Annotated in this window: 49 protein-coding genes (2 of these 49 cut by a window edge); 28 read left to right on the top strand and 21 right to left on the bottom strand. The window is 67.0% G+C overall.

Annotation, left to right across the window (positions count from 1 at the left end):
* The 3 genes in view from KM176_RS02015 to KM176_RS02025 are tightly spaced (at most 58 nt apart) and all read left to right on the top strand, a layout consistent with a single transcriptional unit that may run on beyond the window.
* On the top strand, window positions 1–365 hold the end of the coding sequence (locus KM176_RS02015; RefSeq protein ID WP_160892181.1) for a DUF2927 domain-containing protein. The gene continues 577 nt to the left of window position 1, outside the view; only the last 365 of its 942 coding nucleotides appear in the window; the start codon falls outside the window, past its left edge; its stop codon occupies window positions 363–365.
* 58 nt (window positions 366–423) lie between these two features.
* Window positions 424–861, top strand: coding sequence for a D-aminoacyl-tRNA deacylase (dtd, locus tag KM176_RS02020; RefSeq protein WP_160892183.1), 438 nt, complete (start codon window positions 424–426; stop codon window positions 859–861).
* A 14-nt stretch (window positions 862–875) separates the two neighbouring features.
* The gene (locus tag KM176_RS02025) at window positions 876–1,925 is read left to right on the top strand and encodes an FUSC family protein (RefSeq protein ID WP_160892185.1); all 1,050 of its coding nucleotides are present in this window, start codon (window positions 876–878) and stop codon (window positions 1,923–1,925) included.
* 79 nt (window positions 1,926–2,004) lie between these two features.
* Here the strand turns inward: KM176_RS02025 and urtE are convergent, their stop codons facing one another.
* The 9 genes from urtE to KM176_RS02070 all read right to left on the bottom strand — a co-directional run bounded on the left by urtE (window position 2,005) and on the right by KM176_RS02070 (window position 12,587).
* Complete coding sequence (urtE, locus tag KM176_RS02030; RefSeq protein WP_160892187.1) at window positions 2,005–2,700, bottom strand: urea ABC transporter ATP-binding subunit UrtE; 696 nt, start codon at window positions 2,698–2,700, stop codon at window positions 2,005–2,007.
* A 3-nt stretch (window positions 2,701–2,703) separates the two neighbouring features.
* Entirely contained in the window at window positions 2,704–3,444 is a 741-nt protein-coding gene (gene urtD / locus KM176_RS02035; protein WP_160892189.1) for an urea ABC transporter ATP-binding protein UrtD, read from the bottom strand.
* Window positions 3,441–4,607: an urea ABC transporter permease subunit UrtC gene (gene urtC, locus KM176_RS02040; protein ID WP_160892191.1), complete on the bottom strand. Its 1,167-nt coding sequence runs from the start codon at window positions 4,605–4,607 to the stop codon at window positions 3,441–3,443. Before urtC ends, urtD begins: the two co-directional genes overlap by 4 nt.
* 152 nt (window positions 4,608–4,759) lie before the next feature.
* Window positions 4,760–6,721, bottom strand: a complete 1,962-nt coding sequence (gene urtB, locus KM176_RS02045) for an urea ABC transporter permease subunit UrtB (RefSeq protein WP_160892193.1) — start codon at window positions 6,719–6,721, stop codon at window positions 4,760–4,762.
* A 152-nt stretch (window positions 6,722–6,873) separates the two neighbouring features.
* Window positions 6,874–8,109, bottom strand: a complete 1,236-nt coding sequence (gene urtA, locus KM176_RS02050) for an urea ABC transporter substrate-binding protein (RefSeq protein ID WP_375372116.1) — start codon at window positions 8,107–8,109, stop codon at window positions 6,874–6,876.
* Window positions 8,110–8,612: 503 nt separating this feature from the next.
* Entirely contained in the window at window positions 8,613–9,362 is a 750-nt protein-coding gene (locus KM176_RS02055; RefSeq protein WP_160892197.1) for a proteasome-type protease, read from the bottom strand.
* Between the two features lie 48 nt (window positions 9,363–9,410).
* Complete coding sequence (locus KM176_RS02060; RefSeq protein ID WP_160892199.1) at window positions 9,411–10,214, bottom strand: transglutaminase family protein; 804 nt, start codon at window positions 10,212–10,214, stop codon at window positions 9,411–9,413.
* A gap of 4 nt (window positions 10,215–10,218) precedes the next feature.
* Window positions 10,219–11,154, bottom strand: a complete 936-nt coding sequence (locus tag KM176_RS02065; RefSeq protein ID WP_160892201.1) for an alpha-E domain-containing protein — start codon at window positions 11,152–11,154, stop codon at window positions 10,219–10,221.
* A gap of 5 nt (window positions 11,155–11,159) precedes the next feature.
* Window positions 11,160–12,587, bottom strand: coding sequence for a circularly permuted type 2 ATP-grasp protein (locus KM176_RS02070; protein ID WP_160892203.1), 1,428 nt, complete (start codon window positions 12,585–12,587; stop codon window positions 11,160–11,162).
* Window positions 12,588–13,313: 726 nt separating this feature from the next.
* Between KM176_RS02070 and KM176_RS02075 the strand changes: the two genes are divergently transcribed.
* Together KM176_RS02075 and KM176_RS02080 are read left to right on the top strand one after the other, a co-directional pair.
* Window positions 13,314–15,128 (top strand): autotransporter assembly complex protein TamA, encoded by a 1,815-nt coding sequence (locus KM176_RS02075; RefSeq protein ID WP_236045129.1) that lies wholly within the window; start codon window positions 13,314–13,316, stop codon window positions 15,126–15,128.
* Entirely contained in the window at window positions 15,128–19,282 is a 4,155-nt protein-coding gene (locus tag KM176_RS02080; RefSeq protein WP_160892207.1) for a translocation/assembly module TamB domain-containing protein, read from the top strand. Before KM176_RS02075 ends, KM176_RS02080 begins: the two co-directional genes overlap by 1 nt.
* A gap of 64 nt (window positions 19,283–19,346) precedes the next feature.
* On the opposite strand, the gene KM176_RS02085 is transcribed toward KM176_RS02080, so the two are convergent.
* The 4 genes from KM176_RS02085 to KM176_RS02100 form a co-directional block, all read right to left on the bottom strand.
* Window positions 19,347–19,562 carry a hypothetical protein gene (locus KM176_RS02085; RefSeq protein ID WP_215558753.1) on the bottom strand — a complete coding sequence of 72 codons (216 nt, stop codon included), beginning with the start codon at window positions 19,560–19,562 and terminating at the stop codon, window positions 19,347–19,349.
* 439 nt (window positions 19,563–20,001) lie between these two features.
* A complete protein-coding gene (gene prfB / locus KM176_RS02090; protein ID WP_160892209.1) occupies window positions 20,002–21,123 on the bottom strand; it encodes a peptide chain release factor 2 in 1,122 nt (373 codons plus the stop codon).
* Between the two features lie 165 nt (window positions 21,124–21,288).
* Entirely contained in the window at window positions 21,289–23,808 is a 2,520-nt protein-coding gene (locus KM176_RS02095; RefSeq protein ID WP_160892211.1) for a penicillin-binding protein 1A, read from the bottom strand.
* Window positions 23,809–24,046: 238 nt separating this feature from the next.
* Window positions 24,047–25,315, bottom strand: coding sequence for an N-acetylmuramoyl-L-alanine amidase (locus KM176_RS02100; protein ID WP_236045130.1), 1,269 nt, complete (start codon window positions 25,313–25,315; stop codon window positions 24,047–24,049).
* 138 nt (window positions 25,316–25,453) lie between these two features.
* Here KM176_RS02100 and KM176_RS02105 point away from each other — a divergent pair, with 138 nt between their 5' ends.
* The 4 genes from KM176_RS02105 to KM176_RS02120 all read left to right on the top strand — a co-directional run bounded on the left by KM176_RS02105 (window position 25,454) and on the right by KM176_RS02120 (window position 28,251).
* A complete protein-coding gene (locus tag KM176_RS02105) occupies window positions 25,454–25,981 on the top strand; it encodes a winged helix DNA-binding protein (protein ID WP_160892213.1) in 528 nt (175 codons plus the stop codon).
* Window positions 25,982–26,101: 120 nt separating this feature from the next.
* Entirely contained in the window at window positions 26,102–26,836 is a 735-nt protein-coding gene (locus KM176_RS02110) for a 5-oxoprolinase subunit B family protein (RefSeq protein ID WP_160892215.1), read from the top strand.
* Entirely contained in the window at window positions 26,836–27,849 is a 1,014-nt protein-coding gene (locus KM176_RS02115) for a 5-oxoprolinase subunit C family protein (RefSeq protein ID WP_160892217.1), read from the top strand. The genes KM176_RS02110 and KM176_RS02115 overlap by 1 nt, the downstream gene beginning before the upstream one ends.
* A gap of 192 nt (window positions 27,850–28,041) precedes the next feature.
* Window positions 28,042–28,251, top strand: coding sequence for a DUF1328 family protein (locus KM176_RS02120; protein ID WP_160892219.1), 210 nt, complete (start codon window positions 28,042–28,044; stop codon window positions 28,249–28,251).
* Window positions 28,252–28,316: 65 nt separating this feature from the next.
* Here the strand turns inward: KM176_RS02120 and KM176_RS02125 are convergent, their stop codons facing one another.
* Window positions 28,317–29,129, bottom strand: a complete 813-nt coding sequence (locus KM176_RS02125) for a response regulator (protein ID WP_160892221.1) — start codon at window positions 29,127–29,129, stop codon at window positions 28,317–28,319.
* 96 nt (window positions 29,130–29,225) lie between these two features.
* Here KM176_RS02125 and KM176_RS02130 point away from each other — a divergent pair, with 96 nt between their 5' ends.
* The 6 genes from KM176_RS02130 (at window position 29,226) to KM176_RS02155 (ending at window position 34,833) form a co-directional block, all read left to right on the top strand.
* Window positions 29,226–29,393 carry a NepR family anti-sigma factor gene (locus tag KM176_RS02130; protein WP_160892223.1) on the top strand — a complete coding sequence of 56 codons (168 nt, stop codon included), beginning with the start codon at window positions 29,226–29,228 and terminating at the stop codon, window positions 29,391–29,393.
* Window positions 29,390–29,944, top strand: a complete 555-nt coding sequence (locus tag KM176_RS02135) for an RNA polymerase sigma factor (protein ID WP_160892225.1) — start codon at window positions 29,390–29,392, stop codon at window positions 29,942–29,944. Before KM176_RS02130 ends, KM176_RS02135 begins: the two co-directional genes overlap by 4 nt.
* Window positions 29,945–29,996: 52 nt before the next feature.
* Window positions 29,997–31,721 (top strand): sensor histidine kinase, encoded by a 1,725-nt coding sequence (locus tag KM176_RS02140; protein WP_160892227.1) that lies wholly within the window; start codon window positions 29,997–29,999, stop codon window positions 31,719–31,721.
* A 10-nt stretch (window positions 31,722–31,731) separates the two neighbouring features.
* On the top strand, window positions 31,732–32,733 hold the full coding sequence (locus KM176_RS02145; RefSeq protein ID WP_160892229.1) for an amidoligase family protein: 1,002 nt from the start codon (window positions 31,732–31,734) through the stop codon (window positions 32,731–32,733).
* A complete protein-coding gene (locus tag KM176_RS02150; protein WP_160892231.1) occupies window positions 32,730–33,476 on the top strand; it encodes a gamma-glutamyl-gamma-aminobutyrate hydrolase family protein in 747 nt (248 codons plus the stop codon). The genes KM176_RS02145 and KM176_RS02150 overlap by 4 nt, the downstream gene beginning before the upstream one ends.
* A 592-nt stretch (window positions 33,477–34,068) precedes the next feature.
* On the top strand, window positions 34,069–34,833 hold the full coding sequence (locus KM176_RS02155; protein WP_160892233.1) for an IclR family transcriptional regulator: 765 nt from the start codon (window positions 34,069–34,071) through the stop codon (window positions 34,831–34,833).
* A 30-nt stretch (window positions 34,834–34,863) separates the two neighbouring features.
* Here KM176_RS02155 and KM176_RS02160 read toward each other — a convergent pair whose 3' ends face one another.
* Entirely contained in the window at window positions 34,864–35,922 is a 1,059-nt protein-coding gene (locus KM176_RS02160; protein WP_160892235.1) for a DUF475 domain-containing protein, read from the bottom strand.
* A 419-nt stretch (window positions 35,923–36,341) separates the two neighbouring features.
* On the opposite strand from KM176_RS02160, the gene KM176_RS02165 reads away from it, so the two are divergent.
* Together KM176_RS02165 and KM176_RS02170 are read left to right on the top strand one after the other, a co-directional pair.
* Window positions 36,342–37,541 (top strand): AGE family epimerase/isomerase, encoded by a 1,200-nt coding sequence (locus KM176_RS02165; RefSeq protein ID WP_160892237.1) that lies wholly within the window; start codon window positions 36,342–36,344, stop codon window positions 37,539–37,541.
* A gap of 251 nt (window positions 37,542–37,792) precedes the next feature.
* Complete coding sequence (locus KM176_RS02170) at window positions 37,793–38,473, top strand: FCD domain-containing protein (RefSeq protein WP_160892239.1); 681 nt, start codon at window positions 37,793–37,795, stop codon at window positions 38,471–38,473.
* Between the two features lie 15 nt (window positions 38,474–38,488).
* Here the strand turns inward: KM176_RS02170 and nadC are convergent, their stop codons facing one another.
* Genes nadC through nadA form a run of 3 tightly spaced genes read right to left on the bottom strand, consistent with a single transcriptional unit; the run spans window position 38,489 to window position 41,944 of the window.
* The gene (gene nadC / locus KM176_RS02175) at window positions 38,489–39,337 is read right to left on the bottom strand and encodes a carboxylating nicotinate-nucleotide diphosphorylase (protein WP_160892241.1); all 849 of its coding nucleotides are present in this window, start codon (window positions 39,335–39,337) and stop codon (window positions 38,489–38,491) included.
* A complete protein-coding gene (locus KM176_RS02180) occupies window positions 39,337–40,890 on the bottom strand; it encodes an L-aspartate oxidase (protein ID WP_160892243.1) in 1,554 nt (517 codons plus the stop codon). Before KM176_RS02180 ends, nadC begins: the two co-directional genes overlap by 1 nt.
* Before the next feature lies 1 nt (window position 40,891).
* Window positions 40,892–41,944, bottom strand: coding sequence for a quinolinate synthase NadA (gene nadA / locus KM176_RS02185; protein ID WP_160892245.1), 1,053 nt, complete (start codon window positions 41,942–41,944; stop codon window positions 40,892–40,894).
* Window positions 41,945–42,267: 323 nt separating this feature from the next.
* Here nadA and KM176_RS02190 point away from each other — a divergent pair, with 323 nt between their 5' ends.
* A complete protein-coding gene (locus KM176_RS02190; protein ID WP_160892247.1) occupies window positions 42,268–42,684 on the top strand; it encodes an acyl-CoA thioesterase in 417 nt (138 codons plus the stop codon).
* A gap of 62 nt (window positions 42,685–42,746) precedes the next feature.
* Here the strand turns inward: KM176_RS02190 and choV are convergent, their stop codons facing one another.
* Genes choV through choX form a run of 3 tightly spaced genes read right to left on the bottom strand, consistent with a single transcriptional unit; the run spans window position 42,747 to window position 45,609 of the window.
* Window positions 42,747–43,793, bottom strand: coding sequence for a choline ABC transporter ATP-binding protein (choV, locus tag KM176_RS02195; RefSeq protein WP_160892249.1), 1,047 nt, complete (start codon window positions 43,791–43,793; stop codon window positions 42,747–42,749).
* Complete coding sequence (gene choW / locus KM176_RS02200) at window positions 43,790–44,626, bottom strand: choline ABC transporter permease subunit (RefSeq protein ID WP_160892251.1); 837 nt, start codon at window positions 44,624–44,626, stop codon at window positions 43,790–43,792. Before choW ends, choV begins: the two co-directional genes overlap by 4 nt.
* Window positions 44,627–44,685: 59 nt before the next feature.
* Window positions 44,686–45,609: a choline ABC transporter substrate-binding protein gene (gene choX / locus KM176_RS02205; protein WP_160892253.1), complete on the bottom strand. Its 924-nt coding sequence runs from the start codon at window positions 45,607–45,609 to the stop codon at window positions 44,686–44,688.
* Between the two features lie 103 nt (window positions 45,610–45,712).
* On the opposite strand from choX, the gene betI reads away from it, so the two are divergent.
* The 10 genes from betI to KM176_RS02255 all read left to right on the top strand — a co-directional run.
* Entirely contained in the window at window positions 45,713–46,306 is a 594-nt protein-coding gene (gene betI, locus KM176_RS02210; RefSeq protein WP_160892256.1) for a transcriptional regulator BetI, read from the top strand.
* Entirely contained in the window at window positions 46,260–47,813 is a 1,554-nt protein-coding gene (gene betC, locus KM176_RS02215; RefSeq protein WP_160892258.1) for a choline-sulfatase, read from the top strand. Before betI ends, betC begins: the two co-directional genes overlap by 47 nt.
* A 1-nt stretch (window position 47,814) precedes the next feature.
* Complete coding sequence (gene betB / locus KM176_RS02220; RefSeq protein WP_160892260.1) at window positions 47,815–49,269, top strand: betaine-aldehyde dehydrogenase; 1,455 nt, start codon at window positions 47,815–47,817, stop codon at window positions 49,267–49,269.
* 11 nt (window positions 49,270–49,280) lie between these two features.
* Window positions 49,281–50,942, top strand: a complete 1,662-nt coding sequence (betA, locus tag KM176_RS02225; RefSeq protein WP_160892262.1) for a choline dehydrogenase — start codon at window positions 49,281–49,283, stop codon at window positions 50,940–50,942.
* Window positions 50,943–51,174: 232 nt separating this feature from the next.
* Window positions 51,175–51,663, top strand: coding sequence for an NUDIX hydrolase (locus KM176_RS02230; RefSeq protein ID WP_311136135.1), 489 nt, complete (start codon window positions 51,175–51,177; stop codon window positions 51,661–51,663).
* 77 nt (window positions 51,664–51,740) lie between these two features.
* The gene (locus KM176_RS02235) at window positions 51,741–52,154 is read left to right on the top strand and encodes a DUF1178 family protein (protein WP_160892264.1); all 414 of its coding nucleotides are present in this window, start codon (window positions 51,741–51,743) and stop codon (window positions 52,152–52,154) included.
* Between the two features lie 10 nt (window positions 52,155–52,164).
* Window positions 52,165–52,812, top strand: coding sequence for an SDR family NAD(P)-dependent oxidoreductase (locus KM176_RS02240; RefSeq protein WP_160892266.1), 648 nt, complete (start codon window positions 52,165–52,167; stop codon window positions 52,810–52,812).
* Between the two features lie 129 nt (window positions 52,813–52,941).
* Entirely contained in the window at window positions 52,942–54,180 is a 1,239-nt protein-coding gene (locus KM176_RS02245) for an aspartate kinase (RefSeq protein WP_160892268.1), read from the top strand.
* Window positions 54,181–54,419: 239 nt separating this feature from the next.
* On the top strand, window positions 54,420–56,663 hold the full coding sequence (ptsP, locus tag KM176_RS02250) for a phosphoenolpyruvate--protein phosphotransferase (protein WP_160892270.1): 2,244 nt from the start codon (window positions 54,420–54,422) through the stop codon (window positions 56,661–56,663).
* A gap of 8 nt (window positions 56,664–56,671) precedes the next feature.
* Window positions 56,672–57,671: the 5' portion of an FAD-binding oxidoreductase gene (locus tag KM176_RS02255; protein WP_160892272.1), read on the top strand. 416 nt of this gene lie beyond the right edge of the window; only the first 1,000 of its 1,416 coding nucleotides appear in the window; the start codon lies at window positions 56,672–56,674; its stop codon lies beyond the right edge, outside the window.

A 57,671-nucleotide genomic window follows, 5' to 3' on the forward strand; every position in this document is an offset into this window, starting at 1 on the left:
CCCTGCCAGCCAGCGCCGGGGCCCGGCTGCGCTACCTGCCCGCCTCGGTGCACTGCCTGGAGCTGGGATTCGGCCAAAACGGCGGCAGCGGCTACGACCGGGCCATCGCGCTGATCCGCGGCGAACATCCCCCCCGCCTGCGCGAAGCCTGTTTCGAGGAAGAGATCGCCCAGGGTCTCGGCCTGCCCGGCGACAGCCCGGCGGCGCGCCCCTCGGTCTTCAACGACGACGACGAATTCGCCACGCTCACCAGCCTCGACCTGCGGCTGCTGCGGATGCTCTACGATCCGCGCCTCGCCCCGGGCATGACCCAGGCGCAGGCCGCCCCTGTGCTGGCCGCCGTCGCCCGCGACAGCGCCGGCTGAACCTGCTCGCATCCCGACGTGCCTGCGGGTAGCTCTGGGGCAAAGGAAAGGAAGCAGAATGCGCGCATTGCTACAAAGAGTGACCGGGGCCGAGGTCCGCGTTGACGGAGAGCTGTTGGGCCAGTGCGGCCCGGGCCTGATGATCCTGGTCTGCGCCATGCAGGGCGACACCGATGAGAACGCCCTGAAGCTGGCCGCCCGCATCGCCAAGCTGCGCATCTTCGAGGACGAGGCCGGCAAGATGAACCGCTCGGTCCGCGACATCGGCGGCAGCGCCCTGGTGATCAGCCAGTTCACCCTGGCCGCCGACACCACGCGCGGCAACCGCCCGGGCTTTTCCGCCGCCGCCCGCCCCGAGGAGGGCCGTGTGCTCTACGAAGGCTTCGCCGCCGCCCTCGCCGCCGAGGGCATCCCGACCGAGACCGGGCGTTTCGGAGCCGATATGAAAGTGTCATTGACCAATGACGGCCCGGTGACCATCTGGATCGAAGCCTGACCCCCGGAGGTTCCATGTCCCCGAGTTCCCTCAATTTCCAGCTGGCCCTGCGCACCGGGCTGGCGCTGGCGTTTCTCGTGGCGCTCGACCTGGTGCTGGGCCTCGGCCCGGCCCAGCGCCTGCCGCTGCTGGGCGCGGCCTTCGCCACCTCGACCGGGGCCCGCTGGGAACTGGCCGGACGGCGCTGGCCGATCGTCGCCGTCGATCTGGTGGGCAAGTCCGCCGGTCTGCTGCTGGGCTACGGCGCAGCCAGTATCACGCTCTGGGACGGCCAGACGCTGGTGCTGCCCGGGCTGATCGCCGGGGCGGCGCTGATCGGCTCGCTCACCCTCACCCATCGCGGGCTATGGTGGGTCAGCGTGCAAAGCTTCATCTTCTTCGGCATCGGCGGGCTGCTCGCGGACCGGATCGACGATCCGCTCGCCGTCGCAGGGCTGGCGCTGGCGGGGGCGGCCTTCATGGCGCTCTGGCTCGACCTGCCCCGCCTGCTGCGCCGCCCGCTCAGCGCCGCAGAGCCCCATGCCACCCTGCTCGATGCGAAGGCGGTGCTGAACCACCCGGGCCGCGCCGCGCTGCTGCGCCTGGCGCTGACCACCGCGCTTTCGGTGGCGCTTTCCTACGGGGCGGCCGTGGCCCTCGGGCTGGAACGCCCCTACTGGGCGCCCCTGGCCGCCGTTCTGGTGCTGCGCCCGGATTACATGGAGACCCTTAGCCGGGTGCTGATGCGCTCGCTCTGGACAGTGATCGGCTGCGTGGTGCCCACCCTGCTGATCCTCGCCCTGCCGCCGGGCAATGCCGCCTATGCGGTGCTCTTCCTGCTGGCGGCGATGGGCACGGCGCTGGTGAACGGCCAGCAGTTCCGCTACTTCATCGCCTTCCTGACCGCGACGATGATCCTGCTGATCTCCATGGGCACCGGCGGCATCCTCGAAAACGCCGAGACCCGGATTTACGCCACCGCCATCGGCGGCGCCCTCGCCTTCGCCGTCAGCAGCCTGCTTGGTCTGCTCGCCCCGCTGTTCCATGCCCCCGCCCGGCCCCACCCGCCGGACCCGGAGGAATGACCCCACCTTCATCTTTCCCCAAATATGGCGGGGGAGTCGCCGCAGGCGACTGGGGCAGAGCCCCCCGCCCCGCCCGCCCTCAGACCGAAACTTCGGCCATCAGTGCATCCTTGGACATCTCGTATTTCGCCCCCGAGGCCCGCACCGCACCGCGCCGCAGCACGCAGAACCGGTCCGCCAGCCCGTAGGCGAATTCGAAATACTGCTCGACCAGGATGATCGCCATGTCGCCCCGGTCGCGCAGGTATTCGATGACCCGACCGATCTGCTGGATGATATTGGGCTGGATGCCCTCGGTCGGCTCGTCCAGCAGCAACAACTTCGGCTTCGTCAGCATGGCCCGCGCGATCGCCAGCTGCTGCTGCTGCCCGCCCGAAAGGTCCCCGCCGCGCCGGTGCAGGAAGTCCTTCAGGATCGGGAACAGCTCGTAGATCTCGTCGGGGATGAAATGCTCCGAGCGCGGCAGGCAGGCATAGGCGGTCTCCATGTTCTCCTGCACGGTGAGCAGCGGAAAGATCATCCGGCCCTGCGGCACGTAGCCGATGCCCTTCTTCGCCAGCACATGCGACGGCAGCCGCCCGAGGCTCTCTCCATCCAGCCGCATCTCTCCGCCCGAACGCGGATGCGTCCCCGAGATCGCCTTCAGCAGAGAGGTCTTGCCGACCCCGTTGGTGCCCATGATGCAGGTCACCTCGCCGGTGCGCGCCTCCAGGTCGATCCCGTGCAGGATCTGGCTTTGCCCGTAATGCAGGGTCAACCCCTTGATTTCCAGCATCTCTCAGCGCCCCAGATAGACCTCGATGACCCGCGGGTCATGGGTGACGTGATCCAGCGATCCCTCCGCGAGGACCGATCCCTCGTGCAGCACGGTGACCTTGCAGCCCAGCCGGCGCACGAATTCCATGTCGTGTTCGACCACGACGACGGCGCGGGTCTTCGCCAGGTTGACGAGCAGCTCGGTCGTATGTTCGCGCTCGGCCAGGGTCATCCCGGCGGCAGGTTCATCGACCAGCATCAGGCGCGGCTCCTGCGCCAGCAGCATCCCGATCTCCAGCCATTGCTTCTGGCCGTGGCTCAGCTCTCCGGAAATCCGGTGCAGCGCATCCTCCAGCCCGACCTCCTGCGCCAGCTCGGCCACCCGGGTGCGGTCGGCCCGGCTGGGACGGTAGAACAGGCAGGCAAATGCGCCGCGCGGGTTCTTCAGCGCCATCAGCAGGTTGTCATGCACCGACTGGTCCTCGAACACGGTGGGCTTCTGGAACTTCCGCCCCAGCCCCTCCCGGGCGATCCGGCTTTCGCGCATCTTCAGCAGGTTGACCGATCTCTCGCCCCAGATCACCCGGCCCTCGTCGGGCCTGGTCTTGCCCGTCACGATGTCCATGAAGGTGGTCTTGCCAGCGCCGTTCGGGCCGATGATCGCGCGCAGCTCGGCCTCTCCGATCTGGAAGGACAGGTTGTTGATGGCGCGGAAGCCGTCGAAGCTGACGGAGACACCGGAGACCTCAAGCAGCGTGCTCATTGCCCGCGCCTCCGTGCGATCAGGTCAAACAGGCCACCGATGCCCTTGGGGGCAAACAGCGTCACCAGCACGAAGCTGAGGCCCAGCAGCACCTGCCACCAGTCCACCCAGTTGACCGTGTAGACCCCGAGCGGGATCGAAGACACCAGCCCGCCGGTGAACCAGGTCGATACCAGGCTGACCACGGCAGCACCGATCACCGCGCCGTAAAGCCGCCCGCGCCCGCCGATCGCCACCCAGACCGCCAGGTAGATCGAGGCGATGGGCGCGATTTCCCCGGGATTGATGATGCCGGCCTGGGGATAGTAGAGCGCCCCGGCGACGGCGGCGATCACGGCGGTGAAGGTGAAGATGAACAGCTTGTAACCCTCGACCGAATAGCCGAGGAAGCGCACCCGGGCCTCATCATCGCGGATGCCGCGCACCACCGAGCCGAACTTGCCCGAGACCACCCAGGCGCAGAGGACGTAGCCAAGCGCCAGGGCCAGGGCCGCCCCCCAGAGGAACCAGACCGAGACGAGATCCTGCGAGGCGCTGATCCCGGGCAGGTTCTGCAACCCCGAAAGGCCGTTGTTGCCCCGCAGCCCGCTTTCGTTCTGGAACAGGTAGAGCGAGAGCGCCAGCGTCATCGCCTGGGTCAGGATCGAAAGGTAAACCCCGGTGACGCGCGAGCGGAAGGCCAGCCAGCCGAAGACCAGCGCCAGCAGGCCCGGGATCAGCAGGACCAGGACCAGCTGCGCGGTCAGGCTGTGGGCGAAGATCCAGATCGCCGGAAAATCGGAGGCGCCGACGACCCCGAAGATCTGGCTGCCGATGGCATCGCGGATCTCCTGGGGAGTGGGCGGAATGACGGCGTTGGAGAGGCTTTCCACCACGATCAGCTCTGTGCGGGCATACATCAGCCACATGCCGATCATGTAGCCGCCAAGCCCGAAGAAGGCGAAATGGCCAAGCGAGAGGATGCCGCAATAGCCCCAGACCAGATCCATGGCCAGCGCCACCAGGCAGAGGCAGAGCGTCTTGCCCAGCGTCTTGACGAAGGAGGTGGAGATCAGCCCGGAGCCGGTCGCCGGGGCCAGCATCGTCACCGCCAGAGTGAAGAGCGCGAGGCAGGCCAGGAAGACCAGGATCGAGGGGTTGCGGGCGAGGAAAGAGCGGCTCATGGCGTGGCGCCTTCGGAAGGGGCGGCAGGGGGCTCTGCCCCCATCGCGCCGGGGCGCGATTCCCCCGAGGTATTTTCAACAAGAAAATGAACCGGGGTCCGGGGCGGCGGGCGGCGGTCGAGATTGGCGGGGTGGCCCCTGGCGATCATGGCTCAGTCTCCTGCGGCGCGGCCCTTGAGGGCGATGATGCCCCGGGGGCGGAACTGGATGAAGATGATGATGAAGATGATCATGTAGGTCTGGGCCGCGAGCGTGTTCGAGGGGTTGAACCATTCGATCCCCTTCTGGAGCACGCCGATCATCCCGGCGCCCAGCAGCGCGCCCCAGATGTTGCCGACGCCGCCGACCACCACGGTCATGAAGCTTTGCACGATGTATTGCTGGCCGATCTCGGAGGTGACCTGGGCGTAGAGGCCGATGGCGACACCGGCGATGCCGGCGATGCCGGATCCGAGGCCGAAGGTCAGCATGTTCACCCGGTCCGGGTTGATCCCCATGGAGGCGGCCATCTTCGGGTTCTGGGTGACCGCGCGGGTCTCGAGGCCGAGGCGGGTGTGCTTCATCAGGAAGAGGAAGAAGACCAGGAAGATCAGCGCCAGAGCGAAGATCGCGATGCGGATGTAGGAGATGCCGACGATGTCGTTCAGCACCCAGGAGCCGTCGAGCCAGGCCGGAGAGGTCAGCGGGCGGGCCTGGGTGCCGAAGATGTTCTTGGCGATCTGCTGGAGCGCGATGGAGATGCCGAAAGTCGCCAGCAGGGTTTCCAGCGGTCGGGAATAGAGGTGGCGGATCACCAGCCGCTCCATCGCGACGCCGGCGGCGAAGGTGACCAGGAAGGCCAGCGGGATCGCCACCAGAATGGAGACCGTGTAGTTCGGGATCAGCTGCTGGACCACGTAGCCCGTGTAGGCGCCCATCATGATGAATTCGCCATGGGCCATGTTGATGACCCCCATGACGCCAAAGGTGATCGCCAGGCCGATGGCGGCGAGGAAGTAGATCGACCCCAGCGACAGCGCATCAAGCGCCAGGTCGAGCGCCTGGTTCAGCCCGACCATCAGGGTGGTCCGGGTCAGCGCCGCACGGGCGGCATCGGTGACGGCGGGGTCGGCTTCGGCGTACTGGTCCCAGAAGACATGGGTGGAGAGCGCCTGATCGACCTCGGCCTCGGTCGCCGCCGGAGGGGCCTGGCCGGCCTGCACCAGCGCCGCATAGGCACGGTCGCGGGCCGCCGGATCGGCAAGCTGGTGCAGCGGCACGCCGCCCACCGCGCCGTCCTCCACATGGGCAGAGAGCGTGGTGCGGGCGGCCTCCGCCGTCAGGCGGGGCGGTGCCAGCCCTGCGGCGACCAGCATGTCATAGGCGGTCGCGCGCGGCAGGGCGTCGGAGCCGGGCTTCAGCGTGGCGGCGACATTGACGGTTTGCGGGACCACGGTGCCGGCATGGCGGCTGGTGGCGACCAGCGGGTTCAGCGCGGCGCGGGCATCGACGCCGGTGTCGCCGGCAAGACTGTCGATGGCAGCGACGCGCATGGCGCTTTCGGTGCCGAAGCGGATCGTCAGCAGGGTCAGCAGGCGCTCCTTGCGGGCGCGGATCGCGGGGTCGGGCTCATCTGGGATCGCGGCCTTGAGCGGCGCAAGATGGCCTGCCTCTGCGGCGCGGTCGATGGCGTCAAGGGCGGCGACGCGGATCGCGGGATCGGGATCGGACAGCTGGAAGCGCACCAGCGCGGCGCCGATCAGCGCCCGGATGCCGGAGTTCGGCTTCAGCTGTTCGATGGCGTCCTTGTCGACGGTCGCGACCTCGGCCCCGGTGTCGAAGTCGATCAGCGCATATTGCCCGCCCTTCACCTTTTGCGCCCTGAAGAACTGGCCATCGGAGAGGCGCTGCCACATGTCGCGCTCCGCCCAGGTGCTCAGGACCAGGGGGGCCTGCGGCAGGCCCGATCCGGCAATCGCGTCGATCGCGGGCTGGATGGTGCGGCGCGAACTTTCGGTGATCAGCGCGGCATTGGCCTGAAGCAGGGGCTGGATGGAAGCATCCTGCGCACCGGCCCCGGGGGCCATGCCCAGCGACAGCACCAGGCAGAGGGTCGCGAAAAGGCGTTTCAACATGGAATCCTGCGGAGGGAAAAGGGAGCCGTCATCGAAAGGGAGAAGCCATCGAAAGGGACCGGGGCCGCAGCGCAGAGCCACCGCGCGGACTGCCCCGGCCGGGACCGGGCGCCCCCGCGCGGCTGGAGGTCCGCGCGGGGGCCGTCATCCGGTCAGTAGTTCGACTTCTTCTGCACGCAGGTCTCGGTCTGCGTGTTGTACATGCCGCAGTCGAGCCCCGGCCAGTCGGACTTCAGCACCGCGGAGTCCGGCAGGTAGTCCGTCCAGGCATCGCCCGGCACCGGATCGGTTTCCGAGATGATGTCGAACTGGCCATCCGCCATGATCTCTCCGATCAGCACCGGCTTGGTCAGGTGGTGGTTGGGCAGCATCTCGGCGGTGCCGCCGGTCAGGTTGGGGAACTTCTGGCCGACCATGGTCTTGATGACCGTGTCCACATCGGTGGTCTTGGCCTCTTCGACCGCGTTCACCCACATGTTGAAGCCGATGTAGGTGGCCTCCATCGGGTCGTTGGTCACCCGGTCCTCGCCCATACGGGCCTTCCATTCCTTGATGAAGGCGGCGTTTTCCGGCGTGTCGGCGCTTTCGAAGTAGTTCCAGGCCGCCAGGTGGCCGACAAGGTTGGAGGTGTCGAGGCCCGAAAGCTCCTCTTCGCCGACCGAGAAGGCGACGACGGGGATGTCATCGGCCGAAACGCCCTGCGCCGCCAGTTCCTTGTAGAAGCCGATGTTGGCATCGCCGTTGATGGTCGAGATCACGCCGACCTTCTTGCCATCCGCGCCAAGCGCCTTCACGTCCGAGACGATCTTGGACCAGTCGGAATGGCCGAAGGGGGTGTAGTTGACGAAGATGTCCTCGGCCGGGATGCCCTTGTCCTTCAGATAGGCCTCAAGGATGTTGTTGGTGGTGCGGGGATAGACGTAGTCGGTCCCCAGCAGGGCGAATTTCTCGACCCCGAGTTCGTCGAGGAAGTAATCGGTGGCCGGGATCGCCTGCTGGTTCGGCGCGGCGCCGGTGTAGAACACGTTGTAGGAGCTCTCCTCGCCCTCGTACTGCACCGGGTAGAAAAGCAGGCCGTTCAGTTCCTCGATCACCGGCAGCACCGATTTGCGCGACACCGAGGTCCAGCAGCCGAAGATCACGTCCACCTTCGACACGGTCAGCAGCTCGCGCGCCTTTTCCGCGAACAGCGGCCAGTCCGAGGCCGGATCGACCACGACCGCTTCCAGCATCTTGCCGTTGACGCCGCCCTTGGCGTTCTGCTCGTCGATCAGCATCAGGACGGTGTCCTTCAGCGTCGTTTCCGAGATCGCCATGGTGCCCGACAGCGAATGCAGCACGCCCACCTTGATGGTGTCGTCCGCGGCCCAGGCGGCCCCCGAAAACATCAGCGTGGCCGCGCCGGCGCCAAGCACCTTGTTCAGAAATTGCGACATTGGATGGTGTATCCCTCAGATGTCGCTGCCTCGAGAGATCGTGAAGAACCGGGCTCTTTACAGGCCCGTTCCCCTCCCCGACTGTCTTCCCCAGCAGCTTCTCAGTTGCGTTTCGTGCGGTGGCGACCGAACCGCCAGATTGGAGCCGCCGCACGTTCTCCCTCATGCCCCGGTTGACCCGGGTGCACCCTAGTTAAGGCGTTTTGCGAAACGCCGTCGCCGGCACAGGGTGACGCAGGGTCATATTTTCGAAACAACCGGGGGTGGCTGCCGGTATACAGGGCAGTTGACGTCAGGGTTGCACAACTCTTGGGCGAAAAAAGAACACGTTTCCGTGTCCGGCCCCGGCCATGGGGAAACCGACGGCAACCTGATGGGTGCCGCTCCGCGAAACAGCGTGTTTCGATAAAACTGCTTTCAGAACAGAGTGTTGGGAATGGGATCCCCGGGCGCCCTCAGTCCTGCTGTTCCGGGAATCGGAAATCCGGCAGGTTGGTGAAGGCCTCGCGCAGCGCCACGCCCCAGCCCGAGGAGATCTCCTGGAAATAGGCGTCTTCGGCGTGGATGCGCCCGGTGCGGCCCAGCTTCAGGCTGTCGGCGTCGTAGATGTGAAAATCCAGCGGCAGCGCGACCGAGAGGTTGGCCTTGATCGTCGAATCGAAGGACACCAGCAGCAGCTTCATCGCCTCTTCAAAGCTCATCGCCGGATCATAGGCGCGCACCAGGATCGGGCGGCCATACTTGGTCTCGCCGATCTGGAAATAGGGGGTGTCGTCGCTGGCCTCGATGAAATTGCCTTCCGGGTAGATCAGGAACAGGCGCGGCGCGCCGCCCTTGATCTGTCCACCCAGCAGGATCGTGGCGTTGAAGGCGGAACTGGCCTTCTGGCCGCCGTCGCCATCATGACGCGCGATGACCTCGCGCAGGGTCTGGCCGACCAGCTGCGCGACCTGGAACATGGTCGGCAGGTGTTCGATGTCGGGGCTGCGCTGCTCGGGCGACTTGGAGCGTTCCTGCAGCAGGCTGACCACGGCCTGGGTCGTGGCCAGGTTGCCGGCGGTCATCAGCGTGATGCAGCGTTCGCCCGGCGCCTCGAAATGGGCCATCTTGCGGAACGTGGAGATGTTGTCGACGCCCGCGTTGGTGCGGGTGTCGGACATGAAGACGATGCCGCGGTCCAGCTGCATCCCCACACAATAGGTCATCCTGATCGCGCTCCGTATAGACTCGTCCCGGTTTCGGACCGCGGCAGTCTATTGCTGAACTTGCAGGGAAACGCAAAGCTCTTCTTGGGCATCGCCCTGGCGCAGCCCGTGGACCGGCGCGGCTTCCGCGTAGTCACGTCCCAGGGCCACCCGCACGTAGCGGTCATCGGGGCAGACGGCATTGGCCACGTCAAAGCCCACCCAGCCCAGACCGGCGATCCAGACCTCGGCCCAGCCATGGCTGGCCTCCTGGTCGATGGTGCCGTCCAGCAGCAGGTAGCCCGAGACGTAGCGCGCCGGCATCCCCAGGTGACGGGCGGCGGCGATCATCACCTGCGCCTGGTCCTGGCATACCCCCTGCCCGGCCTGCGCGGCCTCCTCGGCAGTGGTCGCGGCATGGGTCGTGCCCTTGGTGTAGGTCACCGCCTCGGCGACGGCCTCCGACAGCTTGTGGACAGTGCCGAGCGGATTGGCCTCCACCTCCTTCTTCAGCCCCGAGGCCAGCTTGCGGATCATCGGGCCGACCGTGGTGGCCGGAGTCGGCGCCCGGTAGAGCCAGAGCGGCGCCAGCCCCTCTCCGGGACCGATCACGCCGTTGAGGTTCTCGGTCTCGATCTCCCCCTGCGAGGTGATCTCGAGGGTTTCGGCCCCGTCATCCATCTGCACCAGCTGTACCGCGTTGCGGAACTGGTCGTGATAGGAGACCTGGACCGTGCCGCCGGTGATGGAACTGGTCCAGTCCAGCACCGTCTGGCCCCTGCAGCTGCGCGGCGTCAGCCGCAGCTGCAGCAGCGCATACTGCACCGCACGGTCATAGCTGTAGGTGGTCTTGTGAGTGATCTTCAGCCGCATGCCCTTACCCGTAGAACCGGAAATCTTCCTGGATCTGCGCGGCCAGACGGCCGGTATCGCCGATCGCGCATTTGAGGAACTCGTGCAGGCCCTCGTCGAAGATCTCGTCTATGTTGCGCCCGGTCAGGCGGGCATTGATCTGCTCGGCCAGGGTCACGCAGGGCAGCGTGTCGCCCTCGCCCAGGAACGAGAGGTTGCCGACGATCTTGGCGTAGCAGAACGCCAGGCTGCGCGGCATCCTCTTGTCGAGGATCAGGAAATCCGCGATCGACTTCGGCGTCGCGTCGCCCTCGTTCAGCCAGCGGAAGCTGCGGAAGGCCGAGACCGAGCGCAGGATGGTTTCCCACTGCATGTTGTCCATCGAGGAGCCGACATAGGCCGCCGAGGGCAGCAGGACGTAGTATTTCACGTCGAGGATGCGCGCGGTGTTGTCGGCCCGTTCGGTGAAGGTGCCCAGGCGGCAGAAATCGAAGATGTCGTTCCTGAGCATGGTGCCGTGCAGCGCGCCGCGCACCAGGCTGGAATGCTGCCGGATGGAGCGGATCACCTGCGCCAGGTTCTTCACGGAAACCGGGCGCTTCAGCTCTTCCTTCAGGGTCATCCAGGCTTCGTTGACCGCTTCCCAGACCTCCGAGGACAGCGCGGTGCGCACCATCCGCGCGTTCGAGCGCGCCGCCTCGATGCACGAAAGCACCGAGGACGGGTTGTCGAGATCCCGCAGCAGGTAGTTCGTCACGTTCGCCTGGTCGAAGGTGTCGAATTTCTCAAGATAGGCAGAGCGGACCCCTGCCGTGGTGGCGATGCTTTCCCATTCGCTCTCGTTGACCTGGCCGCCGGTCAGGGCGATCCGCAGCCCGGTTTCCAGCAGGCGTGCGGTGTTTTCACTGCGCTCAAGATAGCGGAACATCCAGAAGAGTCCGCCAGCCGTCCTTCCAAGCATATTCGTCAGTCTCCCAGAACCCAGGTATCTTTCGTGCCGCCCCCCTGGGAGGAGTTCACGACCAGCGAGCCCTCCTTCAGGGCCACGCGGGTCAGGCCGCCCGCCGTGATATGCACCCGGTTCGGGCTGACCAGCACGAAGGGCCGCAGATCGACATGGCGCGGCGCCAGCCCCTTCTTCGTCATGATCGGCACCGTCGAGAGCGCCAGCGTCGGCTGCGCGACATAGTTCGCAGGCTTCGCCATCAGCTTTTCGCGGAAGGTGGCCAGCTCTTTCTTCGAGGCCGCAGGCCCCACCAGCATCCCGTAGCCGCCCGAGCCGTGCACCTCTTTCACCACCAGTTCCGAAAGGTGATCAAGGACGTAGGACAGGCTCTCGGCCTCGGAACAGCGCCAGGTCGGCACGTTCTGCAGGATCGCCTTCTCGCCGGTGTAGAATTCGACGATATCGGGCATGTAGGAATACAGCGCCTTGTCGTCGGCGATGCCGGTGCCGGGCGCATTGGCGATGGTGATGTTGCCGGCGCGGTAGACATCCATGATCCCCGGCACGCCCAGCATGCTTTCGGGATTGAAGGTCAGCGGGTCCAGGTAGGCGTCATCGACCCGGCGATAGACCACGTCGATGGGCTTGTAGCCCTTGGTGGTGCGCATCTGCACCTTGCCGTCCACGACCTTCAGATCGCCCGCCTCGACCAGCTCCGCGCCCATCTGGTCGGCAAGGAAGCTGTGTTCGAAATAGGCCGAGTTGTGGATGCCCGGCGTCAGCACCGCGACGCGCGGCTTCACCCCGTCGAAGTTCGGCGGCGCACATTCCGACAGCGAGCGGCGCAGTTCGGCCGGGTAGGACGAGACCGGGCGCACCTTCATCTGGGTGAACAGCTCGGGGAACATGTGCAGCATCGTCTCGCGGTTCTCCAGCATGTAGGAGACGCCGGAGGGCGTGCGGGCATTGTCCTCAAGGACGTAGAATTCGTTCTCGCCGGTGCGCACAAGGTCGGTGCCGACGATATGGGTATAGACGCCGCCCGGCGGCATCATCCCGATCATCTGCGGCAGGAAGGCCTCGTTCTGGGCAATGATGTGTTCCGGCAGGCGCCCGGCCTTCAGGATTTCCTGCTTGTTGTAGATGTCGGCCAGGAAGGCGTTCAGAGCGCGCACCCGCTGCTCGATCCCCTTTTCAAGCTGGCGCCATTCGTTCGCGGCGATGATCCGCGGCACGATGTCGAAGGGGATCAGGCGTTCCTGCGCATCCTTCTGGCCGTAGACGTTGAAGGTGATCCCGATGCGGCGGAAGAAGGCTTCGGCCTCGGCGGATTTCTTGAGAAGCGCCTTGGGATCTTCACCGGAGAACCAGTCGGCATATCCGGAATAGGGATGCCGGGGATCTCCGCCCTCCAGCGTCATTTCGTCGAAAAATCTTCGATCTGTCATGTCCACCCTCTGACTTCCCCCGACCTGTTGCATCCGCACCCCGATGGTTACAGAGGCCTTCGGGAACCGCGAGAGCACCTCTCGGTGTTCCCCCGGGTTCGGGGTCTCTTTTGCAAGCACACGCTCAATATTTAATCAGATGGTCAGGCGCCGCCGGACCTGCCTCCGAAACAGGCAGTTCCCCGGCACGGCGCCCCTCCCCCTGTGAATTCCCTTTTCGAATGGCGAATTTTCGGACCTTGCGTCAAGGGGTTACAGGCAGGAATCTGGCGGACGGCGAAAATGCCTCAGTCCGGAAAGGTGCCGCGGCGCAGAAACATTCCGCGGGGGCAGCAGGCGCCGACCCGCGCCGGCGTTCCGAAAACCGTTACGCAGCAGGACCCCGGGCGGCCCGGCCCCTCCGGACCGGCGGGCGCGCATCCGCAGAGCGCCTGTATACCGGATACCCCCCGGAAAAACGGTACCGATGCACGCCGGACACACTTGCCGCGCCGCACCGCCCGCGCCGAAGCCATCCCGGACCCGCCCTGCGCGCGCCCGCATCGGGCGACTCGCCCCTTACGGCCTCCGGCGGCGCGGGTTTCCGCCGTGAAGCCCGTCTTTATGCCTCCTCCGGGTGGTCAATCGGGCGGCCGCGATCTAGCTTGTCGGCAAAGACCTGCCGCCCATCCGGAGGGACCGGATGTTGAAAGTTCAGAAAAAGTTCATATGAGGTACCGCGCCCCCATGACGTCGCGCCCTTCCGTCGCCCGTGCCGCCGCCACAGCCGTCAGCCTGGCTCTCGTGATCGCCCCGCTCCCCTCCGCCCCGGCCCTGGCCGCCGAAGTCAGCCTCACGGCCGGCGACAACGCGGACCTGGCCAAGACGCTGAAGGCGGCCTCGCTGTCGGTCTCGGCCATCGAGAACGACAAGGTGAGCGATCCGCAGGAGCTGATCGCGGATGCCAAGGCCGACTACCAGCGGCTGGTCGCGGCGCTTTACGACAAGGGCTATTTCGGCGCCAGCGTGTCGATCCTGGTCGATGGCAAGGAGGCTTCGGGCGTGCCGGTCCTGGGCGGCAACACCAAGATCGGCAGGATCGAGATCCGCGTCGATCCCGGTCCGCGCTTCAAGTTCTCCGAGGCCGAAGTGACACCGCTGCCGAAGGGCGCCGCCCCTTACGAGGGCTTCGCGCCGGGCCAGACCGCGTCGACCGGGGTGATGCGCAAGGCTGCCGCCGCCGGGGTCGAGGACTGGCGCAACCGCGGCCATGCCAAGGCCGCCATCAGCGACCAGAAGATCACCGCCAACCATGACACCGACACCGTTGCGGCGCGTTTCGGACTGACGCCCGGGCCGCAGCTGACCTTCGGCACCGTCACCCTGTCGGAGCGCAGCCTCGCCAGCAAGGTGCGCGCCAAGCGCATCCGCGCCATCGCCGGCCTGCCGGTGGGCAAGCTTTACAGCCCCGAGGAAATCTCCAAGGCGGAATCGCGGCTGCGCCGCGCCGGCGCCTTCTCCTCGGCCACGGTTGCGGAATCCGACTCGGTCGGCCCCGACAATACCCTGCCCACCACCATCGACGTGGTGGATTCCAAGCCCCGCCGCCTGGGCTTCGGCGCCGAGGTCACCACCGAGGAAGGCGCCACGATCTCGGGCTACTGGCTGCACCGCAACCTGCTGGGCGGGGCCGAGCGGCTGCGCATCGACGGCGAGGTTTCCGGGATCGGCGGCACCACCGGCGGCGGCATGGACTACAGCCTGAAGACCACGCTGACCTATCCCGCCTTCAAGAACCCGGACATGGACCTGGTCTACGGCATCGACCTGGAGCACGAGGACGAGGAGGAATACATCTCCGACGTCGCCGAAGTCTCGGTCGGGGTGGACCGCTACCTGACCTCCAAACTGACGGCGAACCTGCGGCTGGGCCTGCGCTATTCCCATACCGAGGACAACCTCGGGGACCGCGACTTCCAGCACATCACCTTCAAGACCGGGCTGACCTGGGACAACCGCAACGACAAGATCGACCCGACCGACGGCGTTTATGCCCAGGTCTCGGCCACGCCCTTCCTCGGGGTCTCGGGCACTGCCTCGGGCCTGCTGACCGAGGCCGACCTGCGCGGCTATCGTGAACTGGGTACGCCGAAGCTGGCCATCGCCAGCCGGGTCCAGATCGGCAACATCCAGGGCCCCTCGATCGAGGACACCCCCTCGGACTGGCTGTTCTGGTCCGGCGGCGGCGGATCGGTGCGCGGCCAGGGCTACCAGTCGCTGGGCACCTATGCCGCGGGCGTGGAAACCGGCGGCCTCAGCTACTCTGCGATCAGCACCGAGCTGCGCAGCCGCATCGGTGACAGCTGGGGCGCCGTGGCCTTCGTCGATTACGGCTATGTCTCGGGCTACAACGATTTCTCCAGCGGGGAATGGCAGGGCGGCGCCGGCATTGGCGCACGCTACTTCACCGGGATCGGTCCGATCCGCCTTGATGTCGCGGTGCCCGTCACCGGCAACAAGAACTCCGTCTCCGTCTATGTCGGCATAGGGCAGTCCTTCTGATGCAGCGCCGTATCTCTCTCTTTCTCCGTCTCGCTCTCGCCTGCTGCGCGCTGGTCCTGACGCTTTCCGTCACGCCCCAGGCCTTCGCCCAGGATGACGACGGGCAGAACTTCCTCAGCCGGACCCTTCAGAACGCCCTCTCGGGCGCCGGCCGCGACGTGAAGATCACCGGCTTCAAGGGGGCGCTGTCCTCCAAGGCGACGCTCGCGAAGATGACCATCGCCGATGACGAGGGCGTCTGGCTGGAGCTCGACAATGCCGAGCTGGACTGGAGCCGCACCGCCCTTCTGACCGGCAAGGTCAAGGTCAACAAGCTCTCTGCCGAAAGCCTGACCCTCTACCGGCTGCCGAAAAGCGAAGAGACCGCCTCTGCCCCCTCGGCCGAGGCACCGGGCTTTTCCATCCCCTCCCTGCCCGTCTCGATCGAGATCGGGCAGCTCGACATCGGCAAGGTGGACCTGAAGCAGCCCGTCATGGGCGAGGCCGCCGTGCTGGGCGTGACCGGCAAGGCCTCTCTTGCCGGCGGGGCGCTTGATACCGCGCTGGAGATCCAGCGCCAGGACAAGGAGGGCACCGTCAGCCTGAAGGCCGCCTATGATCCCGACGCCAAGAACATGGCCGTGGACCTGAAGGTGCAGGAACCCCAGGGCGGGCTGGTGGCCACGCTGATGAACCTGCCCGGCCTGCCCTCGGTCGACCTGACCGTCGCGGGCACCGGGCCGCTCGACAATTACAGCGCCGACATGCTGTTGCTGACCGATGGCGAACAGCGCCTGAAGGGCAACGTGACCCTGCGGGGCCGCGACGATGGCGGGCGCGAATTCACCGTGCAGGCGGGCGGCGACCTGACCGCGCTGGCCGCACCGCAGTACCGCGACTTTCTGGGCACCGACATCGGCATTGCCGCCACCGGCACCCAGGGCGCGGACGGATCGCTCGACCTGCAGCTGCTGCGGGTGAAATCCGCCGCCCTGAACCTTGAGGGCAAGGTCGCGGTGGATGCCGAGGGCCATCCCTCCAGCTTCGACGTGAAGGGCCGCCTTGCCTCACCCAGCGGAGAGGACCGCCTGGACCTGCCCTTCGCCGACGGCGTGTCGCTGGCCTCTGCGGATGTGGACCTGACCTTCGACCGCGCCAAGTCCGAGGACGTCGCCGGCAAGATCGAGGTCAAGGCCCCCGCCGCGCAGGGCTTCTCGGCCGAGGACGTGGCGCTGAACATCTCCGGCCCGCTGAAGACCAGCGGGGCCTCGGCGCTGACCCTCGATTTCGACGCCTCGGGCCTGTCGGCCAGCGATCCCGGCATTGCCCAGGCGCTTGGCAAGCAGGTCACGGGTTCGGCCGTGGTGCAGTTCGGCGACGGCCCGGTGACCATCAAGGACCTGAAGCTTACGGGCCCCGCGCTGGAGCTTGCCGGCAACGCCAGCTTCCAGAAGACCGACGATCAGGGCGAGGTGACGCTGAAAGCACAGACCAGCATCGCCGACCTTGGCGCCTTCTCGACCCTCGCGGGGATGGATCTGGCCGGCAAGGCCGACCTCGGTGTCGATCTGGCGATGACCCTGCCTGCCGGCACTGCCCGGCTGAAGGTCACCGGCAATGGCGAAAACCTCGCAACCGGCATTTCCGCCGTCGACGGGCTGCTGAACAGCCCCGCCAAGATCGATCTGGACGTCGAACGCGGTGCGGACGGCATCACGCTGCACGCGATGGACATTGGCACCGATGCGCTGAAGCTGACCGGCGGCGGACAGATCTCCAGCACCAGCGGGCAGATCACCTATGACCTGCACCTGGCCGATGCCGGGCTGCTGACCGGCACCCATGCCGGCCCGGCGGATCTGGCAGGCGCCCTGACCCAGAGCAGCGAGGGCCTGCGCATCACCGCCAAGGGCGGCGGGCAGGATCTGGCGCTTGGCGTGCCGGCGGTGGACGGGCTGCTGAAGGGCGGTCTGAGCATCGACGCATCGCTGCTGAGCCCGACGGACGGCGCCCCGGTGCTGGAACGCGCCGAGGTCCAGAGCGAGGGCCTGCAGATCAGCGCCAAGGGGTCTCTGGATCCGAAGGCGATGAACCTCGACATGTCGGCACGGCTGGCCAATTCCGCCGTCTTCACCGGCGGACAGGCCGGGCCGCTCAGCCTGACCGGCACCGTGCGCACCGAGGAGGACGGCACCATTCATGCCCTGCTCTCCGGCGGTGGCGACGACATCGCCACCGGGATCGAACAGGTCGACCGGCTGCTGGGCAAGACCGACATCACCGCCGACGTGACCTCCAAGGGCGGGCTGGTGACGCTGAAGGACGTGCATGTCACGACCCCCGGCGTCCAGCTGACCGCTGCAGGCAAGGTCCAGGACGGCGCCCCCGACGTGGATCTGAAGCTGAACCTGCCGAACTCGGCCGCCGCGCTTGGCGCCAAGGCCGGTCCGCTGGCGCTTGAGGCCCATGTCGGCGCCGCCGACGGTGGCTACCGCATCACCGCCAAGGGCACCGGCCAGTCGATCGGCATCGGCAATCCGCAGGTCGATGCGCTCTTTGCCGGCAACAGCAGCCTCGACGCGGTGGTCAGCACCGGCGCAGACGGCAAGATCACCATCGAGAAGGCCGATTTCACCTCGGCGGCGATCACCACCAAGGCCAGCGGCTCGGTGCTGAACGGCAAACCCGACGTGACCTACGAGGCCAAGCTCGACAATCTCGGGCGGCTGGTTGCCGGGCTGAATGGCCCGCTTTCGGTCACCGGCACCGCCAAGGGCGAGGATGCGGGCATCCGTCTGGCGGTCAGCGCCGATGGCCCGGCGGGCGCGGATGCCAAGATCGACGGCCTGGTGGGCAAGCCCGATGGCAGCGTCGATCTGAAGATCACCGGCGCCGCGCCGCTGGGCCTGGCCAATGCCTTCATCACGCCGCAATCGGTGTCGGGCAATGCCCGCTTCGACCTGGCGATGCAGGGCCAGCCGGGGCTTGAGGCACTCTCGGGCAGCGTGCGGCTGTCGGGCGGGCGCTTCATCGCACCGGCCTACAACCAGGTGATCGACGGCATCGGCGGCACCGTGACTCTGACCGGCGGGCGCGCCCAGATGAACCTGACCGCCACGCCCTCGGAAGGCGGCCAGATCTCCATCAAGGGGCCGCTGACTCTGGCGGCGCCCTACAATGCGGGCCTGTCGGTCGTGCTGTCGAAGGTGAAGGTCAAGCAGGCCGACTTCGCCACCACCACGCTGAACGGCACCGTCAAGCTGGAGGGCGGCCTGACCGGCGGTGGCACCGTTTCGGGCCGGATCGGGCTTTCGGACACCGAGATCCGCCTGGCCAATGCCGGTTTCGGGGGCCAGGAGGCGATCCCGGACATCACCCATGTCGACGAACCCGCCGCAAGCCGGACCACCCGCGCCCGTGCCGGGCTGCTGAAATCGGACGACAGTTCCTCCGGCAGCGGCGGTTCGGGCGGCGATGGCGGCCTGAAGCTGAACCTCAAGATCGGCACCGACAACTCCATCTTCATCCGCGGTCGCGGCCTCGATGCAGAACTGCGTGGTGACCTGCAGCTGAACGGCACCACCTCCAACCCGGTGCCGGTGGGGCAGTTCTCTCTGGTGCGGGGGCGGCTTGACCTGCTGACCAAGCGGATCGACCTGGACGAGGGCACTGTGACCATGGCCGGGGGCTTCGAGCCTCTGCTGCACTTCGTCGCGACCTCGCAGAGCGGCAGCTATGCGGTGACCATCACCATCGGCGGCACCGCAAGCGCCCCCGAGGTGACCTTCTCGGCCAACCCCTCCCTGCCCCAGGACGAGATCCTCTCGCAGCTGTTCTTCGAACGCTCGATCTCCAGCCTGTCGCCGCTGCAGGCGGCGCAGCTGGCCTCGGCGGTGGCGACGCTGACGGGCAATGGCAACGGCGGGGTGCTGGGCAGCATCCGCGACAAGACAGGGCTCGACGATCTGGATGTCTCGACCTCGGCCGAGGGCAACACCACGCTCTCGGCGGGCAAGTACATCAGCGACAAGGTCTATACCGAGACCGAGGTGGAAAGCGGCGGCAACACCAGCCTGTCGATCAACCTCGACCTGACCGACAACGTGAAGGCCAAGGGCTCCGTCAGCACCAGCGGCAACACCGGTCTGGGCCTGTTCTTCGAGAAGGACTACTGACCAAACGACCCGGCCCGCGACAGGCGTCGCGGGCCGGGGTCATTCCTGCGGTGGATCTTCGGGCCTAGTCGGGCTTGCGCACCGCCCCGCTTCCTGCCCCCGCACCCAGCGGCACCAGGCGCAGCGCGTCGAGCCGCCGGCTCGGTTTGGCATTCAGGAACGGATCCTCGCCAAGCGCCCGCCACAGGGCCCGCGCCACGTCGCGGCGCGCCTCCGTCAGGCGCTGTTCGACATCCGTCAGCCCGCGATGACGGGCAAAGCCTTCCAGGTCTTCCAGCACGTCCAAGATCCACCCGGTGCCCCCAACGGCCCCCTGTGGAAAGGATCGTGTCCATTCGCCTTGCGTCCGACGCAGATCGCTCTGCCTCCCCCCCCCGTCGTAATTCGACATCTGATACCCCTCGCTCATTCGATGCGGATGCCCCGCTCCAAATTCGGCTCAACTGTGAAATTCAGGCAGCCTCCCCAGCGGCCCGATCCCAGAAGCTTACCCTAAGGCAAGCGCGTGCCGGAAGTACGAATAACGTAATGACAAGGACGGATGGCGTTATAACACCCGTTGTAACACCCCATGGAAAAGCGGCTGCGCGATATTCAACCCCAAGATGTAGGTCGGTGACCAAAACGTGAAAAAAGCGCCGCACCCGGGGGGTGCGGCGCCATGCAATTTGGGAACGCCGTGCGAATCTCTCAGGCACGGGCCCGGGAATGGTCCGGGATCAGTCGGCCGAGGCCTCGGCGCGGCTCTTGCCGGCGACCTGCTGAGCCAGGGTGGCGGCCATGAAACCGTCGAGCGCCCCGTCGAGCACGCCGGACGTGTCCGAGGTCTCGTGCTGGGTGCGCAGGTCCTTCACCATCTGGTAGGGCTGCAGCACGTAGGAGCGGATCTGGTTGCCCCAGCCAGCCGAGCCCTTGTTCTCGTGCGCCTCGTTGATCGCCGCGTTCCGCTTGTCGAGTTCGAGCTGGTAGAGGCGCGATTTCAGGGCCTTCATGGCGATGTCGCGGTTCTGGTGCTGCGACTTCTCGGAAGAGGTCACGACGATGCCGGTCGGGTGGTGGGTGATCCGGACCGCGGAGTCGGTGGTGTTGACGTGCTGGCCACCGGCCCCGGAGGAGCGGTAGGTGTCGATGCGGATATCGGCGGGGTTGACCTCGATCTCGATATTGTCGTCGACCACCGGGTAAACCCAGACGGAGGCGAAGGAGGTCTCGCGCGTGCCCTTGCCGAAGGGGCTGATCCGCACCAGACGGTGCACGCCGGATTCCGACTTCAGCCAGCCATAGGCATTGTGGCCGGAAATCTTGTAGGCGCAGGACTTGATGCCGGCTTCGGCGCCGGCTTCCTCGGATTGCAGTTCCACCTTGTAGCCGCGCTTTTCGGCCCAGCGGACATACATGCGTTGCAGCATCGACGCCCAGTCGCAGGCCTCGGTGCCACCGGCCCCGGCGTTGATCTCAAGGAAGGTGTCGTTGGCATCGGCCTCGCCGTCGAGCAGCGCTTCCAGCTCCTTCTCGGCGGCCTTCTCGCGCAGCGTCTTCAGCGCCTGCTCGGCCTCCGAGACGACCTCGGCATCGTCTTCCATCTCGCCCAGCTCGATCAGGTCGATATTGTCCTGAAGCTCCTGCTTGAGGCCGTCGTGGGTCTGCAGGGAATCCACCAGCGACTGGCGGTCGCGCATCAGCGCCTGGGCCTTGGCCGGATCATCCCAGAGGTTCGGATCCTCGACGCGCGCGTTGAACTCTTCCAGGCGATGCGGGGCCGTTTCCCAATCCATCCGCTGGCGCAGCAGCTCCAGGGATTTCTCGATCTCGGCGACGATGTTCTGGGTCTCGGCGCGCATGGGCCAAATTCCTCTCGAAGGTTAGAGCCGCGTGATAGACCAAGGCCCGCCTGCGGGCAAGGGCGGGCCTGGCGGGACCGTTTCGGTCGGGGGGCGCTGCCCCCGGTCGGCTGCGCCGCCCTCCCCCGAGGTATTTTCGACAAGAAAATGGGGAGGGCGGAGCGCCTAGTAGAGACCGCCCGAGGAGAGCGTGCCGAAGTTCGCCCTGGGCCCGATGGTGGTGGTTTCGCCGGTGGAGGTCGTGATCTGCCGCTGGGCCTGCTCGGCCTCCTTGTAGAGCGGCAGGTCCTGCCCCATGGCGAAGCCGCCGTCATAGGTCACGCCGAAGATCGGATCCTCGCCGTCGCGGAAGTATTCCGCCTGGACATTGGGGCCGGAGGCATCGTCGGGCAGACGGGCGCCGGTGTAGCGGTCGATGTTGATGAAATGGCCGCCCGGCGGGACCTTGAACTTGCTGCCGCCGTATTTCTTGATCGCCTGGGTCATGAACTCCTGGAAGACGGGCGCGCAGAGGCTTGCGCCGTAGCCATGGCCGCCCAGCATCGGGCGCGGCGTGTCGTAGCCGATGTAGCAGCCGGCGACGATGTTGGAGGAGAAGCCGATGAACCAGGCGTCGCGGGCGCCGTTGGTGGTGCCGGTCTTGCCGGCGATCGGCACAGGCAGATGCACCGCGCGCGAGGCGGTGCCGCGCTGGACCACGCCTTCCATCATCGAGGTCAGCTGGTAGGCGGTGATGGCGTTCATCACCCGTTCGCGGTTCGACAGGATGCGCGGCCCCTCGCCCCGCGGCAGGGCATCGGCGCCGCAATCCTCGCAGACGCGCTGGTCATGGCGGTAGATGGTGCGCCCGTAGCGGTCCTGGACCCGGTCGACCAGGGTGGGTTCGACCCGCTCGCCGCCATTGGCGAACATCGCATAGGCCGCCACCATCTTGTAGAGGGTGGTTTCCTCGGAGCCGAGCGCGTTGGCCAGGTAGTGGCCCATGTGATCATAGACCCCGAAACGCTCTGCGTAGGAGGCGACGGTGTCCATGCCGACCTCCTGCGCCAGGCGGATCGTCATCAGGTTCCGCGACATCTCGATGCCGATGCGCAGCGGCGTCGGCCCGTAGTAGCGGTTCTCCGAGTTGGTCGGGCGCCAGACGCCATCGGGGGTGTTCACCTCGATCGGGGCGTCGACGACGATGGTCGCGGGGGTATAGCCGCTGTCGAGCGCGGCGGCATAGACGAAGGGCTTGAAGCTGGAGCCGGGCTGGCGGTTCGCCTGGGTGGCGCGGTTGAACACGGAATGCTGGTAGGAGAAACCGCCCTGCATGGCGATGACGCGGCCGTTGTTGACGTCCATCGCCATGAAGCCGCCCTCGACCTCGGGCACCTGGCGCACCGACCAGTGATCGAACTTGCCGGACTTGGCCTTCGCCTCGCGCACGAAGATCACGTCGCCGGGCTTGAAGTTGTCGTGAAAATCTCCGTGCATCCACTTGATGTCCGAGCGCGGCACGCTGTTGCCGCGCGGATCGTCAAGGGGCACGTCCTCGATGCCCACGGCCAGGCTCTGGTCCGAAACCTTCAGCACCACCGCCGGATGCCACTTGCCGTCGACCTCGATGTCGCGGGCCACGTTGGTGGAGGAAAGCGCGGCGCGCCATTTCGCCTCGTCGCCCAGATCGGCGGCGGGAATGGTCTTGCCGGTGCCGCGCCACTTGCCCAGCTGGCGGTCCATGCGCTCCAGCGAATGGCGCAGGGCGATGGCGGCGACGCGCTGCATGTCCGGATCCTCGGTCGCCCGGACCGAGAAACCGGCGGTAAAGAATTCCTCGGCGCCGAAATCGCGGCTCAGCTGGCGGCGGATCTCGTCGGTGAAGTAGTCGCGCGGCGGCAGGTTGACGCGGAAGGCCGGGTAGTCCCCGCCCTGCACGGAGCGGATCGGTTCGGCCAGGCTCTTGTCGTAGGTCGCCTTGTCGATGTAGCCGTTCTCGTACATCTGCTGAAGCACGTAGTTGCGCCGCGCCAGCAGCCGGTCGTGCTGGCGCACCGGGTGATAATCCGAGGGCGCCTTCGGCATCGAGGCCAGGATCGCCGCCTCGGCGGGATCGAGCTGGTTCAGCGTCTTGTTGAAATAGGTCTGCGCCGCGGCGGCCACCCCGTAGGAGTTCTGACCGAGGTAGATCTCGTTCAGGTAGATCTCGAGGATCTTGTCCTTCGACATCGAATCGACCAGCCGGGAGGCCAGGATGACCTCCTTGACCTTGCGCTCGATCTTGCGGTCGCCGGACAGGAACAGGTTCTTGGCCACCTGCTGCGGGATGGTCGAGGCCCCGCGCACGGTCTTGCCGCGGGTCTCGATCGCCTCGAGGATTGCGGCCGCGATGCCGCGCGGATCATAGCCCTGGTGGGTGTAGAAATTCTTGTCCTCGGCCGAGATGAAGGCATCCTTCACCAGCTTGGGGATCTCGTCCGCGGGCGTGTAAAGCCTGCGTTCCTTTGCGAATTCGTCGATCAGCTGGCCTTCGCCGTTGTAGATCCGGCTGATGGTCTTGGGCTGATACTGGGCCAGGCTTTCATGGCTGGGCAGGTCCCGGCCATAGACCCAGAAGATGGCGCCCACAGACAGGGCCACCATGGCAAGCCCCAGCGTCACCAGCGTGAAGATGCCACCGAAGAAGGAAAGTATGAATCTGATCACGCGCGCTGGCCTCTTTAGACTGAAACAGGGTTATAGTGCGCTCCCCGGGGGCGGTCAAAACACAAGGGCATCACGAAGGCCAACAGACAAAGCCCCGCCCCGGGGGAACCCGGCACCTTTCCGCCCGAAACCCGCGCTTCCGCTCCCTGTCATCTGGCCGGAAATATCCCGGGGGAGTCTCCGCAGGAGACGGGGGCAGCGCCCCCTCCCCGCGCCTCCCCCCGCTCACTGCCGCCGCTCACTGCCGCCGCAACGGTGCCGCGGCCGCATCCGCACGCGCCCAGGCCATCACCCCGTCGCGGATCGCTCCCGCCAGCCGCGCCCGGAACGCCGGGTCCAGCAGGTTGGCCCGGTCCCGCTCGCTCGACAGGAAGCCCGTCTCGATCAGCACCGCCGGCACATCGGCGGCCTTCAGAACCGCATAGGCGGCCGCGCGGCGCGGCCGCGCGTTCAGCGGCAGCCCGTCCTGGCGCAGCGCATTGACCAGCGCCCCCGCCAGCGCCTCGCTGCGCGGCTGGGTCTCCTGACGTGCGAGGTCCAGCAGCACCCCCGCGACCTGGTCGTCGCTGTGGCTCAGGTCCACCCCGGCCAGGATGTCGCCGCGCCCGTGCCGCTCGGCCAGCAGCGCCGAAGCCCGGTCCGAGGCCGAGCGCGCCAGCGTGTGCAGGGTGATCCCCTCGGCCTCCCCCTCACCTTCCGCCAGCGCATCCGCATGGAGCGAGATCATCAGGTCGGCGCCAAGGGCATGGGCCTTCTGCACCCGCCCCTCCAGCGACACGAAGGTATCGGCGTTGCGGGTCAGAAAGACCTCCGCCCCGGTGCGCCGCAACACCTCCTGCAGCTCCAGGGCGAAGCGCAGCATCAGGTCCGCCTCGCGCACGCCGGCGCGCTCGGCCCCCGGATCGACACCGCCATGTCCGGGATCGAGCAGGATGCGCAGCGGCTTTTCGGCCTCCGCCACCGTGCCCTTGCCCACCCGCGCCGGCGTGTCATCGGCCACCGCCACATCCGCCGGCGGCCCGGCCCGGGCGGCAAACTCGCTGGCCGAGGCGGTGGCGAAATGGGCCCGGATCACCGCCGTGCCGCTGCCGGGATCGCTCTGCATGGCGCCGCTCTCCAGTACCAGCGGCGCGCGCAGGGTCAGCTCCAGCCGGCTCCAGCCCGGGCGCGCCGGCGCCAGGCGCAGCGCGGTGATCCAGCTCTTGTGCAGGAAGGCACGGTGCACCAGCCCCGCCAGATCGCCCTGCGGCCAGTCCGCCCCTTTCAGGTCCAGCACGATGCGGCGCGGATCGGCCAGGGTGTAAAGCCGCCAGGGCACCCCCTGGCTCAGCGTCAGCGTCAGGTCCAGCCCGCCCCAGCCGCTGCGCAGCCGGCTCTGCTCCAGGTCCACGCTCGCCCGCGCCGAAAAGCTTTCGGCCCGCGCGACGGACCCCGCCCCCAGCAGCAGGCAGATCAGCAGCCACAGCATCCCGGCCCCAAAGCCCCGCCGCCGTTCGCCTGCCCTCATGCCCGCTCTCCGCCTGTCTGTCGCATCCGGCGCAGTCTATCGCGGCCCGCCCCCCGCGTGAAAGTCGCAAGACGCTTTCCGCAGCGCGATTTCAGCGTTAAAATATCGGTGACTTGCCGGAAAATCGTGAAGGTTCCCATGGCCGATGATCCCCTCCCCAGCGGGCCGCGCCGCATCGTCTCCTCCTCGCACCTGGCCGAGGGGCCGGGTTGGGAAAGCTCCGAGTTCGAATTCGGGCTGATCATCGCCTTCCATGCCTTCACCCGCTGGACGCAGCGCTGCATGGCCGCCGCCGGAATGCCCGAGCTTTCGGCGCTGGAGATCCTGGTGCTGCACAACACCAACAGCCGCGACCGCGACAAGCGCCTGTCCGACATCTGCTTCCTGCTGAACATCGAGGACAGCCACACCGTCAATTACGCGCTGAAGAAGCTGCTGCGGCTCGAACTGCTGGAAGGCCGCAAGCGCGGCAAGGAGGTGTTCTACCGCACCACCGCGACCGGTGCCGCCCTGTGCCAGTCCTACCGCCGGATCCGCGAGCAATGCCTGCTTGAGACCCTGCCCTCCGGAGAGGCCGATGGGGCAGAGCTGCGCCGCATCGCCGCCGCCCTGCGCGCGCTGTCGGGCCAGTACGACCAGGCCAGCCGCGCCGCTGCGGCGCTCTAGCCTCTCCGGGCCGGAAATTCGGGCAGCCGCGGCCCCGCCCCCGGCCATTCGGGGACGAAACGTTGACAAAATGTCGACGTTTTGCCACCGGTATCCGCGACCCCAGCACAGGACCATGCCGTGACCCGATCCGCCCCCGCCCCCGACCGCCCCCGGCTGCTGCCCCTGGGCCTGGACGGTTTCCTGATGCGGTTCTCCGAAGGGTTCGGCGAGGCCGCGAACCGCGCCGCCCAGGCCGCCGGAGAGCTGGCCCGTTCCCTGCCCGGCGTGACCGAGGTGGTGCCGGCCCTGGCCTCGACCCTGGTGCGCTTCGATCCCGCCCGCACGCCCCGCGCCCCGCTGGAGGCCGCCCTGCGAGATCTTCTGGCCAGCCGGGACTGGCTGGACCTGCCGCCAGCCGCCCCGACGCGGCGCTGGCATGTCCCGGTCAGCTTCGATGCCGCCGACGCCCCCAGCCTGGCGCAGGTCGCCGCGCTGACCGAAAGGACCGAGACGGCGCTGGTGCAGGATATCCTCGACAGTGCGACGCGGGTGCTGGCGATCGGCTTTGCCCCCGGCCAGCCCTATCTGGGCCTCCTGCCCGAGGTTTGGGACTTTCCCCGCCAGACCAGCCTGATGCAGGTGCCGCAGGGCGCTCTGGTCGCGGCGATCCGGCAGCTGGTGCTGTTCGCCAATGCCTCGCCCACCGGCTGGCTGCAGATCGGGCGCACCGCATTCCGCCCCTTCCAGCCCGAGGCCGAGACCCCGATGCCGCTGGCCACCGGAGACGAGATCCGCTTTGCCCGTGCCTCTGCCGCAGAACTGGCGGCCTGCGAAACCACCCCGATGGGCGGCGCCCGGCTGGAGATCCTGTGATGAGTGCAACGCTGGAAATCCTCGAGGCCGGACCGGGCCTGAGCGTGCAGGACCTGGGCCGCCCCGGCCTGGCCGCGCAGGGGCTGTCGCGCGGTGGCGCGCTGGACCCGCTGGCGCTGTTCGAGGCCGCGGCGCTGCTGGCCCGCCCCGCCCCCGAAGCCGCCATCGAGATGCCGGGCCTGGGCGGGCTGTTCCGCGTCAGCGCCGCGACCCGGATCGCGCTGACCGGCGCGCCGATGCGGGCCGCGCGCGATGGCGTGCCGCTGGCATGGCACGCCGCGCATCTGCTCTCGCCCGGGGAAACCCTGCGCATCGGCCCGGTCGAGGCCGGCACCACCGGTTACCTCAGCTTCGGCGGCGGCATCGCCACCACGCCCTGGATGGGCAGCCGCAGCACCCATCTGGCCGCCGGGATCGGCGCGCTGCTGCGTCCCGGCGATCAGCTGCCGCTGGGCGATGACACCCCGCGCCCGGCCCGCCGCATCCGCCCCGAGGCCCGCTTTGCCGGTGGCGAGATCCGCGTGCTGCCCGGCCCCCAGACAGATCTGTTCAGCGATGCCCAGCGTGCCGCTTTCGCCGCAGCCCCCTTCACCCGGGGATCGCGGTCGAACCGCCAGGCCATGCAGTTGCAGACCGGGGCAGAGCCGCTCTGGTTCCGCGCCTCCGGCGGCATGGCCTCGGAGCCGATCCAGGCCGGCGACATCCAGATCACCGGCGATGGCACCCCCTATGTGCTGCTGGCCGAGTGCCAGACCATCGGCGGCTATCCCCGCATCGGATCGGTGCATCCCGCCGACATGGCGAAGCTCGCGCAGGCCGGGGCCGGCGCGCCGCTGCACTTCCGCTGGAGCGAGATCCCCGAGGCCCTGCCCGCCACGCCCGAAGCGCTGCTGAACCGGCTGCGCGGCGCGGTCTCGGCCTTGGTGCGGGATCCGGCGGACATTGCCGACCTGCTCTCCTACCAGTTGATCAGCGGGGTCACTGCCGGCGACGATCTGGAGCTTTCGGACTGACGGCGGGTTCCCGCCTTTGTGAGGCGAAAGCAAGGACTTGCCGCTCAGCCTCACGAAACACAACGCAATGTTGCCGATCTTTACCATGACGTGCGCGCATGGCCGCCCCGGCGGAACCTGCGCGCCCTCCTGACGTTTCTCTTGCACAGCCCCGACGCACGGGGCGGCGGCAGCAACGAAAGGAGATTTGCCATGCCCCTCATCTGGCCCATCGTCTTTTTCTCTGTCGCCCTCGTCACAGCCGCCTTCGCCTTCGGCGGAATCGCGGCCGTGTCGGCAGGTATCGCGCAATTCCTCTTCGTGCTCTTCGCTGCACTGGGGGTCGCGACCCTCGCCATGCACGTGTTCGAGGGACAGCAGGAAAACATCCACGGGCCCCGGCCCCAGCACAGCCGGGAATAAGCAACGCCCCGCCGGAGAACCGGCGGGGCGTCTGTCGTGACAGGAAAGGGAAGGAAATGCGGCGCTCAGCCCTTCAGCGTCTCGGTCGAGGCGAAGAACATCGCCTGGCTCACGGCGCTGCGAACCTGGTCCTCGCGGTAGGGCTTGGAGATCAGGAAGGCGGGTTCGGGCCGTTCGCCGGTCAGCAGGCGTTCCGGGAAGGCGGTGATGAAGATCACCGGCAGATCGCCGAACTGCGCCAGCAGGTCGTTCACCGCGTCGATGCCGCTGGAATTGTCGGCCAGCTGGATGTCGGCCATGATCAGGTCGGGACGCTCGGCGGCCCCAAGGGCCACGGCCTCCTTGCGGGTGCGCGCCACGCCGGTGATGCGGTGGCCCATTTCGGCGACCAGGGTTTCCAGGTCCATGGCGATGATCGGCTCGTCCTCGATGATCAGCACGCGGCCGGCGATGGCATCTTCCATCTCCTGGCGGGCGGTGCTGATCAGGCTGTCGACCTCGGCCACGTCGGTGCCCATGATCTGCGCGACCTCGGTGGTGTTGAAATCCTCGATCGAATGCAGCAGCAGCGCCTCGCGGGTGTTCGGGCTCAGCTTGGCCATGTGCTGCTGGGCGCGCGCCTCAAGGCCGGCGGCCTCGATGGCGACGGGGGCGCCGGAGCTGGCCCAGATGGTGTGGAAGACCTTGAACAGGGCAACCTTCTCGGACAGGCCGGCGCCAAAGACCGAACTGTCCTGGAGGATCGCCTCCAGCGTGGCGGCCGCGTAGGCATCGCCCGAGGTCTGGGACCCGGTGAGCGCACGCGCGTAGCGGCGCAGATAGGGAAGGTGGGAGCCGATCAGGGTCGCAAGATCCGTGGTGCCGGAAGAGACTGACATTTTATTCCCTTTTGTCCTTTTTTCGGGAACCTAACTCATCATGGTTGCGTTGGGTTCCGCCAGCAGCAAGAATTTATCCGAAGTCGGAAAGGGATCATGACATTGGGTCACTCGAAATCAAGTCCGAGAGGTGAGATCGATGCAAACCTCAAGAAGGTGTTCCAGACGACTCTGGACGAGGATATCCCCGATCGCTTCAAGGATCTTCTGAAGCAGCTGAAGGATCAACAGGTTGCCGTCGGCAGCGAGGAGAACGGCAAATGAGCGTTCATCCCCGTGACGAACTGGTCGATCACCTGCCCGCCCTGCGTGCCTTTGCCCTGGGTCTGACCCGCAACGGCGCTACTGCGGACGATCTGGTGCAGGATGCCATCGTGAAAGCCTGGACGAACATCGACAAGTTCGAGGCCGGCACCAACCTGCGTGCCTGGCTGTTCACCATCCTGCGCAACACCTACTACAGCAGCCTGCGCAAGACGCGGCGCGAGGTGGCGGATGTCGATGGTGTCTTTGCCGCCTCCCTGTCGGAGAAACCCGCCCATGACGGTCGCCTGCAGCTGGCGGACTTCAAGCGGGCCTTCAACCAGCTGCCCGACGAACAGCGCGAGGCGCTGGTTCTGGTGGGCGCGCTCGGCGCCTCCTACGAGGAAGCCGCCGCCACCTGCGGCGTCGCCGTCGGCACCATCAAGAGCCGGGCGAACCGCGGCCGTGCCAAGCTTGCCGAGCTTCTCGACCTGGACGAGAACGAAGCCATGGAACTGACCGATCCGGCGACGATGGCCGTGGTCAGCTCCCGGCCGATGACCGCCCGCTAAGGGTCCCTTCGGGCCAACGGCCCTCACAAGCCTCTGCATCAAGTCGAGGGTCATGCCCCAATCCGCGAATACGCCCTGGGTCCGCAGTCTGAGTTTCCGGATTGCCGGCATTCTGTCTCTTGCCCTGATCCCCATCGGATCCATCGCCATCTACCAGACCAACCAGGTGTCCTCGCAGGCCGAGGAAGTCACCCGGCTCTCGCTTCTTGCCCTGACGCAACAGGGCGTGGAGCGAGAGCGCGGCGTGCTTCAGCAGGCCTTCGGGGCCGCCGCGGCGCTGGCGCGCACCATGGAGGCCGTCGGCTCTGAGGTCGATCCGACCGAATGCCAGACCATCATGTCGAAGTTCCAGAAGGCCATGCCCTCGGTCAGTCTGGCGGCCTTCGTGCCGGCGGACGGACAGGTGGACTGCGCCTCCTCGGGCAGCGGGACGGACGTGTCGCAGAAGGCGTCCCATGTGGCGCGGCTTCAGGTGAAGGAACCCACCGTCTCGGTGGTGGAAAAGGGCGCGATCTCCAAGACCTCGGTTCTGGTGGTGTCGAACCCGGTGATCGTGGACGGGACCTACAAGGGCTATGTCGCGATCTCGGTGCCCCATGCCGACCTGCAACTGGGCCATGCCCAGGGCTTTGGCGCCGCTCCGGACGATATCCTGACCTTCAACGCCTCCGGCGACGTGCTGACTTCGACCACGACCGACGAGGCGACCAAGAACATCCTGCCGATCCGGTCTTCGCTGTCGGACATGGCCGGGCTGGCACCGATGGTCTTCTCGGGCCAGAGCAAGGGCGGCAAGGACCAGCTTTACGTTGTCGTGCCCATCGTCGAGAACCAGGTCTTCGCGCTTGGCATCTGGCCCTCGGTCAGCAACATGACCGACGCCGTCGAGGCGCCGGTGATCCTGTTCCCGCTGCTGATGTGGATCGCCTCGGTGGTGGTGGGCTTCATCGCCATCGACCGCATGGCGGGGCGCAACATCCGCCAGCTGTCGCGCCGGATGCGCCGCTTCGAACGGGTCCGCACCTTCGAGGACCACCGCACCATGTCCCATGCCTCGGAAGAGCTGAAGAACATGGAGCAGGACTTCATCCTGATGGCGGAAACCATCCTGCACGACCAGGCAGAGCTGGAAAATGCCGTGCGCCAGCGCAACGTCCTGCTGAAGGAGGTCCACCACCGGGTGAAGAACAACCTTCAGCTGATTTCCTCGATCATCAACATGAACATCCGCAAGGCGCATTCGCCAGAGACCAAGGTGATCCTGACGCGGGTGCAGGACCGGGTGCTGGCGATGGCCTCGATCCACCGCAACCTGCACGAGGTCGAAAGCCAGGGCCAGGTCAACGTCGGCCAGCTGGTGCGGGAAATCGCCAACCAGACACTTCAGGCCACCGCCACCGGCGGGCTGCACATGCGCACCGACCTCGATGTGGAAAACGTCATCCTCTACCCCGACCAGGCGGTGCCGCTGTCGCTGCTGACCTCCGAGCTGATTGCCAATGCGGCGAAATACGCGGGCTCTGACCGGGGCGACCCCTGGATGAAGCTGTCGCTGCGCCAGGACGGCAACCGCGCCACGCTGGAAATGGCCAATTCCAAGGGCAGCACCCATCACCTGGATCCCGAGGGCGAAAGCACCGGCCTGGGCAAACAGCTGATCCGTGCCTTCGCCACCCAGCTCGGCAGCCGGATCGAGGTGTCCGACAGCGAAAGCGAATATCACGTGATCATTGACTTCGAGGTGATGAGCTTCCAGCCCGAGGTGCTGGATTACTGAAGGAGAGCCCATGACGACCCATCCCGATCCCCTGCCCGCTCTGCCCACGGCCCGCGACGCCGAAGGCAAGATCCGGCTGCTGGGGGTCGAGGTCGAGTTCGGCGGGCTGACCGAGGGCCGCGCCGCCCGCATTCTGGCCCGCGAGACCGGCGGCACGCTGGGCCGCAACGGCACCGACTATCGGGTCAGCGGCACGCCTTTCGGGGACTGCAAGCTCTACATGGATACCGCCTACCGCGACGAACGTGAAACCGCCTTCGCCCGCGCCGCGCTGGACTTCGCCCGCAACTTCGTCCCGGTCGAGCTGGTCACCGCCCCCTTCGACCCCGCCCGCCTGCCGCAGCTGGACGCGGTGATCCGCAAGTTCCACGCCGCCGGCGCCGTCGGCACCGAACAGGGGCTGTTCCTGGGGTTCGGGGTGCACCTGAACATCCAGACCATTGCAGACGAGCCGCACCACCTGTGGTCGGTCACCACCGCCTTCGCCCTGCTGGAGCCCCTGCTGCGCCGCAGCTGGCCGATCCACATCAACCGCCGGGTGCTGCCCTTCGTCGATCCCTACCCCGCCAGCCTGCGCGATGCCCTGGCCGCGCGGCTGCTGGAAATGCCCTTTCCCGATGTCGATGCGCTGGAAGACATCTACCTGCAGCATGCCCCGTCGCGGAACCACGCGCTGGACCTGCTGCCGGCGTTGGCCCATCACGACCCCGCGCTGGAGGGGCGCGCCTTCGGCTCTTCCAAGGGGGTCTCGGGGCGGCCCGCCTTCCACTACCGGATGCCCGACAGCCGGCTGGGCGATCCAGACTGGAGCCTGGTTGCCGAATGGGCGCTCTGGACCCGGATCGAGGCGCTGGCCGAGGATCGCGAGATGCTGCTGCGCCTCTGCGCCGCCTGGGGTGCGATGCGCGAACACCTGACCTTCGGCAATTCCGACTGGGCCGGGCGCTGCCGGGACATGCTGCTGGCGGGCGGCCATGCGGCCCTGGCCCGGGGCTGGCAGGGCCGGGCATGAAGCGCCGCCGCAGGGACCAGGCCCGCCCGGTCATCGGGGTCACCGTCTCGCGCCGCTCGGGCTGGCGGATCTTTCCGCTGATCTGGCTGAACCTGGCGCTGGCGGGGGGCCGGGCGCTGAAATGGCAGCGGGCCGACCAGATCGATATCGCCGCCGTCGACGGGCTGATCATCGGCGGCGGCGACGACATCTTTCCCGGCCTCTACGGCACCGAGATCGTCACCCGCGTCACCCTCGATCCCGACCGCGACCGGATGGAGAAGGCGCTGACCGAACAGGCGCTGGCCCGCGACCTGCCGATCCTGGGCATCTGCCGGGGCGCGCAGATGCTGAACGTGGTGCTGGGCGGCACACTGCATCAGGACGCCTTCGCGGTCTACCCGTCGCGGCGCTATCGCACCATCCTGCCGCGCCGCCGGATCAGCGTGCGCGACGATACCCGCCTGGCCGAGATCGCCGGCTGCCTGCCGATGCGCATCAATGCCCTGCACTCCCAGGCGGTGGACCGTCTGGGAGACGGGCTGCGCATCGCCGCCACCGACGAGGCCGGGATGATCCAGGCCATCGAGCGGCTGCGCGACCCCTTCGCCCTGGGCGTCCAGTGGCATCCCGAGCACATCTTCTACGCCCGCCGCCAGCGCCGGCTGTTCCGGGCCCTGGTCGAGGCCGCCGCCGCCCGGCAGCGTGGCGCCCGGCAACATGTCGCCGTCGAAGAGCTGATGCGCGCCGACAAGATAATTTGAGAAATTCGTGACCGGTGCGGGAACCGTTTACCACGATGCACGTTGATATAGCGACCGATGCGTCTGTCCCGGACATCCCCAGCATCGGAGTTGGACCGTGTATTACCTCGTGACGGTTCCGGCGCCGGAGAAGCTTCCCCCTTCTCCGGCGTTTCCCATTCCAGAGCCTGCAGAACCACAGCGCGCCGTTGCCCTTGGCGGGATCGGTGCCGGCGCCGTTTCCTCACGCTTTTGCCCGCGAAACAGTCGCTCTGCCACCACGATCATCCGGAAACTTCCGTTGCGGCAGCCATAAGATATATCATCCATTGCAACCGCTCCCGAAATTCATTAGCCCGCCCCCATGCACCCGCCAGGATTTCGGCGACACCAGGTGCCGCCCGGGCCTCCTAAGCCATGGTTTTCGCAAACTGCCTGCTTGGCGGGCAAGGATCTGAACACCCGCTCCCGGGATCAGGTCGGCGATCCGGACCAGAGCAACCGGACTCGCAAAAGGCATGTTCTGGATATATCTTTTATGGGGGTGTCCGGAGATGGCCCAGGTGGTTCACAAGTCCGCGGCAGTTCAGGCCGCCAGAAAAGAAAAGCAAAGATGAAGAACGGTTCGAACAACGTCGCGCGTGCCACGCGGATCATGCTGGCTCTCGGCAGCGCAGGGCGCGACGGCATGTCCCTTTCGGCCTTGGCAGAGGTCATCGGGGACGCCAAACCCTCGATCCACAGGGCGCTGATCTCGATGGGGGAAAGCGGTTTCGTCACCCAGAAGGTCCGGCGCGGCAACTACTTCCTGGGGCCCGCCGTCTATGCGCTGGCGCATCGCACCCCCTCGGTCACCGAACTGGTGGGGATCGTGCGTCCGAAGATGCTCTCGGTCACGGCAGAGACCGGCTATTCGACCTTCCTGATGATGCGGGCGGGACTGGATTCGATCTGCATCGACATGCAGCCGGGCCGCACCATGGCCGCGACGATGATCGACGGGATCGGCGGCCGCGTGCCCCTGGGCCTGACCATCGGCGGCATCGCGCTGCTGGGACAGCTCGACCAACCCACGCGAGAGCAGATCCTGCGCGCCAACAGCGGCCAGACCGCCGCCGCCGGCCTGATCCCCGCCCAGATCCAGCGCGAGATCGAGACCTATCACATGAACGGCTATGCCTGCGGGCGCCGGCAGGGGCCGCATTTCGCCCATGTCTGCATCGCGCTGCCGGTGCTCGACCTGGCGCTGCCCGGTTGCGAGGCCGCGATCTCGGTGGTGGCGCCGGACATGGCGATGGCCGATACCGACATCCACGTCCATGCGCGCCGCATCCGCAGTGCGCTGCGTGAAAGCCTGGCCAGCCAGGCGGTCGTCTGACCGCCCGGCCACCGCATCCCGGGTCCGGCCTCAGCCGGCCCGGGCCCGGTCGCGCAGCGAGGCGCGGAAGGACAGGCCGATCAGTCCGGCCCCGATGCACCCGGTGATGACCTCGGGGACCTCGACGAAGACCTGGGCATACATGATCAGCGACAGCACCAGGATGGCGTAGAAGGCGCCATGTTCGAGGTAGCGGTATTCCGACAGCACCTCGCGCTCGACCAGCATGATGGTGAGAGAGCGCACGTACATCGCCCCGATCCCCAGCCCGATGGCGATGATGAAGATGTTGTGCGACAGCGCAAAGGCTCCGATCACCCCGTCGAAGCTGAACGAGGCATCCAGCATCTCGAGATAGAGGAAGGCGCCAAGGCCGCCCCTTGCCACGGCCCCGGTGACATTGCCGGCCGTCCCCTCGCCCAGCCGGGCATCCAGGAAGGCGCTGCCGCCATTGACCAGCAGATAGGTCAGCAGGCCCCAGATCGCCGCCCGGAAGAAGCGCGGCCCCTCCTCGGGTCCCAGCAGCCGAGAGGCCGCCAGCGCCAGGGCCAGCACCAGCACGATCTCGATCCCGCGGGCGGCGGCGGCGGCCGAGAGGCGGCTTTCCAGCCAGCACAGCCAGTGATCGCGCTTGTCGGTGTCGCAGAAGTAGTTCAGCGCCACCATCATCAGGAAGGTGCCCCCGAAGGCGGCGATCGGCAGGTGGGCGCGGTGCAGCACCTCTGCATAGGCATGGGGGTCGGTGGCGGCCATCTTCAGCGCCGCCCAGGGTCCGACATGGGCCGCGGCAACGATGATCAGCAGCGGGAACAGGATGCGCATCCCGAAGACCGCGATCACGATGCCCCAGGTCAGGAACCGTTTCTGCCAGGCCGGCGTCATGCCCTTCAGCTTGTTGGCATTGACGATGGCATTGTCGAAGGACAGCGAGATTTCCAGCACGGCCAGAACGGCGCAGATGAACAGTGCCCGCGCCAGGCCGCTCAGGCTGTCCTCGTAGATCCAGCCGACAGCGGCGCCCAGGCAGAGCCCTCCCAGGGTGACGATGAAGGCCCAGCGGAAATAGGGCAGGATCAGCGAAGAGGACATCTCAGCAGCCTCCCCGCCGCGAAGGCGCGGAACGCCGGAAGGAAGCCGTCGCAACGGCGTGGGGGACATGGGGCATGGGCGCTCCTGTTCATGCGGCTGGGAACAGGAATGCGCCGACATCACAAGCGTGCCGCAAGACGCTTGCCAGAGGGGCCCGGTCGCAGGGCGGCCCGTGCGCGGGCCGTCCAGGTCTTTGCCGGCAACCCGGGGGGCGCCGAAACCTGGGTCCAAAATACAACCTGGCTGCGCGGATGGAAAGGGGGCGCCCGGGGCGCATCCCTCCCCTCGGGCCGCAAGCCCACGGTTGAAGACCCGTGCCCTTGACGCGCGTCCGCTCTGCCCTTGCATCCCCGCGCGCGCCGGACAACTCTGCGCCCCAGGCGCCTGCCCGGCAGGCCCGCCCGGCAAGAGGAGGCCGCATGACCGTTCCGCCCCGCTACACCGCCGCCTGGGCCCATGCCCAGGCGCTCTCCCTGCTTGCCTTCCATGACGGCACGGCCCTGCCGGCGGGCGGCTTTGCCGCGCCCGGCCTCGATGGCACGCCGCAGCTGAAGGGCCCGCGCGGCCGGGGCCCCGCCCGCCCCCTGCACGAGACCTGCCGCATGGTCCACGCCTATGCCATCGGTCAGGCCATGGGCCATCCCGGAGCCGCCGCCCAGGTCGCACACGGCATGAAGACGCTGTTCGAGAACCACCATGACCCCCGTCACGGCGGCTTCTGGTGGAGCTTCGACGACGCCGGCCCCCTCGACACCACGAAACAGGCCTATGGCCACGCCTTCGTTCTGCTGGCGGCGGCCTCGGCCCAGGGGGCCGGACATCCGCAGGCCGGGGCACTGCGCGACCTGGCTCGTGCCGCCATCCGGGACAGATTCTGGGAGGAGTCCCCCGGCGCAGTGCGCGACAGCGCCTCCGAAGACTGGCAGGACTGCCCGGCCTATCGCGGCCAGAATGCCAACATGCATCTGACCGAGGCGCTGCTGGCGTCCCATGCCGCCTGGGGCGACCCGGAGGATCTGCACCGCGCCCTCGGCATCGCCGAGCTGATCATCAACCGCCACGCCCGCGCCTGTGGCTGGGTCGTGGCCGAGCATTTCGACAGCGCCTGGCAGATCGACCGCGATTACGACGGCGACGCGATGTTCCGCCCCTCGGGCACCACCCCCGGCCATGCCCTGGAATGGAGCCGCCTGCTGCTGGAGCTGCACGCCGCCCTGCCCGCGCCCCCCGCCTGGCTGACCGAGGCCGCCGAGGCGCTGTTCACCCGCGCCATGGCCGAGGCCTGGCGCCCGGAAGGCGGACTGGCCTACACGCTGGACTGGTCCGGCGCGGTGTCGCGCGACTGGCGCTTCTGGTGGCCCTGCGCCGAGGCCATCGCCGCCGCCGCCACCCTGTTCCGCCACACCGGCGATTCCGGTTACGACGCCTGGCACCAGCGCCTGCTGGAACATGCCGACCGGGTTCTGATCGACCATGCGCGCGGCGGCTGGTTCCACCAGGTCGACAGCGCGGGCCGGCCACTGGAAACACTCTTTCCGGGAAAACCCGATATCTATCACGCGCTAACCGCCCTGACGGTTTCGGCTTCGGGCTTTACCCCCGGGAAGGCCGGGGAATAGAGCTGAACGGAAATTCCACCGTTTTATCGGCCATTCCAAATTTCAACACGCTTGCAAATCTGTTTGGATTTTCGGAACATAATTTGACAAAGAGGGTGTCGAAATTGAATCGGTTCATTTGGGGCCGGCCTAGCGGCCAAGAAGCCCATGCTGCATTCGCCGGGAGCCTTTCCAGACAGGGCCCGGAACGCGGGATGGGGGTCCAGTTGCCTGACGTTCCGCCGCCCTGAAAGCAAAGCATGAGAGCAGAGTTGTCGATTCCGTCCTTCAATGCCGCCCCCCGGAAAAGCCTGGTTTCGCACGTCGAGACCCAGATCCGGGACGCCCTGATCGAGGGGCGCATGGCCCCGGGAACACGCCTTGTCACCAAGGACCTGGCGTCTTCCCTGGACGTCAGCATCACCCCCGCCCGCGAGGCCCTCGTGCGCTTCGTCGCCTCAGGTGTCCTCTCGGCGGAACCGGCGGCCTCCTTCCGGGTGCCCAGCTTCGATGCCGCCGGCTACCGGGAGCTTTCGGTGATCCGCAAAAGGGTCGAAGGGCTTGCTGCGGAAATGGCATCGGAAAACATTACTGATGCGGATATTGCATCATTGGACAATCAACTGGCGAGTCTGGAAAGGGCCTGCGCCGGTGCCGACATGCACATTGCCCTGAAAGCGAACCACGAGTTCCGTTTTGCATTCTACGCTTTTGCAAAAATGCCGACCCTGCTGGATGTGATCGACACACTCTGGCTGCGGGCCGGGCCCGGGCACAACATGCTTTTCATCGAGGCCGGGCAGACCTTCGACCCGGCCCCCTATCGCACGCTGATCGAGGCGCTGCGCCGCCACGATGCCGACGGCGCCCGGGCGATCATCGAAGACGTCATCGACGCCCTGTCGGATGCCGTGGTGGCGCGGCTGCGCGCCGAGGACAGCCGCACGGCCTGATCCCGCAACCCGGCCTCAGAAATCGAGGCCCAGGTCGAGGGTGCGCGCCGAATGGGTGAGCGCCCCGGCCGAGATGTAGTCGACCCCTGTGGCCGCGACCTCGGCGATGCGTTCCAGCTTCATGTTGCCCGAAGCTTCCAGCACGATCCGGCCCGCCGTCATCGCCACGGCTTCGCGCAGGCTCGCCGTGTCCATGTTGTCCAGCAGCACGACATCGGCGCCGCCTTCCTCCAGCACTTCGGCCAGCTGATCGAGGCGATCCACCTCGATCTCGACCCGCACCATGTGCGAAGCCTGCGCCTTCACCGCCTCCAGCACGGGGCGGATGCCACCGGCGGCGGCGATGTGGTTGTCCTTGATCAGGATCGCATCCGAAAGCGAGAACCGGTGCGCGAAGCCGCCGCCATGCAGCACCGCCTGCTTCTCGACCAGGCGCAGGCCCGGAGTGGTCTTGCGGGTGCAGGTGATGCGGGTCGCGGTTCCGCGGGTCTCGGCCACGAAGGCCGCCGTCAGCGTCGCGATGCCGGAAAGCCGCCCGGCAAAGTTCAGCGCCACCCGTTCCGCCGACAGGATCGAGGCCGCCTCGCCCGAGATTTCCATCAGCACATCGCCGGGGGCGACGGCCTCTCCGTCGCGGGCATGGGTGGTCAGCTTCAGACCGGGGTCCACCATGCGGAACGCCATGGAGGCGATCTGAAGCCCCGAGGCGACGCCGGTTTCGCGCGCCCGCAGCTGCGCGGCATAGCTCAGGCCGCCGGGGATCACCGTGCGGGTGGTGACATCGCCGTTGCTGCCCAGATCCTCCATCAGCGCGGCGCGCACCAGGGGCTCCAGGATCATCTCGGGCATCGGAGGGAGGGTCATCAGGCAGCGTCTTCCGTCAGTGCGGCGGCGCGGCAGGCCAGCGCCAGGTTCAGGGTCATGCGCCGGCGCTCGCCGGTCTCGCCATCCACCTGCGGATGGTCGGCGCGGTAATGCCCGCCGCGGCTCTCCTGCCGCAGAAGCGCGGCGCTCGCAATAAGGGTCGCGGCGGCGGTCATGTTGAGGAGGTGCGGATCTTCGGGGGCCAGGGCCTCGATCCGGGCGATCTCGGCCAGGGCGCGGATCAGCCCGCGTTCGGTGCGGATCACCCCGGCATGATCGCTCATGGTGCGGCGCAGCCGGGCGATCAGGGCGGGATCCGTGGCCGCCAGCGGCGCGGTTTCGGGCAGCACCACCTTTGGTGCCGTCATGGCACCCAGCCCCCCGGCGATGTCGATCGCGGCGCGGCGCCCGTAGACCACCGCCTCCAGCAGCCCGTTGGAGGCCAGCCGGTTGGCGCCGTGCAGCCCGGTGCAGGCGACCTCTCCGCAGGCCCAGAGCCCATAAAGAGAGGTGCGGCCGCGATGGTCCGTCGCCACGCCCCCCATGTGGTAATGGGCGGCGGCGGCCACCGGGATCGGCTGGTGCACCGGGTCGATCCCGGCAGCGCGGCAGGCAGCGGCCACCGCCGGGAAGGCCGCATCGATGCGCGCCCCCAGCACCGCGCGGGTGTCGAGCATCGGGCGCAGACCGGCCTGCGACTGGGCAAAGACGGCGCGGGCCACCACGTCACGGGGCGCAAGCTCCTGATCCGGGTGCAGCCCTTCCATGAAGCGCTCGCCCCGCGCATTGATCAGGATCGCGCCTTCGCCCCTCAGGGCTTCGGTCGCCAGCGGCGCGGGATCGAGCCCGGCGTCGATGGCGGTCGGGTGGAATTGCAGGAACTCGGCATCGCCGATCCGGGCCCCGGCCCGGGCAGCCAGCCCCAGCCCCTGTCCGCGAATGCGCGCCGGGTTGGTCGCCAGGGCATAAAGCCCCCCCGCACCGCCCGAGGCCAGCAGCACCGCCGGCGCCTTCAGCGCCACCGGGGCCTGCCCCTCTCGGGCCAGCGCGACGCCGATCACACGGCCCGCCTCGACCAGCAGGCCGGTGGCGCTGACGCCTTCCAGCACCTGCACCGAAGGGGTCGCGCGGACCTGCGCCACGAGGGTGGCCATGATCGCCGCCCCCGCACTGTCGCCGCCCACCCGCACCACGCGGGCGAAGGAATGCGCCGCCTCGCGCGATTGCAAGAACCCGCCCTGATCGTCGCGGTCGAAGGGCGCGCCCAGCTCGGCCAGGCCGAAGATGCGCGCCCGCGCCTCGGCGGTGACCGAGGCCGCGACCTCCGGGTCAACCAGCCCGGCACCGGCGCGCAGCGTGTCGCGGGCATGGGCCTCGGGCGTGTCGGGCAGCGCCATGGCGGCGGCCACGCCCCCCTGCGCCCAGGCCGAGCTTGCCCCCTGCCCCAGCGGCTCCGGAGAGATCACCAGCACAGGGTACGGCGCCAGCTCCAGCGCCGCCGAAAGCGCGGCAAGCCCCGCCCCCAGGATCACGACGCGCCCGGTCTCGGGCATCTTACGCGGCCATCCGGCGCGACAGGTCGATCATCCGCTCGACCGAGACGCGGGCCTTCGCGGCGACCTCGGGATCAACCTCGACCGCACCCTCCAGGCTGTGCAGCGACCAGAGCACCTTTTCCAGCGTGATCCGCTTCATGTGCGGGCACATGTTGCAGGGGCCGATGAACTCCACCCCCGGCAGCGCATCCGAGATGTTGGAGGCCATGGAGCATTCGGTGACCAGCATGGCGCGCTCGGGCTGCTCGCGGGTCACGTAGTCGATGATCCCCGAGGTCGAGCCCGAGAAATCGGCCTCGGCCACCACGTCGGGGGGGCATTCGGGATGGGCGATGATGCGGGTCCCGGGGTTCCAGTCGCGGAACTCGACCAGGTCCCGGGCGGTGTACTGTTCGTGCACCTCGCAGGCACCGTCCCACCAGACGATGGTCTTCTGCGGCACCTCGCGGGCGACGTTCTGCGCCAGGTACTTGTCGGGGGTCATAATGATCGTGTCGGCGTCCAGCCCGGCGACGATCTGCGCGGCGTTGGACGATGTGCAGCAGATGTCCGAGGCCGCCTTCACCTCGGCGGTGGTGTTCACATAGGTGACGACCGGCGCGCCGGGATAGCGGCGGCGCATCTCGGCAATGCCCGCCGGCGTGATGCTTTCGGCCAGAGAGCACCCCGCCTGCATGTCGGGGATCAGCACCGTCTTGGCGGGGTTCAGGATCTTCGAAGTCTCGGCCATGAAATGCACGCCGCACTGCACGATCACCTCGGCCTCGACCTCGGTCGCCTTGATGGCCAGCTGCAGGCTGTCGCCCACCACGTCGGCAATGCCGTGATAGATCTGCGGCGTCATGTAGTTATGGGCCAGGATAACGGCGTTGCGCTGCGCCTTCAGGGCATTGATCGCGGCGACATAGGGGGCATGGATCGCCCAGTCGACCGGGCTGATCACCCGCGCCATGCGGGCGTAGATGTCGCGCATCTCCTCGGCCAGGGCGGGGTTCGGCGCCAGGTCGTAATGCGCGGCCAGACGGGCCCTCAGCGGGGTCATATCATTCATGCCAAGCCTCCTCCCAACGGTGCCGGGGCGACACCATTGTTTGCATGAAAACAATTTATCATTTCATACCAAGCACTTAGCATGGCGCCTGCGGTGTATGCCCTTGGGGCAGCAAGGGCAAGCGGGTATTTCACACCGGCCCCGGCCCGGCAGCGACGGCGCAAGGTGCTGAAAGGCCGATGCAAATTCCTGCAACCGCCCCGTGAGACGGGGGAGACCTGGCGCGAATCCACATCTTCGTGACCCCGGATTTGCCAATCCGGACATGATCTGGAACCCTGAGCGCATCCGCAACGAAAGTCCGCAACGACAGGGAGACGCGCATGATTTCCGTCTACAGGGGGGTCGCCCACCCGTGGCTCTGCGACGTGATGGGGCATCTGACCACGCGCCACTACATGGCGATGTTCGACGATGCCTCCTACCACCTTCTGGACAGCGCCTTCGGCTGGCAGCCCGGCACCGGGGCCGCCTTCGGCTGGGCCGACGTGCGCCATGTCCTGGACTACCAGGCCGAGGTCGCCGCCGGTCACCTGCTTGAGATCCGCGCCGGGGTGCGGCGCCTGGGCGGCAGCTCGGCCACGGTCCTCTACGAGATGACGGACCTGACCGCCGGCAGCCGTGCCGCCACGCTCGAGGCGGTCTCGGTGCATTTCGACCTGACCGCGCGCCGCGCCGCGCCGATCCCCGAGGCGATGCGCCAGCGCGCCGCCCCACTGCTGCTGGCCGAGGCCGACTAGATCCCGGAACGGAAAGGGGCCGCCCGAAGGCGGCCCCGCGTTCCTGCGCCGATCCCGGGGGATCAGCTTGCCGATTTGGCATGCAGCGCCTTGATGATGTCGCGGTTGGTGATCGAGCCGCAGGGCCCGGCCTCGTTCCGGACACCGACGATCTGCGCCCCTTCCGAAAGGATCTGGATGACCTCGGCCACCGGCGCCCCGGGGGCAACCTGGTGCGGGGAATCCGCTGCCATCTCGGGCGACATGACATCCATCGCCTGAAGCACGCCCAGCGGGTTCATGTGGGTAACAAAGTCTTCCACATAGGCATCGGCGGGATTGGCGATGATCTCCTGCGGGGTGCCGCACTGAACGATCCGGCCGCCTTCCATGATGGCGATCCGGTTGCCGATCTTGAAGGCCTCGTCCAGGTCGTGGGAGACGAAGATGATGGTGCGCTTCAGCTTGGCCTGAAGCTCCAGCAGCTCGTCCTGAAGACGCGAGCGGATCAGCGGATCGAGCGCGCTGAAGGGTTCATCCATCAGCAGGATCGGCGCTTCGGTGGCAAAGGCGCGGGCAAGGCCAACCCGCTGCTGCATGCCGCCCGAAAGCTCGCCCACCTTGTTCTCGGCCCAGTCGGTCAGGCCGACCAGATCCAGCTGGGCACGCGCCTTGTCCTCGCGCTCCTTCTTCGACATGCCCGACAGTTCGAGGCCAAGCGCCACGTTGTCGAGCACGTTGCGCCAGGGCAGCAGGCCGAATTGCTGGAACACCATGGCGACGCTCTTGCGGCGCAGGCGCAGCAGGTCGTCCTTGGAACAGGCGGTCGGATCGCAGCTCCAGCCCTGGGCATGGACGCGCAGGCTGCCGCGCACCACCGGATTCAGCCCATTGACCGCGCGCAGCAGCGTCGACTTGCCCGAGCCCGACAGGCCCATCAGCACAAGGATCTCGCCCTGCTCGACCGTCAGGGAACAGTCGTGCACGCCCAGGACCTGGCCGGTGTCCTTCTGGATTTCGGCCCGGTCCTTCATCTGGTCCATCAGCGGCAGCGCCTTTTCGGGGCGGTCGCCGAAGACGATGGAGACATTGTCGAACTCCACCGCCGGAATGGAAGTAGCGTTGGTCATTTGCGTCCTCCGATCCGGAGCATGCGATCAAGGATGATCGCCACCACCACGATGACGAAGCCGGATTCGAAGCCAAGCGCCGTGTTCACCTGGTTCAGCGCCCGCACAACCGGCACGCCAAGACCGTCCGCGCCGACCAGCGCCGCGACCACCACCATGGAGAGAGAAAGCATGATGGTCTGGTTCAGGCCCGCCATGATCTGCGGCAGGGCATAGGGCAGCTCGACCTTGGTGAGGGTCTGCGACTTGGTGCCGCCGAAGGCCTCGGAGGCCTCGAGCAGCGCCTTCGGAGTCGAGGACACGCCGAGGTAGGTCAGACGGATCGGCGCCGGCACCACGAAGATCACCGTCGCGATCAGACCCGGCACCATGCCGATGCCGAAGAAGACGATTGCCGGGATCAGGTAGACGAAGGTGGGCAGCGTCTGCATCAGGTCGAGGATCGGCTGCAGCACCTTGTAGAGCTTTGGCCGGTGCGCCGCGGCAATGCCGATGGGCACGCCGATCGCCATGCAGACGATACAGGAGGATATCACCAGCGTCAGGCTTTCGGTGGTCTCTTCCCAGTAGCCCTGGTTGATGATGAACAGGAAGCCCAGCACCACGAACAGGCAGGTCTTCCAGTTGCGTTGCAGCGCCCAGGTCAGCGCCACGAAGACGGCGATGACGATGAGCGGGTTCGGTTCCTGGAGAATCCAGAGCAGACCGTCGATGAGATTTTCGGCACCGGCGGCCAGAAGATCGACGACGGACTGGAAATTATCCCTTAGCCAATCAAAGAAATCGGCAGCCCAGTCACCGACCGGGATCTTGTATTCAGTAAGCCACTCCAAGGCGACCTCCACTAATGAAAGGCCCGGTCGCGCGACCGGGCCATCCGAGGTTCACGGGTTCACAGGCCAAGCTTCGACTTCACGGCAGCCGCGCCGTCACCGCCGTCCGCGGTGGTCACGCCATCAACCCAGGACATCACCAGATCGGGATGCGCCTGCATCCATTCCAGCGACGCTTTGTCCGCATCCTCGCCATCGTTCAGGATCTTGCCCATGATCTCGTTCTCCATGGGCAGGGTGAATTTCAGTTGTTTCAGGAACTTGCCGACGTTGGGGCATTCCTCCGCGTAGCCCTTGCGGGTCACGGTGTTCACGACGCCCTCGCCGCCGAAGAAATCTTCGCCGCCGGTCAGGTACTTCAGCTTGAAGCTGGAGTTCATCGGATGGGGTTCCCAGCCCAGGAAGACGATGTCCTTCTGCTTGTCATAGGCGCGGCGCACCATCGACAGCATGCCCTGTTCAGAGCTTTCGACGACCTTGAAGTCGCCCAGATCGTCCTTGTTTTGCTCGGTCAGGCCGATGAGGTAGGCGTTGCCCTCGTTGCCCGGCTCGATGCCGTAGATCTTGTCGCCCAGTTCCTTGCCGAACTTGTGGATGTCGGCATAGGTGTGCAGACCCTTCTCGTAGGTGTAGTCCGGAACGGCCAGCGTGTACTTGGTGCCTTCCAGGTTGGTGGCCACGGTGTCGATCTCGCCCTTGTCGAGGTAGGGCTGGATCGCGGCGGTCTGCGAGGGCATCCAGTTGCCCAGGAAGATGTCCACGTCATCGCTTTCCAGAGAAGCGAAAGTCACGGGAACGGACAGAACCTTCACGTCCACCTTGTAGCCCAGCGCCTGCAGAACCTGCTTCGAGGCGGCGGTGGTCGAGGTGATGTCGGTCCAGCCGACGTCCGAGAAGGATACCTTGCCACAATCGGCGAAAGCGGCGCCGGCGGTCAACGAAAGGGCAACGGTGCTCGTGAGAGCGAGCTTGGTCTTTGTCATCACGTTTCCTCTGTGTCGGTGTCTTGCGTTTTTCTTGATTGATGAGTTAATCAAAAACGAAGAGCTTCGAAAAGTAAAGCACTCCGTCGTAAGGACAGCTCAAATGCCCAAGGTCGGTATGGAACCGGTTCGAAAGAAGGCACTGATCCACGCCACGATCGCAGAGATCGGCGAGGCGGGCACGCTCGACGTGACCGTCAGCCAGATTGCGCGTCGTGCGGGGATGTCCTCTGCGCTGGCGCATCACTATTTCGGCTCCAAGGATCAGATCTTTCTGGCCACCATGCGCTACGTGATGCGCCACTACGGAGAGACCGTGCGCGCCGGCCTTGCCGGCGCCACCACCCCCGAGGAGCGGATCCGCGCGATCACCGATTCCTCCTTTCATTCCAGCCAGTTCGAACGAGAGACCATCGCGGCCTGGCTGAACTTCTACGTCCGGTCCCTGCGCTCGGACGAGACCCGGAGATTGCTCGACGTCTATGCGCGCAGGCTCCACTCGAACCTGATGCACGACCTCAAGAAGCTGTTCGATCCCGATACGGCCAACGAGATCGCACAGGGGCTGTCCTCGTTGATCGACGGGTTCTACGTCCGCGCCGCCCTCCAGGAAGCTGTGCCGGAACCCGAAAGAATCAAGGCGATGGTGAATGACTACCTCACGCTCTGGCTGGAAAGGACACGACGTGGCGAATAAGCCCAACATCCTGATTTTCATGGTTGATCAGCTCAACGGCACGCTGTTCCCCGATGGGCCGGCCGACTGGCTGCACGCGCCCAATATCAAGGCACTGGCGCAGCGCTCCACCCGATTCGCCAATGCCTATACCGGTTCGCCGCTCTGCGCGCCGGGACGGGCCGCCTACATGTCCGGGCAGCTGCCGCGCCGCACCAAGGTCTACGACAATGCCGCCGAATTCGGCAGCGACATCCCGACCTATGCGCACCATCTGCGCCGTGCCGGCTATCAGACCTACCTCTCGGGCAAGATGCATTTCGTCGGCCCCGACCAGCTTCACGGTTTCGAGAAGCGCCTGACGACCGACATCTATCCGGCCGATTTCGGCTGGACCCCGGACTATCGCAAGCCCGGCGAGCGAATCGACTGGTGGTATCACAACATGGGCTCCGTCACCGGCGCCGGCGTGGCCGAGATCACCAACCAGATGGAATATGACGACGAGGTCGCCTTCCAGGCCCGTCAGAAGGTCTACCAGTTGGGCCGCCGCCTGGACGAACGTCCCTGGATGATGACCGTCAGCTTCACCCACCCGCACGACCCCTATGTCGCGCGCAAGAAGTACTGGGACCTCTACGAGGATTGCGACCACCTGCTGCCCGAGGTCGCGCCGATCCCCTACGAAGACCTCGACAACCATTCCAAGCGCATCTTCGACGCGAACGACTGGCGCAACTTCGACATCACCGAAGAGGACGTGAAACGCTCGCGTCGCGCCTATTTCGCCAACATCTCCTATCTCGACGACAAGGTCGGAGAGATCATGGAGGCGCTGGAAGGCACGCGCCAGCTCGACAACACGGTGATCCTCTTCGTGTCGGATCACGGCGACATGCTGGGCAACAAGGGCCTGTGGTTCAAGATGACCTTCTTCGAGGGGTCCTCGCGCGTGCCGCTGATGATTTCCGCACCCGCCATGCCCGCAGGCCTGGTGGAAACCCCGGTCTCGACCATCGACGTGAACCCGACCCTGGCGGACCTGGCCGGCATCGAGCTGGGCGAGATCGCGCCCTGGACCGATGGCGAATCCCTGGTGGCGCTGGCCAACGGCACCCCGCGCGAAACCCCGGTGCGCATGGAATATGCCGCAGAGGGTTCCTACGCGCCGCTGGTCGGGCTGCGCATGGACGACTGGAAGTACATCCGCTGCGCACTGGATGACGACCTGCTGTTCAACCTGGCCGAGGACCCGAACGAGCTGACCAACCTGGCCACCGACCCGGCCCATGCCGAGGTTCTGGCGACATTCTCGCAGATGGCCGACGGCTACTGGGACCTGCCCGCCTTCGACAACGAGGTGCGCGAAAGCCAGGCCCGCCGCCTCATCGTCTACGAGGCGCTGCGCAACGGCGACTATTTCCCCTGGGATTTCGAGCCGCTGCAGCAAGCATCCGAGCGCTACATGCGCAACCACATGGACCTGAACGTGCTGGAATCGAACCAGCGTTATCCCCGCGGAGAGTGACATGAAAAACGTCCAGCCCCAGGGCAGCCACTTCATCGACGGCGCCTATGTAGAAGACACCGCCGGCCGGGAGATCCCCTGCGTCTATGCCGCCACCGGAGAGGTCGTGGCGACGCTGCATTCGGCCACGCCCGCAGTGATCGAACAGGCGCTGGCCTCGGCCAAGCGCGCGCAGGCGGAATGGGCGGCCCTGCCCCCCGTCGCGCGCGGCCGCGTGCTGCGCCGCGTCGCCGAGATCCTGCGCGAACGCAACCAGGAGCTCTCGGAGCTTGAGACCATCGACACCGGCAAGCCGATCCAGGAGACGACCATCGCGGACGCCACCTCGGGTGCGGATTCGCTGGAATATTTCGGCGGCCTGGCCGCGACCCTGACCGGCGAGACGATGCCGCTGGGCGGTGATTTCGTCTACACGATCCGCGAGCCCCTCGGCGTCTGCGTCGGCATCGGCGCCTGGAACTACCCGACCCAGATCGCCTGCTGGAAATCGGCCCCCGCGCTGGCCTGCGGCAATGCCATGATCTTCAAGCCCTCCGAGGTGACGCCCCTTTGCGCGCTGAAGCTGGCCGAGATCTACATCGAGGCCGGCGCGCCCGCGGGCCTGTTCAACGTTGTGAACGGCTATGGGGATGTCGGCGCCGCCCTGATCGGCGACCAGCGCGTCGACAAGGTGTCGCTGACCGGCTCCGTGCCCACCGGCGAAAAGGTCTATGCCGCCGCCGCAACGGGCATCCGCCACGTCACGATGGAGCTGGGCGGCAAGTCCCCCCTGATCGTCTTCGAGGATGCCGATATCGAGAACGCGATCAGCGCGGCGATCAACGGCAACTTCTATTCCACCGGGCAGATCTGCTCGAACGGGACGCGCGTCTTCGTACACGAGGACATCGTGGACACCTTCACCGCCCGCCTGGTCGAGCGCACGAAGACCGCGATCATCGGCGATCCCATGGACCCCGAGACCCAGATCGGCCCGATGATCACCGATACCCAGCGCCAGAAGGTGCTGAACTACATCCGCATCGGCCAGCAGGAAGGCGCGACCCTGGCCGTCGGCGGCGGCTGCCCGGAGCGTGACGGCTGGTTCATCGAACCCACCGTCTTCACCGGCGTCACCGACGACATGACCATCGCCCGCGAGGAAATCTTCGGCCCCGTCATGTCGGTGCTGACCTTCAGGGACGAGGACGAGGTGATCGCCCGCGCCAACGACACCGAATTCGGCCTGGCCGCGGGCCTGTTCACCCGCGATTTCGCCCGCGCCCACCGGGTCGTGGCCCAGCTTCAGGCCGGCACCTGCTGGATCAACCAGTACAACCTGACCCCGGTCGAGACGCCCTTCGGCGGCGTCAAGAAATCCGGCGTCGGTCGCGAGAACTCCAAGGCCGCGATCGAGCATTTCAGCCAGGTCAAATCCGTCTACGTCGCCCTGGGCGATGTCGAAGCCGCCTTCTGAAGGGGGGACGCATGGACGCAGATTACATCATCATCGGCTCGGGCTCTGCCGGGTCCGTCATGGCCTCGCGGCTGTCGGAAGACGGCAAGCACAAGGTCCTGGTGCTGGAATTCGGGGGGACCGATGCCGGTCCCTTCATCCAGATGCCTGCCGCCCTGTCCTATCCGATGAACATGAAGCGCTACGACTGGGGCTTCATGTCGGAACCCGAACCCGGTCTGGGCGGGCGCCAGCTGGTGACGCCGCGCGGCAAGGTCGTGGGGGGATCTTCCTCGATCAACGGCATGGTCTACGTGCGTGGCCATGCCCATGACTATGATCACTGGGCCGAAAGCGGCGCCCATGGCTGGTCCTATGCCGATGTGCTGCCCTATTTCAAACGGGCCGAGCATTGGCACGACGGCGGCCATGGCGGCGATCCGGAATGGCGCGGCTACGAGGGTCCGCTGCACGTGACGCGCGGGCCGCGCGCCAACCCGCTCTACAAGGCCTTCGTCGATGCCGGAGCCCAGGCGGGCTTTGAGCTGACCGATGATTACAACGGGCAGAAGCAGGAAGGCTTCGGCCCGATGGAGCAGACGGTCTGGAAGGGCCGCCGCTGGTCCACCGCCAATGCCTATCTTCGGCCCGCGCTGGAGCGCCCGAACCTCGAGATGATCCGCTGCTTCGCCCGCCGCGTCGTCATCGAGAACGGTCGTGCCACCGGCGTCGAGATCGAGCGCGGCGGCAAGATCGAGGTGGTGAAGGCGCGCCGCGAGGTGATCATCGCCGCCTCCTCGATCAACTCGCCCAAGATCCTGATGCTTTCGGGCGTGGGTCCGGCGGCGCATCTGAAGGAACACGGCATCGAGGTCGTGGCGGATCGCCCCGGCGTCGGCCAGAACCTTCAGGACCACCTGGAGCTGTACATCCAGCAGGCCAGCACCCAGCCGATCACGCTCTACAAGCACTGGAACCTCTGGGGCAAGGCCATTGCCGGGGCGCAATGGATGCTGACCAAGAAGGGTCTGGGCGCCTCGAACCAGTTCGAAAGCGCGGCCTTCATCCGCTCCAAGGCGGGGGTGGATTATCCCGACATCCAGTTCCACTTCCTGCCCATCGCCGTACGCTACGACGGCAAGGCCGCCGCCGAAGGCCATGGCTGGCAGGCCCATGTCGGCCCGATGCGCTCCAAGTCGCGCGGCGCGGTGACGCTGAAATCGTCCGATCCCAAGGTCGATCCGAAGATCTTCTTCAACTACATGTCGCATCCCGACGACTGGGAAGACTTCCGCCACTGCATCCGCATCACCCGCGAGATCTTCGGCCAGGCCGCCTTCGATCCCTATCGCGGCAAGGAGATCCTGCCGGGCGCCCACCTGCAAAGCGACGAGCAGCTGGACCAGCATATCCGGGAACACGCCGAAAGCGCCTTCCACCCCTGCGGCACCGCCCGCATGGGCGCGGCCAGCGATCCGATGGCCGTGGTCGATCCGGAGTGCCGGGTGATCGGGGTCGAGGGGCTGCGCCTCGCCGACAGCTCGGTCTTCCCGCGCATCACCAACGGCAACCTCAACGGCCCCTCGATCATGGTGGGCGAGAAGGCCAGCGACCATATCCTTGGCAAGGCGCCCCTCGCCCCCGAGAATGCCGAGCCCTGGATCAACCCGCGCTGGCGCGAAAGCGACCGCTGATCCCTGCGCGCGCCCTGCCCCGGGCGCGCGCCCCCGCACTGTGCCCGCCAAACGGGCGCCCGGCCCGGCAGGGGTCGGATTTCCGCCCCTGCCCGGTCCCGCGCGATCACAATTGCACCAGAGCCTCTTTCCCGGTTAACCGGATTTTAAGACACTCGTTCAAAACCTTCCGAAGGGCAGCAACGAGTCCGGGCAAACCGGAACCGCTCTGCGGGATCGACAAGAGGTGGCAGTGATCCAGACCCATACCATCACCGCGCAGATGCCCGCCTCACTCAGGACGGGGCCCATCGCCCTGCCCGGGCTCAACGTGCAGCTGGCGGCGCTGTGCTACCGGATCGTCAAGGACAAGCCGCAGATCCTGCTGGTGACCTCGCGCGGGACCAAGCGCTGGATCCTGCCCAAGGGCTGGCCGATGGAAGACCGCACCCCCGCCGAGGCCGCGCTTCAGGAAGCCTACGAGGAAGCCGGCGTGGTCGGGCGCGTCAGCCCGCATCCGGTCGGCTACTACAGCTACACCAAGAAGCTGAGCGACGGGCAGTCGCTGCCCTGCATGGCGATGGTCTACCCGGTGCGGGTCCATGCCCTGCTGCAGGACTACCGGGAGGCCGGCCAGCGCAAGCGCGACTGGGTCAGCCGCAAGAAGGCCGCCAGCCGGGTCGAGGAACCCGACCTGGCGCGGCTGCTGAAGCGCTTCGATCCCTCGGGCCTGCATTTCTGACCCGCCGCCCCGGCGACACCTTGCATCCGCGCACCGCGTGCTTATGTCAGTGTGTCAGTTCTGTGACCGGGACCGAGATGATTCACTTTGCCCTGAAATGCGACCAGGGACACAGCTTCGAAAGCTGGTTCCAGTCCTCCGAGGCTTTCGACAAGCTTCTTGCCGCCGGAATGGTCAGCTGTTCCGTCTGCGGCAGCCCCTCTGTCGAGAAGGCACTGATGGCGCCCCGCGTGCAGACCGGCCGCGACAAGCCGCTGTCCAAGCCCGCCAGCGAGGCCGAACAAGCCATCGCAGAGCTGCGCCGCAAGGTCGAGGAAAGCGCCACCTATGTCGGTGGCAACTTCGCGAAGGAAGCCCGCGCCATCCACGAAGGCGAGAAGCCTGATCGTCCGATCTACGGCGAAGCCCGCCCCGAGGAGGCCCGCGCCCTGATCGAGGACGGCGTGCCGGTGCTGCCGCTGCCCTTCTCTGCCGGGCGGAAAACCAACTGAGGGGCCCATCATGCATGTGCTGATCACCGGAGCCAGCCGCGGAATCGGTGCGGAACTGGCCCGCCAGCACGCGGCACGCGGCGACCGGGTGACCGGCACCGCCACCGGCGATCACGACGGGCTGATCCGCCTCGACGTGACAGACCCCGACCAGATCCGGGACATGGCCGCCGCCCTGGATGGCGCGCCCCTCGACCGGCTGATCTGCAACGCCGGCGTCAGCCTGGCGCGGCACGACCCGCTGGAGAGCGGCTTTGCCCCCGAGGTCTGGGCGAAAAGCTTTGCCGTCAACGTCACCGGCGCCTTCCTCTGCGTGCAGGCGCTGCTGCCCAACCTGCGCGCCGCACCCGGCGCCCGGATCGGGCTGATCGCCTCGGCCATGGCCAGCCACGAACATGCCTCGGGCGGGGCCTATGCCTACCGGGCCTCCAAGGCAGCGCTGGTCAGCCTCGGGCGCAACCTGGCCGCCGACCTGGAGGACGCGGGCATCGCCGTCGGCATCTATCACCCGGGCTGGGTGCGCACCGATCTGGGCGGGCCGCGCGCCTCCCTGCGCCCCGCGGACAGCGCCCGCGGCCTGATCGCCCGCATGGACCACCTCTCGCCCGAGACCACGGGCGTCTTCGAGACCTGGGAAGGCGACCCCGTCGCCTTCTGAGCTTTCCGGCAACGGGCCGCGCAGCCTTGTCGAAACAGGGCCCGCGCCCGCTTTCTCGCCTTGCGCAGCACGCGTTCCGCGCGTAAACCACGCCGACTTTGCCTGAAAGGACGGGGCCAATAACCTGACATGCCTGTTCTCGTGATGAAATTCGGCGGCACATCCGTCGCCAACCTCGACCGTATCCGTCGCGCGGCCAAGCGCGTCGGCGTGGAAGTTGCCAAGGGCTATGACGTCATCGTCATCGTCTCTGCCATGTCCGGCAAGACGAACGAGCTGGTGGGCTGGGTCAACGAGACCTCGCCCATGTACGACGCGCGCGAATACGACGCCGTCGTTAGCTCGGGTGAAAACGTCACCGCAGGTCTGATGGCCCTCACCCTTCAGGAGATGGATATTCCCGCCCGCTCCTGGCAGGGCTGGCAGGTGCCGCTGAAGACCAACTCTGCCCATTCCCAGGCCCGGATCGAAGAGATCCCGACCGACAACATCATGGCCAAGTTCGGCGAGGGCATGAAGGTTGCGGTGGTCGCGGGCTTCCAGGGGATTTCGCCCGAGGGGCGGATCACCACGCTGGGCCGGGGTGGCTCCGATACGACGGCCGTGGCCTTCGCCGCCGCCTTCGAGGCGGAACGCTGCGACATCTACACCGATGTCGACGGCGTCTACACCACCGACCCGCGCGTCTGCCAGAAGGCCCGCAAGCTCGACCGCATCGCCTTCGAGGAGATGCTGGAGCTCGCCTCGCTGGGCGCCAAGGTCCTGCAGACCCGCTCGGTCGAGCTGGCCATGCGCTACAACGTCAAGCTTCGCGTTCTCTCGAGCTTCGAGGAACAATCCGATACCGCAGGCACCCTGGTCTGTGCCGAGGAGGACATCATGGAATCCAACGTCGTCAACGGCATCGCCTTCTCGCGCGAGGAAGCGAAGATGACCCTCGTGACCATCGTCGACAAGCCCGGCGTGGCGGCCGCGATCTTCGGGCCGCTCTCCGAAGCCGGCGTCAACGTCGACATGATCATCCAGAACGTCTCCGAGAAGGGCGTGACGGACATGACCTTCTCCTGCCCCATCGACCAGGTGAAGCGCGCCGAGAAGGCGCTGTTCGACGCCAAGACCGCCGGCCTGATCGAGTTCGACGAGCTGGTCGCGGACACCGAGGTCTGCAAGGTCTCGGCCGTGGGCATCGGGATGCGCTCGCAGTCCGGCGTTGCCGCGAAGATGTTCAAGGTCCTCTCGGACGAGGGCATCAACATCAAGGTCATCGCCACCTCGGAGATCAAGATCTCCGTCCTGGTCGAGCGCAAGTACCTGGAACTGGCCGTGCAGGCCCTGCACGACGCCTTCGACCTGGACAAGGCCGCCTGAGGGACTTCCCGGCAGCGCTAACAAATGCGGCGCGTCCCTCCGGGGCGCGCCTTTTTCTTGCACGATGTGCGGCGGGGACAGGATCCCGCCTGTCATTCAACTTTCAATATACTGAAAACATTCTGTAATTTTCAGCAATACTGGGCGGTTTCGCACCTGCGGCATGATTTGCCCATTTCGCTTTCAGGTACTCTGTGGTCTATTCACCCCGGACCCGGAGGCGAGGGGCAGCCCAAGATATGACCGAAGACTTCCAGACCGACAGTCGGCAGATGCTGGGCCGCCTGCGCGAAGTCATGGCGGAGGACGCGCTTGGACAGGCGCGGCTGGACAAGATCACCCGGCTGATCGCCGGATCGATGCGGACCGAGGTCTGCTCGGTCTACCTGTTCCGCGATCCCGAAACGCTGGAGCTTTGCGCGACTGAGGGCCTGAAGCCCGAGGCAGTGCACAAGACCCGGATGCGCCTGGGCGAGGGCCTGGTGGGCCGCGTGGCGCGCACCGGCAAGCTGGTGAACACCGCCGACGCCCCGCAGGAAACCGGCTTTCGCTACATGCCCGAGACCGGCGAAGAGATCTATTCCTCCTTCGCGGGCGTGCCGATCCAGCGGCTGGGGGAAACCCTGGGCGTGCTGGTGGTGCAGTCCAAGGAAGCCCGCAAGTATTCCGAGGACGAGATCTACGCCCTCGAGGTCGTCGCCATGGTGCTGGCCGAGATGGCCGAGCTGGGCGCCTTCATCGGCGACAGCGCCGCGCTGACCAAGCGCCACACCAAGCCGGTGATGTTCCGCGGTACCTGCGGCCAGGAGGGCGCCGCCGAGGGCCACGTCTGGCTGCACGAGCCCCGCGTCGTCATCACCAATCCGATCGCCGACGACCCCGAGCGCGAGAACGCCCGCCTGCACGAGGCGGTCGAGCAGCTGCGCGTCGGCGTCGACCGGATGCTGGCGGGGGCCCAGGCCGGCGATGCCGAGCAGCTTGAGGTGCTGGAAGCCTACCGGATGTTCGCCAATTCCAAGGGCTGGATGCGCCGGATGCAAGCCGACATCACCCGCGGCCTTTCGGCCGAGGCGGCGGTCGAGAAGGAACAGACCGCAGCCCGGGCCCGGCTGGCCAGCGCCACCGACAGCTACCTGCGCGAACGGCTGCACGATCTCGACGACCTGTCGAACCGGCTGCTGCGCATCCTGACCGGTCAGGGCAAGGAAACCGGCGCCGAGATGCCGGCCGATCCGATCCTGGTCGCCCGCAATATCGGCCCGGCGGAACTGCTGGACTACGGTCGTTCGCTGCGCGGCATCGTGCTGGAACAGGGCTCGGTCGGCAGCCATGCCGCCGTGGTGGCGCGCGCCCTGGCGATCCCGCTGGTGGTCCATGCCAAGGACATCACCACCGAGGCGCTGAACGGCGACTACATCATGGTCGACGGCGATCAGGGCATCGCCCATCTGCGCCCCGAAGAGACCGTCTCGAACGCCTTCCGCGACAAGATCGCCATGCAGGCCAAGGCGCAGGAACGCTACGCCTCGATCCGCGACGTGCCCGCGATCACCACCTGCGGCACGCGGATGACGCTGACGATGAACGCCGGCCTGATGGCCGACCTGCCCAGCCTTGAGAATTCCGGCGCCGAGGGCGTCGGCCTGTTCCGCACCGAGCTGCAGTTCCTGGTGCGCAACCAGATGCCCAAGCGCTCGGAGCTGTCCAGCCTCTATGCCCATGTGCTGAACTCGGCCAAGGGCAAGCGCGTGGTGTTCCGCACCCTCGACATCGGCTCGGACAAGGTGCTGAGCTACATGAAGCCCAATGATGAGCCCAACCCGGCGCTTGGCTGGCGGGCGATCCGGGTCGGGCTGGACAAGCCGGGGGTGCTGCGGATGCAGCTCCAGGCGCTGATACGTGCCGCCGATGGCCGTCCGCTCTCGGTGATGTTCCCCTTCGTCGCCCAGTACGAGGAATACCAGGCCGCCCGCGCCGAAATGGACAAGGCGATGGAGCGCGAGCGCATCCTCGGCCATCCGGTCCCCTCCTCTCTTGAGGTCGGCGCCATGCTGGAAACCCCGTCGCTGGCCTTCGCGCCGAAGCGCTTCTTCCAGGAGGTCGACTTCCTGTCGATCGGCGGCAACGACCTCAAGCAGTTCTTCTTCGCCGCCGACCGCGAGAACGAGCGCGTGCGCCGCCGCTACGACACGCTGAACGTCAGCTTCCTGAGCTTCCTGACCAATATCGTCGAGCGTTGCGCCGAGACCGGCACGCCGCTGTCCTTCTGCGGCGAGGATGCCGGGCGCCCGCTGGAGGCCGTCTGCCTGGCGGCCATGGGCCTGCGCGCGCTCTCGATGCGCCCGGCCTCGATCGGGCCGGTGAAATCGCTGCTGCTGCGCACCGATCTGGCCCAGCTGCGCGCGGTGATCGACGAGGCCTCCGAACGCGGCGAACAATCGGTGCGCCGCGCCGTCCTGGACCACCTGCGCAGCACAACCTGAGACCTGCCATGCAAGACCTGTTCCCGGCGGATGACGCCTTCGTCGCCCATCTGCGCAGCCTGCTGCCCGAAAAGGCCTTCCGCGACGATCCCGCCCCCTACCTGAGGGAGCCCCGCGGCACCTGGAAGGCCCAGGCGGGCGTGGTCGTGGCCCCTGCCGATACGGCAGAGGTCTCGGTGGTGATGCGGGCCTGTCACGCCGCCCGGGTGCCGGTGGTGCCCTATGGCGGCGGCACCGGTCTGGTCGGCGGCCAGGTCATGCCCGAGGGCCCCGCCCCGGTGGTTCTGTCGCTGGAACGGATGAACCGCATCCGCCGCGTCCTGCCCGAGGAAAACGTCATCGTCACCGACGCGGGCGTGCTGGTCGAGGATCTGCACCGCGCTGCCACCGAAGCAAACCGGGTCTTCCCGCTCAGTTTCGGGGCCCAGGGCTCGGCCCGCATCGGCGGCAGCCTTGCGACCAATGCGGGCGGGCTGAACGTGCTGCGCTACGGCACCACGCGCGATCTCTGCCTCGGGCTCGAGGTGGTGATGGCCGACGGTCGGGTGATGGACCTGCTGAAGCGGCTCCGGAAGGACAACACCGGCTACGACCTGCGCGACCTGATGGTGGGATCCGAGGGCACGCTGGGGGTGATCACCGGGGCGGCGATGAAGCTCTTCCCCCGCCCCGCCCGCAATGCGACCGCGCTGATGGTGGTACCCTCGCCGGCGGCGGCGCTGAAACTGCTGGCCTGCGCCCGCGACATCGCCGGAGAGACCATCACCGGGTTCGAGCTGATCTCCGGTCAGGGGCTGGAATTCCTCAAGGACGAGCTTCCCGATATCCGCCGCCCCTACGATCCGACGCCGGAGTGGATGGTGCTGACGGAACTGGGCACGCCGGCCCGCGTCGATCCCCAGGCTCTGCTGGAAGAGATCTTCGCGGCCGGCCTGGAGGCAGGGCTGGCCTCCGACGGGATCATCGCCCAGAGCGAGGCCCAGGCGGCCGAGCTCTGGACCATGCGCG

The sequence above is a fragment of the Pseudooceanicola endophyticus genome (genome assembly GCF_018760365.1).
Classification (GTDB): Bacteria; Pseudomonadota; Alphaproteobacteria; order Rhodobacterales; family Rhodobacteraceae; genus Pseudooceanicola; species Pseudooceanicola endophyticus.

Bases quoted from the DNA above. Each gene is read 5' to 3' on its own strand.
- dtd (WP_160892183.1), top strand. From the start codon at position 424: ATGCGCGCATTGCTACAAAGAGTGACCGGGGCCGAGGTCCGCGTTGAC.
- KM176_RS02025 (WP_160892185.1), top strand. From the start codon at position 876: ATGTCCCCGAGTTCCCTCAATTTCCAGCTGGCCCTGCGCACCGGGCTG.
- urtE (WP_160892187.1), bottom strand. From the start codon at position 2,700: ATGCTGGAAATCAAGGGGTTGACCCTGCATTACGGGCAAAGCCAGATC.
- urtD (WP_160892189.1), bottom strand. From the start codon at position 3,444: ATGAGCACGCTGCTTGAGGTCTCCGGTGTCTCCGTCAGCTTCGACGGC.
- urtC (WP_160892191.1), bottom strand. From the start codon at position 4,607: ATGAGCCGCTCTTTCCTCGCCCGCAACCCCTCGATCCTGGTCTTCCTG.
- urtB (WP_160892193.1), bottom strand. From the start codon at position 6,721: ATGTTGAAACGCCTTTTCGCGACCCTCTGCCTGGTGCTGTCGCTGGGC.
- urtA (WP_375372116.1), bottom strand. From the start codon at position 8,109: ATGTTTTCGGGGGCCGCCTGGGCCGCGGACGACACCATCAAGGTGGGC.
- KM176_RS02055 (WP_160892197.1), bottom strand. From the start codon at position 9,362: ATGACCTATTGTGTGGGGATGCAGCTGGACCGCGGCATCGTCTTCATG.
- KM176_RS02060 (WP_160892199.1), bottom strand. From the start codon at position 10,214: ATGCGGCTGAAGATCACTCACAAGACCACCTACAGCTATGACCGTGCG.
- KM176_RS02065 (WP_160892201.1), bottom strand. From the start codon at position 11,154: ATGCTTGGAAGGACGGCTGGCGGACTCTTCTGGATGTTCCGCTATCTT.
- KM176_RS02070 (WP_160892203.1), bottom strand. From the start codon at position 12,587: ATGACAGATCGAAGATTTTTCGACGAAATGACGCTGGAGGGCGGAGAT.
- KM176_RS02075 (WP_236045129.1), top strand. From the start codon at position 13,314: ATGACGTCGCGCCCTTCCGTCGCCCGTGCCGCCGCCACAGCCGTCAGC.
- KM176_RS02080 (WP_160892207.1), top strand. From the start codon at position 15,128: ATGCAGCGCCGTATCTCTCTCTTTCTCCGTCTCGCTCTCGCCTGCTGC.
- prfB (WP_160892209.1), bottom strand. From the start codon at position 21,123: ATGCGCGCCGAGACCCAGAACATCGTCGCCGAGATCGAGAAATCCCTG.
- KM176_RS02100 (WP_236045130.1), bottom strand. From the start codon at position 25,315: ATGAGGGCAGGCGAACGGCGGCGGGGCTTTGGGGCCGGGATGCTGTGG.
- KM176_RS02105 (WP_160892213.1), top strand. From the start codon at position 25,454: ATGGCCGATGATCCCCTCCCCAGCGGGCCGCGCCGCATCGTCTCCTCC.
- KM176_RS02115 (WP_160892217.1), top strand. From the start codon at position 26,836: ATGAGTGCAACGCTGGAAATCCTCGAGGCCGGACCGGGCCTGAGCGTG.
- KM176_RS02120 (WP_160892219.1), top strand. From the start codon at position 28,042: ATGCCCCTCATCTGGCCCATCGTCTTTTTCTCTGTCGCCCTCGTCACA.
- KM176_RS02125 (WP_160892221.1), bottom strand. From the start codon at position 29,129: ATGTCAGTCTCTTCCGGCACCACGGATCTTGCGACCCTGATCGGCTCC.
- KM176_RS02130 (WP_160892223.1), top strand. From the start codon at position 29,226: ATGACATTGGGTCACTCGAAATCAAGTCCGAGAGGTGAGATCGATGCA.
- KM176_RS02135 (WP_160892225.1), top strand. From the start codon at position 29,390: ATGAGCGTTCATCCCCGTGACGAACTGGTCGATCACCTGCCCGCCCTG.
- KM176_RS02140 (WP_160892227.1), top strand. From the start codon at position 29,997: ATGCCCCAATCCGCGAATACGCCCTGGGTCCGCAGTCTGAGTTTCCGG.
- KM176_RS02145 (WP_160892229.1), top strand. From the start codon at position 31,732: ATGACGACCCATCCCGATCCCCTGCCCGCTCTGCCCACGGCCCGCGAC.
- KM176_RS02150 (WP_160892231.1), top strand. From the start codon at position 32,730: ATGAAGCGCCGCCGCAGGGACCAGGCCCGCCCGGTCATCGGGGTCACC.
- KM176_RS02155 (WP_160892233.1), top strand. From the start codon at position 34,069: ATGAAGAACGGTTCGAACAACGTCGCGCGTGCCACGCGGATCATGCTG.
- KM176_RS02160 (WP_160892235.1), bottom strand. From the start codon at position 35,922: ATGTCCTCTTCGCTGATCCTGCCCTATTTCCGCTGGGCCTTCATCGTC.
- KM176_RS02165 (WP_160892237.1), top strand. From the start codon at position 36,342: ATGACCGTTCCGCCCCGCTACACCGCCGCCTGGGCCCATGCCCAGGCG.
- nadC (WP_160892241.1), bottom strand. From the start codon at position 39,337: ATGACCCTCCCTCCGATGCCCGAGATGATCCTGGAGCCCCTGGTGCGC.
- KM176_RS02180 (WP_160892243.1), bottom strand. From the start codon at position 40,890: ATGCCCGAGACCGGGCGCGTCGTGATCCTGGGGGCGGGGCTTGCCGCG.
- nadA (WP_160892245.1), bottom strand. From the start codon at position 41,944: ATGAATGATATGACCCCGCTGAGGGCCCGTCTGGCCGCGCATTACGAC.
- KM176_RS02190 (WP_160892247.1), top strand. From the start codon at position 42,268: ATGATTTCCGTCTACAGGGGGGTCGCCCACCCGTGGCTCTGCGACGTG.
- choV (WP_160892249.1), bottom strand. From the start codon at position 43,793: ATGACCAACGCTACTTCCATTCCGGCGGTGGAGTTCGACAATGTCTCC.
- choX (WP_160892253.1), bottom strand. From the start codon at position 45,609: ATGACAAAGACCAAGCTCGCTCTCACGAGCACCGTTGCCCTTTCGTTG.
- betI (WP_160892256.1), top strand. From the start codon at position 45,713: ATGCCCAAGGTCGGTATGGAACCGGTTCGAAAGAAGGCACTGATCCAC.
- betC (WP_160892258.1), top strand. From the start codon at position 46,260: ATGACTACCTCACGCTCTGGCTGGAAAGGACACGACGTGGCGAATAAG.
- betB (WP_160892260.1), top strand. From the start codon at position 47,815: ATGAAAAACGTCCAGCCCCAGGGCAGCCACTTCATCGACGGCGCCTAT.
- betA (WP_160892262.1), top strand. From the start codon at position 49,281: ATGGACGCAGATTACATCATCATCGGCTCGGGCTCTGCCGGGTCCGTC.
- KM176_RS02235 (WP_160892264.1), top strand. From the start codon at position 51,741: ATGATTCACTTTGCCCTGAAATGCGACCAGGGACACAGCTTCGAAAGC.
- KM176_RS02240 (WP_160892266.1), top strand. From the start codon at position 52,165: ATGCATGTGCTGATCACCGGAGCCAGCCGCGGAATCGGTGCGGAACTG.
- KM176_RS02245 (WP_160892268.1), top strand. From the start codon at position 52,942: ATGCCTGTTCTCGTGATGAAATTCGGCGGCACATCCGTCGCCAACCTC.
- ptsP (WP_160892270.1), top strand. From the start codon at position 54,420: ATGACCGAAGACTTCCAGACCGACAGTCGGCAGATGCTGGGCCGCCTG.